This window comes from Methanothermococcus okinawensis IH1 (genome assembly GCF_000179575.2).
Lineage (GTDB): Archaea > AGJL01 > Methanococci > Methanococcales > Methanococcaceae > Methanofervidicoccus > Methanofervidicoccus okinawensis.
This window is the reverse complement of the sequence record NC_015636.1, coordinates 1,499,461-1,557,131: the sequence shown is the minus strand read 5'-3', so window position 1 is coordinate 1,557,131 and position 57,671 is coordinate 1,499,461. Positions and strand designations below refer to the sequence as shown.

The window sequence follows — 57,671 nt, the reverse complement described above, 5'->3', positions numbered from 1 at the left end:
TAATAATCTATTTAATTTTATTTATTATTTAATTATTAATCATTTATTACTTATTATTTAATTTTATTTTAATTCTATATCGTGATACTATGCTTATAATACTTGTAGGTCTTCCATCTGTGGGAAAAAGCACATTCTCAAAGAAATTATCAAAGAAACTTTATAAAAAAGGAATAGATAATGTAATTTTAGGAACAGATTTAATAAGAGAAAACTTTGCAACATGGAAAGAAGAATATGAGGATTTCATAAAAAATTCAACATACTACTTAATAGACAATGCATTAAAGAACTATGCCGTAATTGTAGATGATTGCAATTACTACAATTCAAAACGGCGTGATTTAATAAATATTGCAAAAAAGAATCGTAAAAATCATATTATTATTTATTTGAAAGCTCCACTTGATGTTCTATTAAAAAGAAATATAGAAAGAGGTGCAAAAATACCAAATGAAGTAATAATAAACATGTTTAATAAATTCGATGAACCTGGAATAAAATATACCTGGGATAAACCGGATATTATAATCGACACTACAAAGGATATTGATTACGATAAAATAATAACCAAAATAATAACCAAAAGAAAAAAACCATTTAAAGAAAAGGTAGAAGTAAAAAAGGCAATATCTAAAAAAGAAAATATATTAAACGAAATTGATAAAATTACTCGTGATATTGTGGGAGAATATATAAAAAATAATAAGTTTGATAAGAACAAAATTAGGGTAATATCGGAGCTCCGAAAAAATTATTTAAAGAAAATCAAAAATAAAGACATGAATAATTATAATTATAAATATAATGCTGATGATATTAAAAAAGAATTTAAGGAATTATTGGATAAAAATATTTAAATTTTAAAATATCTTATGAAACTTTGTAGTATCCAAATTTTGGAGAATATATTTCAGCACTCTTTTTTAATTTTTCCAATAAGTCCTCGGCTTCCTTATCAGATATATTATACTCTGATGCTTTTTCGATAATATCCTCCTCAGAAGCTAATCCATTATCTGATAATGCCGATAATTCTCGTATAATATCTATCATTTTATCCATCTTATCAACTTTTGATTTAGGGAGCTGTCCCATGGCTTTTCCTATATCGTATTTTCCAGTTTCAGGGTCATAAGCCACCTGATTTAAGCACTCCTCAATAATATCTACGGCAACTTTTGCATCCTTTTCTTCAACTTTTTTTGATAATCTCGCCTTAGCATGCATCTCTGAAATCCTTATTGCAGCTTCAAGCTGTCTTGCAGTTACAGGTATTGGGTTATCCCCTTCTCCCAATTTCCTCATATTTACATAATAATTTTTTATCAATTTTTTTGCGGATTTTGTTAAATATGGATTTTTCAATTTAGTTTCATCAACCTCGCCCATAAATAAAGAATGATTATTTTCAAGATATGCACAGGTTCGGGAATATATTATATAATTTTTTATTAGATTCTCATCTACATTTATACCATCTATTTCAACAGAACCTAATATATTATAATCCTTTGTAGCTGTTTCTATGTGGGTGTTTAATATATGTTCGGCTATTTCCTCATCCCTCTTTCTATCTGGGAGGTCTTTTAATGGAAATATTAAATCAAATCTACTTAAAAGAGGTGTTGGAACATTTATCTGTTCTATAACGCCCAAATTAGGGTCAAACCTTCCACGCTTTGGGTTGCATGCTGCAAGAACTGCACATTTTGCAGGTAATTTTACATTAATACCTCCTTTATTTACATGGATGGTTTGAGACTCCATAGCTTCAAGTATGAATTTCATCACATTTCTATCCACGGTGAGCTCATCTATACACGCCGTTCCTTCATTTGCCCTAACAAAAACACCTGGCTTTACAACCCATCCATCCCCTATTTCTGTGCTTTCTCTCACAACATTTGCCGTAAGACCTCCACCTGTTGCAGTGGTAACAGATGCATAGGCATTTTGAGGATATAGCCTTGCTATTCTTCTTAACATTGTTGATTTACCAATACCTGGGTCAGTTATTAGAAGTATATGGCTATCCTTTCTTAATTGGCTACCATCGGGAAGAAACTTTGTGCATCCCTTTATCTGCTGTAAAAATATTGCTTTTTTTACGAGCTCATATCCTTTTATTTGAGGTATAAGATACTGAGATAGAATATCTACTATATTTTTTTTCTTTCCTAACTCATTCAATGTTTCCATTAAATCGTAATTATTTATAATATCTCTTACTTCTATCTTTTGGAAACTCTCATTCAATTTTATTCTGTTGCTTTTAACATATATCTCAAAAACAGGCATATTTGGTTTTGTAAATTTTTTCATGACTGTTCCAACAACATCCACCCTTCCCGAGTATATTCCCTCAGAATTTTCAAGAAATACTCTAATACTCCTTGGTGGGTCATCGGGGTTTTTCATGAGGTCTATTGGCTGTTGAATCTCCAACTCCTGTATATTTATATATGTGGAACTATCCAAATCAAGGGACATTTCAGCTCCACAGTTTTTATTATTACAGAGCATCTTTGGAAATGTGAAATAATTATGTATGGTTTTATACTGTATATTTCCACAATTTCTGCATACAAAACATGCCTTTTTTAATAATGCACAAACTTTTGCTGCTTTTATTATATTTCCTTCAAATTTTACAAGTTTATTAATATCTGAGGAGCTTATTTCATCTATCTTTTTTTCGCATCCAAGGGGTCTTTTAAATGCTATTTGGATTTTTTCCAATTCTTTTTTTATCTTATTATCTTCCCCAAATAGTTCCATATACGCTTCTTTGAATATGTAAAAAATAGCCCCTTCAACCTTTGTTGGATTCTCTATAATTATATCATTTATCTCGCAAATTTCAGGATAATTACTTAAAAAATCCTCTATATCAAACTCAAAAATATTATTTTTAATAAAATTTGATGAAAGATTTGTTTTTATATACTGTTTTATCTTATCGCCGTATGTATTTAAAAAATCCTCTTCATCAAATTCTAAATAATCGTTTTCTTTATTCATAATATCCCTTATAAAATTATTAAATTATAATTATTAAATTATGATATTTTTAACTTTTAAATTTTTAAATTTTTTCCAAAATTTTTGAGTTTAAAAACGAGCTCTTTTAAATCTTCAATATTTTTAACCTTTATGTCTTTTTTCTGAGGAAATTTTAATATAATCTCATCGAATAAATTAGTATTCATAGGTTTTTTAATGAGGTAATAATATCTCGATATGCAGTTTATTCTCGCAGTTATGAGCTCACTTAAATAATTTAAACAGGTATTTATGTTATTCATATCATCGGTAATTAAATAGCCTGATTTTTTTGATTTTAAGAATGCAATTCCAATAATTACCTCTTCAAGTGGATACTTTATAAGCTCCTTTGATTTTTGCTGTTCCTTTTTTAATTCATAAAGAGATATTGCTAAATCTTGAAGACTATCCCATTGTAAATCAAAATCAACATTTCCATTAGCAATATCTTCCTTTTTAAGTTTCCACAATGGAACTTCCTTACCATCAACTATTACTTCGTATTCCAAACATTTTTGGAATAATACTTCATAAACATCCATGTTTTCACTATTTTAAGTTATTGTTAATAAATGAACTAGGTAATATCAAGTATTGCATATTACATTTTGACAATACTTATTATCACATAATTACATAACCTATAATTTATAAATCATGTAGATTTTTATTATCTTTATGTTTATTTTTTCATACCTTGTATTTTTATATCCTATTCCACATATTGGATTATTAATCTCTTATTATTTTAACCCCGTTTTTTTTAGCTAATTCCTGTGCAGGTTTTGTAAATTTAACTCTTTTACTAACATAAAATACAGCCTTAGCTCTAATTTTATTTGATTTTTTAATATGTTTTTCTACCGCCGTACTTGTCAGGATTTGCTTTCCACTTTTAACTTCGATGGAATATTTTTTATTCCCCCTTTTTGTTATTATGTCATATTCTGCTTTTTTATGCTGGTTTAATCTTTTAACTGAATTTCGTTCTAATATTTTATGTCCTGATTTTTTTAATTTCTTGGCTACAATAGTTTCCTTTTTACTTCCTTTTCTTTTTGCCATAATATCACTTAAATAATTAATAAAAATAATAAGCGGGCAATACTAAAATATTTTCCTTTTAGTTAAAATATATATAAAAAGTAATAAAAACTAAAATATATTTTATATAATATATTATATATTGTATTTATTGTCCAAAAAACAGATTTATTTCTCTTTCTGCACTCTCTTTTGAATCTGATGCATGTATTACATTGTCTGGTGTAGAATATGCAAAATCCCCTCTTATAGTTCCAACATCTGCTTCCAAAGGATTTGTTTTTCCAATCATTTTTCTAACAACAGAAATAGCATTTTCTCCCTCAATTACCATTGCTACAACTCTACCTGAACTCATAAAATTTACAAGTTTTTCATAGTAGTCTTTACCTTTATGTTCCTCATAGTGCTTCTCTGCGAGCTCCCGCGAAATTTTCATCATCTTCATGTTCAATATGTCAAACCCTTTATCTTCAAACCTCTGAATAATCCTTCCTATGAGTTTTCTCTGGACTGCATCAGGTTTTAACATAACAAAAGTCTTTTCTTTCATAATGCCCCTCCATAAATTTAGTTATAACAGGTAAAAGTGAATTATCCCTCCTTATGGAATGGGACTTCTTGCGGAATAAGTTAAAAATATACCATAAGATATAATATGAAGTATGCATGATATAAAAATATTGTCGAACATAATATACAATAACATAAATATGTTATAGTAATATATATACACATATATGTGTGCATATATTTTATTTTATGTAAATATATGAATATTTAATTATGCAAATAATTCTCTTTTTATAAATTAACCTATAGAGTGTGGTGCATAATTAAAAAACTTAAATATAAGAAAGTGAGTATAGTCCAAATAAAAATCAAAAAAGTGACAAAAATGAATCCTGTTGAAATAGTTATTACTTCAATAGATAAATACCTTACTGATAAAATCAAGCAACCAAATCGTAGAGGACCTAATGGTTATGAGTTAGTACTTAAGTTGAGATTGTTAGTTTATGGAGTTTTAAAAGGATTACATTACACTAGGGAGTTATGGAGACATTTAAAGAAGAATCCTGACATTTCAAAGGAGTTGGGCTTTGATGCAGTTCCACATAGAACAACCATATATAGGTGGAAAAAAATCGTTAGACAAAGAATTAAAGGAACTAACTTCCTTATTGGGTGATACTTACTTATGTTTGAATGATTCTAAATGGCTTGTAATGGATTCTACGCCTATAATCGATGAGGAAGATGAGGATAGTGAGGTAGGATATAATAGCAAGGGAAGGTTTGTAGGATTTAAATTACACTTATCCTGTGATGAACACTTAGTGCCATTAAGGGCAGAATTTACTAAAGCCAATATTCATGATGTAACTGTTTCTGAAAGTTTATTATCTCCTGTAAAATATGGTAGTGCAGATTCTGCCTATGATTGTAAGAATTTAAAACTAACAGCATGGCAAGTTCATGGTGTTATGTTAGGAACTGGACAATCCAAGAAGATTAGGTAAAGATAAGAAAAGGAAAATGAATAAAAAATTTGCAAACATGAGAAAACGAATAGAACAACTGAATTCAATAGTAAAAAACCAGATTATGAACAGATTCTGGACGAACATTAAAGGTTTTAAGAAGAAATACATTTTCTGCATGTTATCAGTTGCAGTGGCACAAGTATTAGCTATTTATACATTAAAAACTTATGTTAATCCATTCATAAGGATTAAAGAAGTTAGGGTGTAAATTCAAATGTATGAATTATGCACCATGCTCAATAGTAACTAAATATAAATAATAAAATATTTTATAATTTTTTATGTAATTATTTATGATATATTATATTTTGTTTTTTATTATTACTGACAGTGTGATTACGGTATTCCTCTCTTTATTAGTTCTTTACTACACGATTTAACCACTTCATAAAATGATAAACCATATTTATGGCTTAAATATTCTATGCAATTTGAAACTATTGCTAAAAATCTAATAAACCCTATATTACTATTTTTAGATGTTAAATAGTTCCCTTCAATTTTTAAAACTGATTTATCCCTTCGATGCTTTTCTTCTATCATAGGTCTCTTGATATATTCCCCTATTATATTTTCTGCCTTCTTTTTATGGTCTATACATACCAAATACTTGGGTTCTTTCTGGTTTCGAAGCGAATCTGAAAGATTCGCTGACTTACAAAAACCCCTTGGGTTTTTGTTAAGTTTCATTAGCACTGCAACGATTTTAACCCTACCTACATTAGGGATATTAACCACTTTATGATATAGTTTAACTTCTGTTTCGTTAATTGTCCTTAATTTAAACTTATTTTCTTCCAAATCCTTCTTAAATAGTTTTTCTATTTGGACTTTCTTACCAAAATACTCAACTATGATGTTTTTCTTAATTTTCCCAATGTAACATAGACCCAATTTCTTAGACTCCTTCATAACATCCTTTGTAGTTATAAAAGCGTCTCCTATTACCGTCCTGATATCGGTGTTGGATAAGAACCCAAGAATATCTATAAATATATTTGTAGATTTTTTGTTTAAAGGTTTTGTTGTAGTATAAATTGAGTATATCCCTTTTTATTATGATAAATACAGCAATTTATTTGTTCTTGATATAATTTTCTATGTTCTTCGATGTAATTATATCTAATAATACATCCATAAACCTTTTCACTCCATCTCCTTATGAATGTTGAATCAATTATTGCAGTGAATCTAAACCTTTTATCATTCAAGATATCGGGAAGGCTTGCTAATTGGTTATATACGCAAATCTCATTTTTTGATAGTTTTTGAATGTTTTTGATGATGGTAGTTCTGTGGATTTTTGAAATACTCTCTGAAAATGCTTTAATGGTCTTTATTGGGGTTAGCACTCTAACCTGTGCAAACCTGGATAACTCATCTGAACAGTTAAATCCTAAACTATTTATAGAATTAGTGAGTACATTATTAAGTGTTTCTAACCTGTTATCACTAAACTTTTTTATTTGAGTATGTTCCTTTTAACTATTTTTATTTTTCGATGTTAAGGTTGATATCGTTAAATCAAACTACAGTTATTATTAATTTTATTAATTTAGTCTTTTTTATTTTAAAAAATTATAAATATTCTTTCCCTTATATGTTTAGCAGTCCTTAATTTATAGCATGTATATGTATGTATTTATATGTATTATTTATACTACCTAATTATTGTATTGATATATAATTTTATCTAAATTATTAATTTATGTTATTTTAAATTTAATTAAAATTTAAATAACCCATAATTATTAAACGAAAGGTGAATTTATGTTTGAGATAAAACACAGAGATGGCATGGGAAGGATAGGAAAATTAAAAATAAATGGAAAAATAGTAGAAACACCAACAATAATGCCTGTTGTTCATCCAAACCCTAAAAAACAAACCGTCTCAATAGACAAAATTAGAGAGCTCGCAGATGTAATTATTACAAATTCTTATATCACATATTCAAATCCCGAGTTAAGAACAATTGCCGAAGAAAGGGGCATCCACAATTTAATAGGATTTGATAAAGTCATAGTAACGGATAGTGGTTCTTTTCAACTCAGCGTTTATGGTGATGTGGCAGTAAAACCATTGGAAATAGTAGAATTCCAAGAAAAAATAGGCGTGGATGTTGGAACAATATTGGATATTCCAACAGCACCCTATGTAAATAGAGAGCAGGCAGAAAAAGAATTGGGAGAAACTATAAAAAGAGCAAAGGAATCAATAGAATTAAAAGAAAAAAACAACTATAAATTACTTTTAAACGGCACAATTCAAGGCTCTACATATATGGATTTAAGGAGGAAAAGTGCAGAAATTATGGGAAAATTAAACTTCGACATATATCCAATTGGTGCTGTTGTGCCTCTTATGGAAAATTACGATTATAAAACTGTTGTAGATATAATAATAAATTCAAAAATGTTCCTTCCAACAAATAAACCAGTTCATCTCTTTGGATGTGGTCATCCTATGATGTTTGCCCTTTCTGTTGCGTTGGGATGTGATTTGTTCGATAGTGCGGCTTATGCACTGTATGCAAAGGACGGCAGGTATTTAACAGAGGATGGCACTATTCATTTGGAAGATTTAAAAGATTTAGATAATTTTCCATGCTCATGTCCTGTTTGTAGTAAATACTCTCCAAAGGAACTTTATAATATGAATAAAAAAGATAGAACAAGATTATTGGCTGAACACAATCTATATATTACTTTTGAAGAGATTAACAGAATTAAAAATGCCATTAAAGAAGGCAATTTATGGGAGCTCGTAGAGGAGAGATGTAGATGTCATCCAAAATTATTGGAGGCATACAGAAGGGCATTAACATATAACGATTTTATTGAAAGATTTGACCCAATCACAAAGAAATCTGCATTTTTCTACAACGGATATGAGAGTATGTTTAGACCCGAGGTATTGAGGCATAAAAAGAGGCTTAATAGAATAAAATTTGATAAAATATTTATTACTACTGTATCAAAGGATATTAAAAGACCTTACAGTGAGCATATAAACAATATGCACAGCGATGTAGATATTCTTATAAAGGATGATGTATTTGGATTGGTGCCTTTAAATATAGATACAGTATATCCCTTATCCCAAAATGAAATCCCCGAGCTCTATGATTATGAAAAATTGCATAATAAAAAATTTGTAGAAGAGTTTTTAGAGCAATTCCGCAACAATGAGAATAACAATGATAAAATAATGGATATACATACTTATAATTATTATACAAGCTATTATAACTCCAACCATAATAAAAATAAGATAGATAGAGATGCTTTAAGAATAGATAGAATGCTTCAATATCAATATGGTTTTAAAATACTCGATGATGAGCTCCTACAAAATATTATTATAAAGCGAAGTAAAAAAACTGGAAGAATAAGAAATGTGTTAATCGATGTAAATGGTAAAAAAGAGGTTCTATTTACATTAAGGGCAAATGATAATCTTCTCATACCTGCAAAAGAGGGGGCAAAACTTCTCCATAAAAAAATACCGTTCCCAAATTACAGGGTAGTTGTAGATAAATCTGTTCAAGAGTTTGCAAGGGATGGAAAATCCGTATATGCAAAGTTTGTAATTGACTGCGATAGGGAGCTCCGACCTTATGAAGAGGTGCTTGTTGTGAATGAAGATGACGAGCTCCTTGCGTATGGCACTACCATATTGAATGGACAGGAGCTCATGGAGTTTGACTATGGTGTTGCAGTCAATGTAAGGGGAGGTTTGCAATAATTAAATAAATATATTAAGAGCATGGTGCATAATTCATACATTTGAATTTACACCCTAACTTCTTTAATCCTTATGAATGGATTAACATAAGTTTTTAATGTATAAATAGCTAATACTTGTGCCACTGCAACTGATAACATGCAGAAAATGTATTTCTTCTTAAAACCTTTAATGTTCGTCCAGAATCTGTTCATAATCTGGTTTTTTACTATTGAATTCAGTTGTTCTATTCGTTTTCTCATGTTTGCAAATTTTTTATTCATTTTCCTTTTCTTATCTTTACCTAATCTTCTTGGATTGTCCAGTTCCTAACATAACACCATGAACTTGCCATGCTGTTAGTTTTAAATTCTTACAATCATAGGCAGAATCTGCACTACCATATTTTACAGGAGATAATAAACTTTCAGAAACAGTTACATCATGAATATTGGCTTTAGTAAATTCTGCCCTTAATGGCACTAAGTGTTCATCACAGGATAAGTGTAATTTAAATCCTACAAACCTTCCCTTGCTATTATATCCTACCTCACTATCCTCATCTTCCTCATCGATTATAGGCGTAGAATCCATTACAAGCCATTTAGAATCATTCAAACATAAGTAAGTATCACCCAATAAGGAAGTTAGTTCCTTTAATTCTTTGTCTAACGATTTTTTTCCACCTATATATGGTTGTTCTATGTGGAACTGCATCAAAGCCCAACTCCTTTGAAATGTCAGGATTCTTCTTTAAATGTCTCCATAACTCCCTAGTGTAATGTAATCCTTTTAAAACTCCATAAACTAACAATCTCAACTTAAGTACTAACTCATAACCATTAGGTCCTCTACGATTTGGTTGCTTGATTTTATCAGTAAGGTATTTATCTATTGAAGTAATAACTATTTCAACAGGATTCATTTTTGTCACTTTTTTGATTTTTATTTGGACTATACTCACTTTCTTATATTTAAGTTTTTTAATTATGCACCACACTCTTATAATAGTATATATTTTTAGATTATAATTAAATTGATAACGTATAATAATAATAACATGACGGATTAAATACCATTAAACAAAAAATCATTTAAATTAAAATTAATAATATAGCAATATGTAAGTTTGTTAAGTTGATACCATGGTTATGATTTCGGCAATTATACTCTCAGGCGGAAATGCGAGAAGAATGGGTGGAGAAAAACCTTTTAGAAAACTAAACAATAATTATTTAATAGAAAATGTTGCAAATGTGCTTATTGAAATGAATATCCCCTTTACAATTGTATTTAAACATTTAAATAATCTCTATTATGAAGATATAAAAAAACAACATTATATGTTTAAAAAATATCATCAAACGATTACATGGGATATTATAAATGATAAAGGACCGATTGTGGGTATATTATCAGGTATGAGGATATTAGATACAGAATGGATAATAACTTTACCGTGTGATATGCCACTTATAAATAAAAGTTCAATAAACAACTTATTAAATTATATTCCTATTGCAGATTCTGAAAAATATGACTGTATCATACCAAAACACAAAAATGGATACATAGAGCCCTTATTTTCAATATATAAAAAATCGTCAATAAAGATATTAACGGAGCTCGTAAAAAAAATAATCATTGAAGAAAATAAATCTTTACCAATAAGAAGATTTATTGATGAATTAAACCCCTTATATATCCCAGTGGATGAAATAGACCCTACAAAAAAGACTTTTGTAAATGTAAATACTCAGGACGATTTAAAGACTATAAAATATAAGAATAAAGAAAAAAATTACTTAAATAAAAAATGATACCAATAAAATAATATAAAAATAATATAAAATAAAAATAAGAATAAATAATTAATATTACTTAAACACGCTATAAACAATCATTGGAAATACTATTGTAGCATCTGCCCAGACTTCGACATAATCTGCTTTTGTCTGAATTTTACCCCATGATACCCCTTCTTCTGGCGGAGCTCCGCTAAGGGAACCATCCCATGGAACAGCCGTGGTTATATATATAGCATAATCAGTCCCTTCTCTGAATAAATTTGCATTTATTATACTATGCTTTGGTAGGGAACCTCCTAATACAATACATGCCGTTTTTTTAGCATATACTGCCATGTTGTTAAGTTTAACAATATCTTCTGCAATATCTATTTTTAGATTAGATTTATTTTCAAGTTTATAAAAGTAAATCATATCTCCAATCGAGCCATCGGTTATAGCAGGACAAAAGATAGGTATTTCGTTTTTATAAGCCCAATATAATATGGATTTCTCTTTTACATCATCTTCAAGCTTTTCGTCCATAAATTTACCCATTTCATAACAAAATTCACTCGCAGATATGATTTTATGTTCTTCTTTCTGTTTTTTATCCAACCTCTCAAAAAATTCCATCATGTATTTTTCAAACTCCACATACCTATCATTTGGAACAAGAATATTTCCAATCCTATTAATCCCTCTTTCTCTTAAATAAGCCCCCTTTAAATCCCAATCACCAATTATAAATGGTTTTAAGCATTTTATAAAATCCTCCTCTATACCTCCAGCCGTTGTTACTATCACATCCATTTTTTTATGCTTTGCAAGATAGGCTACAATCTCTCTTAACCCAGAAGATACTATATTGGAGGTATATCCCATGAATACAGTCATTTCGTCTTTTCCCTTATTTCTTATCTGTTCTATTTTCTTCCATATCTTAACAGCTTTTCCAAGATGCGTAGCTTGGAATCCTATTTTTTCATAATAATCGGTTATAATATTGGTTAAAGATATATCATCTTCCAGCCATGGACCTTCAACATTTAAGCCCTTAATATCTTCGCTCTCTTTTAAAATAATATCTTTTGGTTCTGTCATTCTTTCACCAATAAATATAATAATTAATAAATGTTATAATAAATGTCATAAAACAGAGAAAAATATTATTTTTTATTTAATATATTACTTTCGATTTAAGTAACCTATATTTAATTTATTTAAATAGTTATTTAAAGTTTAAAAAAGTTTATATTTATAATTTTTTACCTCTTATACTAGATTTACAACTTAAACCTGAATTCCTAACTTTTAAATAGCTACTGCAATGGTTTTTGCATGGACAGGTAGAACATGCTATTTTAGTGGCAGTAGCTAATATAGCATCCATTATATTTCCTTTCGTATTTTTATTTCCCATATTTCTATCCTTTTTATCATCTTTATTATTACTCACATAATCACCCTTATTTTTTATTATTTTTATTTTAATTAAATTATTTAACCTTACTTAAATATATTTTAAAAAAATAAATGGTATTAGGAATAAATTAAACAGATAATTCAACCCAGATTTTTTCTGCTTTGCCTTTTCCAATAGATACTTCTTTATCATCTATTTTTAAAACCATAAACTCGCCTTCACCAGTAGATTCATACGTGCAAGGTTTTTCAGAAACCAATACTATTTTTTTGCCTATAATGTCCTCATCTCCAATTTTTTCTTTTAATTTATTCAAAAAGCTGGTTCCTCCCATATATCCGCATATAACTCCTTCTTCTTTACATGATATAGCTTGATAAGCTTTTCCATTTTTATCCACCATAATCTTTGCAGCTTGTCCTGTTCCTAATTCAACATCTTTGTTGTCGATTTTAAATAAATAGGATTTATCATCTCCATGACCCTTTAACTTAATATTTACATCCTTACTTACTCCTATCATTTTAAGAGCTCCTATTGAATTTTTGTTTAATTCGCTTAAATCTGTAACAACCCCTTCATCTCCAACTTTTAAATCTGATAAAGATTTATCACCAACCTTTATTTTTTTAGCTATACCCCTTGGAAGCACCATTTCTCTACCATCTACTTCAACCATTAAAGGTTCTCCCTCTTTATCTTCTAAACCTTTTGATACAACCTCAACAATACTGTTTTCTACTATGCCTTTGTCTTTTAACTCACTTTTAACGGATTCTCCACCGTCTATTCTTACGATTTTTAAAACATCTCCTTTCTTAGCATCTATTAATTGAAATTCAGACATTTATACCACCTCATTATTATTTAAGTTTGGTTAATTTATTTACATATAATTAATTTATTTAATCATATTTAAATCTTTCTATTTTATTCCAATATTACTTTATTGTCATATATTTATTAATTTTATTTTAGATAATTATTAGTTAATAATATGTAGTATCAAATATTTAGTATTTCGCATTTTTTAATGATGATTTTTGAATATTTTTTGCCATATAAAATGGTATAACTGTAATTATTCCTAATATTAAATATATTGATATTTCACACCAATCTGCGTAATCGTCCATTCCAACATAATAACCTAAGGCATTCGATACAATCGTAAGTATATAGATAATGGCAATGCCAACCCCCATTAAACTTGCCGTATAGCCATAGGATACCCCCCTAATACTATCATGAATCGATTTTTTAAATCCTACTAAATATACACTGCCTATTGTTAATAAGGCTATACTACCAAATAAATCTCCTGTAAATACATCACTTAAATTTATACCTGCAAATGATAGGAGCTCCATTATTCCGCATATAATATAACCACATCCAAAGATTAAATCAAGGGATTTTATACAAGAACCACCTTCCATTAAATATCACCTTTTTATTAGTTATTTAAGTTATTAAGTTATAATTTATTTAATTTATTTAAAAAATTTAAGGTATATTAAATATTCATTTAAAATAAAATATTAAATGTCCAATCACTGTAATACCAAGAGCTACAATATAAGCCAATATTAACCCATAACCAACAGTGAATAATGCCCATTTCCATCCGATTTCCTGTTTTATAACACCAATTGTAGCCACACATGGTATATATATTAAAACAAATGCCATAAATGCATATGCTGTTACTGGGTCAAAAGCTCCTGAATGAGCAATTGCACTCTGTAATGCCACATCATCTTCACCTACACCATACAACATACCAAATGTTCCAACTACAACTTCTTTTGCTATAAATCCAAAGAACAAAGCCACAACAGCTTTCCAATCCCATCCCATTGGGCTAAATATTGGTGCCAATGAATGACCCAATAATGCCACCCAAGATTTTGCCAATAAAGCCTCATTATCTAAAGCTCCTGCACCCAAATATCCTGCTGGTCCAAATACTGACAATAGCCATACTAAAACAACCCCTCCAAATATGATGGTTCCTGCCTTTGTTAAGAATTTACTTGACCGTTCCCATGTATTTCCAAGTATATTTTTCCAGTTAGGTTTGTTGTATGGTGGGAGCTCCATAATAAAATGAGACGGCTTTCCTTTGAATATAAGCTTTCTAAATAGATATGCCATAATCAATGCTAAAACCACCCCTAACACATACATGCTTGTAACCACAGAACCAGCATTAGCTGCAAAAAAGGCCCCTGCAATAATAACATACACGGGCAACCTTGCACTACAAGACATTAAAGGATTTACAAGTATAGTTAATATTCTATCTTTTTCATCTTCAAGGGTTCGAGTTGCCATTATTGCTGGAACATTACATCCAAAGCCCATAACAAGAGGAATTACAGATTTACCATGTAATCCAAATTTATTCATTACCTTATCCATAACAAATGCAGCTCTTGCCATATATCCGCTGTCTTCGAGAAATGAGAATGCCAAGAACATACATATTATTGGTGGTAAAAATACAAGAACACTACCAAGACCTGCTATAATTCCATCTCCAAGTAACGATGCTACCCATCCCGTGAAATAACTACTAACAAAATCACCAAGCCATCCAAAGAATGTATCAATCATATCCGAATATGGTGCAGAAACATTGAATGTAAATTGGAATGCCATCCACAGAAAAGTTATCAATATGGGTATTCCAAGGTATTTATGGGTGAATACTTCGTCGAGCATCTTGGTTGTAGTTAATGCTCCGGCTTTTTTTGTTGTAGCGTCATTTACGATATTTGATATAATTCTATATCTTTCATCGGCTATTGCACTATTCACATCTTCATACTTTTTATTTAGTTCATTCAATATATCGCTTAATTCCTCTTTAAACTCACTATATACACTACTGTTTTTGATTATTTCAATAACATAATCGTCATTTTCTAATGACTTTATTGCAAGATATTTTAGATTATATTTATCCTTTAATCCGTTATCCTTACTTAAAATATTTATTAATCGCAGTATATAGGGCTCAAAATTTGAATAAATTACTTCTGATGGTTTTTTTCCAATTGATTTATCAATGGTCTTTTTTAATTCTTCAATACCTTGCTCCTTTGAGGCTATCATAGGAACTACTGGAACTCCAAGCAATTCTTCAAGCCTTTTAACATCAATGTTATATCCCATTTCTTTTGCAAGGTCCATTTTATTTAGTGCAATAACAACATTTGCACCAATTTCAAGCAATTGGAAGGTTAGATATAGGTTTCTCTCAATATTGGAGGCATCTACTATATCGACTACAACATTTGGTTTTTCATTTATTATGTAATCTCGTGCAACCTGTTCATCCACAGACCTTGCAGTTAAACCATAAACTCCAGGTAAATCTACAACTTTATATTTAAATCCACCATATTTAAACTCCCCTTCCTTTTTTTCAACTGTAACACCTGGCCAATTTCCAATGTGCTGTTTTAATCCAGTTAGGGCATTAAAAACTGTGGATTTTCCAGTATTTGGATTTCCAATCAGTGCTATTTCATATTGCATATATTATTCACCTCTAAATCCATATTTTACCTCTTACTATGATTTTTATTAGTTTATTCGCCATTCACCAAGATTTTCATTGCAAGACCTCTTCCAAGGGCAATATTAGAACCTTTAATAGAAACTACCAATGGACCAGTATTTTGATTTCTGACAACAATAGCCTCACTTCCAATATTCAACCCCATATCTGTTAATTTTCCAACAACCCCATGTCCTCCGTCTATTTCTCTTACTATTACTTTCTCTCCTTCTCTTGCAAATGCAATAGGATACATATATTCACCTTTTATTTTTTTATTATTTTTATTTTAATTAAATTATTTAATTTAGCTTAAAATTTTGTGAATAATTTTAATTTAAGCTATAATTTCTACCTCAATATTTTCAGCTTCTTTTAACCTAAGGGATATATTATAACCTCTAACTTCCACTTCAACAGGGTCTTTTAATGGGGCTTTTTTGATAACATGTATGTTCGTTCCAATAGTAAAACCCATTTCTAAAAGTCTCTTTTTTAAATCTATATCTCCATCAATTTTTTTAATTTTTACAGTAGTTCCGGGATTTACTTCACTCAATTTCAATTTTTTCACCGCTTTTTGTTTTTTATTTATTTCTTTATCTTATTTGTTTTATTTATTTTATTTTTGTTTTTTAGTTTATTTTTTTATTTCTTTATTTAATAGTATTTAAGTAAGCTGATTTATTTTCAGTTAAATTAAATAATTTTATTATATATAAATTTTTCGGTTTTTGCACAATAGTGGCATTAACATATAAATAAAATAAATATATTATATTAAATTAAAAAAATTATTTCTGGTGAAATTATGGTTTCCTCAAACATTGAAGATTATTTAGAACAAATTTATTTATTTATCCAAAAAAATAAAAGACCTATAAAAACCACCGAGCTCGCAAAGATATTAAATGTCAATCCATCTGCAATAACCAGTATGGCTAAAAAATTACATTCAGAAGGTTATGTAATTTATGAACCTTATGTTGGTATTTTATTGACTAAAAAAGGAGAAGATGTCGCTAAAAAAACTATAAGAAAACATAGGATTATTGAAACATTTCTAAAAGATTATCTTGGCGTGGATAAAAACATAGCATCAGAGGAAGCTTGTAAAATGGAACACACAGTTTCAGAAGACACCATAGACAAACTATATAATTTCATGAATAAATTAAGAAAAGAAAAGGAAGAGCAAAACTAAAAAATAAAATATAACGAATAAATATAAAATAAAACTAAAAAATAAAAATACTCTATTAAACTAATAAAAAATAAAAATAAAAATAACAGAATAGAAAAAGAAGAGAAACTAAGAAGAAAATAAAAAAGATAAGAAAAAGATAAGAAAAAGCATGCCTATGCAATATCGTGAAAATATGAATATAAAAAAGAGACATCTGGAAATAATATTAGATAATTTAAAACCTCATCCAAACCCAAAATCCCATTTAGAACAATATACAATAGGAGGTAATCTTGCCAGTGAAATACTGTTCTTTGCAAAAGAGGATATTTTAAACAATTTTGTGATAGATTTAGGATGTGGAACTGGAAAATTGGCTGTTGGGGCAAAAATACTTGGGGCTAAAAAGGTTTTAGGGGTTGATATTGACAGAGAAACGGTGAAATTTGCAGAAAAAAATGTAAAGGAAATTACTTATAGTGATATATTTAATAAACTCAATTTAAATATAGATTTGGATGATTTTATCGATAATACCATATTTTTACAGGAAGATGTTAAAAATATTGATAAAAGCCTTATAAATAAATATAAACCAGACGAAAGATCGAAAAACATAATTATTCAAAACCCTCCATTTGGTTCCCAAAAAAAATATGCCGATAGGATATTTCTAAATAAGGCTTTGGAAATAGGAGATATAGTATATACAATACATAATACATCAACAAGGGAATTTATAATAAATTATATAAAAGAAAAAGAAAGAATAATCACAAATATATTTCAGGCAAAATTTAGAATACCTCAAATATATAGCTTCCATAAAAAGAAGTATATGATGATTCCCGTCGATATATACAGAATTGAATAAAAATTAATAAATTAATAAAATGTTATAAATATTTATATATCATAAAATTAACCATATTATAAAAATAATGTTGAATAATATTAATATAAATAAATAAAAATATATAATATAACGGATATTAGTCTAAAAATAAAAATATAAAATGATATAATAAAAATAATAGGAATCTAATAAAAATGTAATAAGTATATAATGAATATATAAAGAATATTTAAGGTGAGCTCATGAAAGTATTTGAAAATATCAAAAATGTTGGTAAAGTTATCAGATTAGAGAGAGTATTCAATAAAAAATCTGAAAAAACCGTTATTATTCCTATGGACCATGGTGTATCATCAGGACCTTTGGAAGGTTTGAAGGATATGAAAAAAGCCATTAACTCAGTAGCAGATGGCGGAGCAAATGCCGTATTAGTCCATAAAGGAATTGTTAGGCATGGACATAGGGGATACGGAAAAGATATAGGTCTGATAATTCATCTTTCTGCTGGGACTTCATTATCTCCTGACCCAAATGAAAAGGTTATCGTTACATCAGTTGAGGAAGCTATGAGAATGGGGGCAGATGCTGTTTCAATCCATGTAAATGTTGGGGCAGATACGGATTGTGAAATGTATAAAGATTTGGGAAAAATAGCAGAAGTTTGTGAATACTGGGGAATGCCATTAATAGCTATGATGTACCCAAGAGGCAAAAAAATATCCAATGAAAGAGACCCAGAAGTTGTAGCACATGCTGCAAGACTTGGTGCTGAGCTCGGAGCAGATATTATAAAAACAAGTTATACAGGAGACATAGACTCATTTAGGGAGGTTGTGAGAGGTTGTCCAGCTCCAGTTGTAATAGCAGGAGGTCCTAAAACAAATACTGATAAGGAGTTCTTACAAATGGTTAAAGACGCCATAGAAGCAGGTGCAGCAGGAGTTGCAGCAGGAAGAAATGTATTCCAACATAGAGATGTTTCAGGCATGACAAAGGCTATATCTATGGTTGTTCATGAAAATGTTGATGTTGATGAAGCTTTAAAAGTAATTAAAAAGTAAAAAAAGATATAAAATATAATAAATAAATCAATAAATTAAAGGAATATATAAATAAAAATATAAAAATAATAAAAATAAAATATAAAAGAAATAAAATGGTGGTATTATTAAACCTATCATTATAATAAACTACAAGACTTATGCAGAGAGTGTAGGAGAAAAAGGGTTAAAAATAGCAAAAGCTGCTGAAAAGGTTTCAGAAGAAAGCGGAATATCAATAGGAGTATGTCCGCAGTTCTTAGATTTAAGAATGATATCTGAAAATGTAAATATTCCTGTTTATGCTCAGCACTTTGATGCAGTTTCTCCTGGAAGTCATACTGGTCATGTTCTTGCAGAAACATTAAAAGATTGTGGATTAAATGGTAGTTTATTAAATCATTCTGAAAAAAGAATGATTTTGGCAGATTTGGAAAAATCCATAGAAATAGCAAAAAACTACAATCTTGAAACAATCGTATGCACAAATAATATAGGTGTTTCCAAGGCTGTGGCAGCATTAAATCCAAATATGATAGCAATAGAGCCACCAGAATTAATAGGAACAGGTATTCCTGTGTCAAAGGCAAATCCAGAAGTTGTAGAAGGGACAGTTAAAGAAGTTAGGGGCATTAACAAGGATGTAAAAATATTATGTGGTGCTGGAATCTCAAAAGGAGAAGATGTATCATCGGCACTTGAATTAGGAGCATGTGGTGTTTTATTAGCCTCTGGTGTTGTAAAATCCAAGGATGTTGAAGGTTCCATACAGGAGCTCATAAAACATATCTAAATGATTAATCTATTTTTAAATTATTTTAAATTATATATTTTTATATTTCATTAAATTTTTTATAAAAACCTATAAATATTAAAGAGCATATATATTATTCTTTGGTGATATTATGATGAAAGAAAATGATATTAAACAACTAATCGATGCATTAAGTAATAAGGAATTGATAATAAGGATTGATTTGGATAAAAATATCAAAATATCAAAGTTTAAAATAGGCTCTCTTGAACTAAATGGGGAATTGGGGATAAGTTTTAGAGATATTAACGAAGAATCAAAAGAAGAAGAAATTAAAGAAATTGGAAAGAACGAATTGGAAGAGGGGGTAAAAATAGATAATGAAAATAAAAAAGAAGAATCTGAGGAAGAAAAAAGTAGTATTAAAGTAGAATAATTAATTATTTATTAAAATATTATTTATTTTTATAAAATTATTATTATATTCATAAAAGACATTACTATCCAAAACCTACACGATGTAATAAATGTTAATGGTTTATTTTATTTCCTTCTACTTTTAATATGGTTATAATAATTTTCATAATACTTACAGGATTATTGCTATTTTTAAATAATTTAGATAATTTTACTAATTTTAAGGTGATATTATGATAAAAATACTTGATGCATCTTCATTTATACATGGATATAATCCCACAGTTGAAGAAGGGGAACATTACACCACTTATGGTATCATTGAAGAAGTTAAAACAAAAAAAGATGTTGTCGAGCTCGCCATTGAGTATGGAAAGTTAAAGGTCAGGGAACCTCAAACTAAAACTGTTGAAAAGGTTAAAAAGATGTCCATAGTAACGGGGGATACATTATCTAAAAATGACATTGATATTCTTGCCCTTGCGGTGGATTTAAATGGTATATTATATACAGATGACTACGGACTCCAAAATGTAGCAGAGCGATTAAATGTAAATGTAAAATGTATAGTGTCCGAAGGAATAAAAGAAAGATTTGTATGGAAACTTGTATGCAAAGGATGCAAAAAGATGTATAATATAGATTACTTTGATGATGTGTGTGAAATATGTGGAAGTCCCTTAGAAAGAAAAATGATTAAATATAAAAAAGGAAGTAAAAATGTAAAAATAAATAAATCTAAAAAACATAAAAATAAATAAAAAAATAAAAAATAAAATCTATCCTAATTTTTTAACATAATTAAACCTATTTATATATAACATTGGTGTATGTATGAACCTTAACGGCGTAAATAATTTTATAACTATAAATTTTAACAAATTTAAAATGATTACAGATGTGGAATTAACTAAAAATGGAAGAAATAAAAATCAGTTAATTATTGAAATAAATAAAAATTACGAAACATCCATTATTTTGGATTATGATGCCAGATTGGAAGATGGTATTCTTTTTTTAGTAGATAACAATCTTAAAAAAATAAATAAAAATAGACTTAACTCTATTGAATCAGGTATCTTAAATCTAATATCGATAAATATATCTCAAAATTTGATAAATAAAATAACCAAAAGAAAAACATATTATATAAGTCCTCCAATTCCTTTGATAGGTCATACAGCATTTGGACTTATTGATAGGGGAACAAATATAATACAGGTAAGAGGGTTAAGTGGATGCAATATAAACTGTCCATTCTGTTCTGTTGATGAGGGACAATATTCAAAAACAAGAAAAAATGATTATTATGTTGATTTGGATTATTTAGTGGATGAATATAAAAAAATAGTTGAATTTAAAGGCAATAAACATTTAGAAGCTCATTTGGATGGTCAAGGAGAACCATCTTTATATTATCCACTGCCTGATTTAGTTCAGAAATTGAACGAAATTAATAGCAAAGGAAATGGTATTGTAACTATGCAATCAAATGGGACTAAACTATCTTATAAATTAATAGATGAATTAGAGGAAGCAGGACTACATAGAATAAACCTCTCTATAAACGCCTTAAATGAGAAAATGAGCAGAATTTTATCTGGCAGTAGGGATTATAATATCAATCACATATTGGATATTGCCGAGTATATAAAAAATTCAAAAATCCATCTCTTAATAGCACCTCTTCTTTTGCCCAATATCAACGATGAGGAATTTAAAAAGGTAATAGATTACGCCGTTCAATTGGAGAGAAAAAATCCACAGAATATAATAAATCCTATCACCAATAAAAAAAATCCAATTATCGGAGCTCAGCTATGTCTCACATATCAGTTTGGTAGAAGAATTAAAAAGATGAAGGTATGGAACTTTAAAAAATTCTATGAGTTATTGAAGCATTATGAAAATGAGTATAAAAAGAACGGCATTGATGTTCAATTGGATACACCATTATCTAAGGCTTTTGGAAATCATCGAAGAAAAAAACTTTTTAGTCCCTTTAAATTAAATGAAATTGTTAAGGCAGAGGTTGTTTTAGATGGAAGAGTAAATAATGAAGTAATTGGAGTTGCAAAAGATAGGGTTATCCAGATAATAAATGTTAATAAAAATTATGAAAAAATTGTTGGAAAAATCGTTAAAGTTAGAATATTAAGAACAAAAGACAATATATTTGTAGGAGCTCTGGTGTAAAAGTTTATATCTTTAACCGATATAATAACATGAGCGGAAGAAAATAATATATAATAATAATTTAAAAAAGGAAACAGTATAAATTAACTTTTGGAGGTTATAAAATGGCAGTGCATCCAATTGATTTTAGATATGGTTCAAAAGAAATGAAGGAAGTTTGGGAAGAAGAAACAAAACTTCAAAAAATGCTCGAAGTTGAGGCAGCTATTGCAAGAGCTCAGGGTGAGCTCGGTATAATTCCAATGGAAGCAGCGGAAGAAATAAACAGAAAGGCATCAACAAAATATGTGAAACTTGAAAGAGCAAAGGAAATTGAAAGAGAAACAAGACACGACATTGTGGCAATGGTAAAGGCTTTTGCAGAGGTATGCGAAGGAAATGCAGGTGAGTATATACATTTTGGTGCAACATCCAACGATATTGTTGATACATCCCAATCACTACAATTTAAAGATGCTATATTCATACTATTGGACAAATTAAAAACATTGAGAGATGAATTAACTAAAAAGGCTGAGGAACACAAATACACAGTATGTATTGGAAGAACCCATGGACAGCATGCTATTCCAACAACATACGGCATGAAGTTTGCACTTTGGGCTTCTGAAATTCAAAGACATATAGATAGATTAAAAACATGCAAAGAAAGGTTATGCGTTTCAATGATTACAGGAGCAGTAGGAACAATGGCAGCTCTTGGAAAGGACGGTATGAAAATCCACAAAAGAGTTGGGGAGATACTTGGATTAAACCCAGTTTTAATATCAAATCAAGTTATCCAAAGGGATAGACATGCTGAATTTATGGCTACCCTTGCTTTAATTGCCCAAACGCTTAACAAAATAGGTATTACAGTAAGAAGTATGCAAAGAACAGAAATAAAAGAACTTGAAGAAGAATTCGATGCATCAAAACAAACTGGTTCATCCACAATGCCACATAAAAGAAACCCCATCACATTTGAGCAGATTTGCGGGCTTTCCAGAGTAATCAAAACAAATGCTCTTGCTGAATTTGACAATATTCCATTATGGGAAGAGAGGGATTTAACAAACTCATCACCAGAAAGATGTTTATTCCCCGAGTCATGCGTTTTATTAGACCATATATTAAACCTTGCAATCAAAGGTATGAGAAAATTGACTGTAAATATTGAAAATGTAAATAGAAATCTTGAACTAACAAAAGGTCTTATAATGGCGGAAAGAGTAATGATTACCCTTGCTAAAAAAGGCATGGGAAGACAGACTGCTCATGAAGTTGTAAGAAAATGTGCAATGAAGGCTCATGACGAAAATAGACATTTAAAAGAAGTTTTAAGTAAAGATGAAAATGTGATGAAATATTTAACTGAGGAGGAGCTCGACGAATTATTTGACTATAAAACATATATTGGTCTTGCTCCTGAGATTGTTGATGAGGTAATTAACACATTAAAAAATAAATAATTATATATAAATAATTATATATAAATAATTAGATATACAGGAGTATAATACATAGAATGATATAAAATTATTAAAATTATAATTAAAATGATACTATGGGCTGGATAAAAAGATACTTACATATCCTCCAATGCCCTTTTTGCAGGGGGGATTTAGAATTGATAGAAGAGAATGGAAATAAAAAATTAATTTGTAGAAGATGTAAAAAAACCTTTAAAATAGTGGATAACATACCAATATTATTAAAAGATGAAAATGAGTGAAATAAGTAATAATAAAAAGTAATAAAGTAAAAAATAATAAAATAATAAGTGAAATTATGAGATGCTTTTTAGCAATTGAATTAAATGAAGATATTAAAGAAAAACTTAAAGAACTATCATCTCATTTTAAAATTAACGGCATTAAATTGGTTAAAATGGATAATCTTCACATAACTGTTAAATTTTTGGGAGATATTGACGAAGAAATGATTGAGAAAATAAAAAATTTAGATTTATCCATTAAACCTGTTAAAAGTGATATAAAACATATTGGCGTTTTTCCAAATGAAAATTACATAAGGGTAATATGGGTAGGAGTTACTAATTTAATACCTATATTCAAAAAAATTGATGAAAAACTTTCAGAATTGGGATTTAAAAAAGAAAAGGACTATATCCCACATATAACTATTGGAAGGGTCAAATTTATCAAGGATAAAAAATTACTAAAAAATAAAATTGATAAGTATAAACATACGGAGCTCGGCACTATTGAGGTTAAAAATATCGTTTTGATGAAAAGTGAATTAACAAGAGAAGGTCCAATTTATGAAGTAATTAAAAAATGGTAAAAAGCATAAATTTATAAAACTTTACTAATAATATATTTTTATGAAAGAATTTATCGTATCCTTATTTTATCTCACCTATATGTTTTTAAAGTATTCCATACCTGGATTACTTATAGGTATGTTTATAGCAGAAACATTGGTAGCATTGAATGTAATTACTAAACTGTCTTTTATCGGCACTATATTTACTAAAATTGCAAATCTTCCAGAAGAATGTGGATTAGCCTTAACCTTGGCATTTATTGACCCAAGAGCTGCGAATGTAATGCTTATAGATTTTTATAAAAATAATCAAATATCTAAGAAGGAGCTCTATATATCATCTTTAATGGATTCTTTTCCTGCAATATTGAAACATTGGGATTCTCTTGTTCCAACATTATTTGCCACTATGGGTATGTTGGGGATTGTTTATTTTTTTATATTGGTGTTAATAGGGTTAATTACAACAGTTATATTTGCCATAATTGGAAAATTAACAATAAAAAAGGATATAAATGATGATAAAAATAAAAATAAAGATGATAATAATATTAATGACATTAAAAATAATAATGTTGAAAAAAACATATCTATAAAAGAGATAAATAATTATAAAAACCTATTTAAAACAGTTATCTACAAAACCATAAAAATATCCCTCCCTATAATAAAAACTATATTCATAGCATCGTTTATAACATCTTTTTTGATTAAAATAGGAATTTTTGATTATATTACAGAATATATAAAAACTCATATATCGTTTTTACCATTCTCCACTGAGGAATTAACCATATCTATAACAGCCATGATAAACAGTATAGCGGCATATACTATGGCAGGTTCATTGGTGGATAGTCATGCCATAAATAATATACAAGCTATAAGAGCTCTGCTATTTGGCTCTGTTCTATCGAGTATAACCATAATTAGATATTTTATACCTTATTATGTTGGATTATATGGGGTTAAGGATGGTATAAGTCTCATGACGATATCTACATTAACAAGGGTAGTAATATCCATATTCTTTATAGCAATTATAAGTGTTCTTTAAATATTTAATTATAAATTAAAAAGTTTCCATCCATCAATGGTCTGATTTTAACCTATAATTTGCTTTTCTTTTTTCTTTTTCATATATCTATTTCCATCCATCAATGGTCTGATTTTAACTATTTCAGACATTGAATATTATTACATAATAGATTTAATTTCCATCCATCAATGGTCTGATTTTAACTCTTTTAAATATCCTTTATAAAATGCATTTGTAAGAACATCCTCATTTCCATCCATCAATGGTCTGATTTTAACTATTAATTGGAATTTAGATAATGAAGGTGAAATTATATTTCCATCCATCAATGGTCTGATTTTAACGGAAACGCCAGAACCTATTGACGAAGACATTAAAGATTTCCATCCATCAATGGTCTGATTTTAACTTCAACCACAACCTAAAAGACCCGAAAAGATAGAATCTATTTCCATCCATCAATGGTCTGATTTTAACATAAAATTACATGTAGGTGCGGTATGCACTGTTTAGATTTCCATCCATCAATGGTCTGATTTTAACGATGAAGTGGCACAATATATTATTAATAAAATAGAAGATTTCCATCCATCAATGGTCTGATTTTAACGCAGCTTTGAGGAATGATATGATAAAAGATTTATGCGTATTTCCATCCATCAATGGTCTGATTTTAACTATCTAACACCTTTCATTCCTGCCTTTCCAATCTATTTCCATCCATCAATGGTCTGATTTTAACGATTACTATTATGATGCATCACAAAAAGAGGCTTAATTTCCATCCATCAATGGTCTGATTTTAACACAATGTCATTTATAAGTTCCAAGTCACTTAATATTTCAATTTCCATCCATCAATGGTCTGATTTTAACATGAAGCTCTATTTACAGACTGTTTATTTTTCATCTATTGAAATTTCCATCCATCAATGGTCTGATTTTAACTAAATTTGCCTTTGAATGATGTATATAGTCATTCAAATTTCCATCCATCAATGGTCTGATTTTAACACGCAGGAAGAATTAATTAATTTAGATGATGAATATAATAAATTTCCATCCATCAATGGTCTGATTTTAACATGATAATATATATTATGAAATCTCAACACTATCGGAGCTCCATTTCCATCCATCAATGGTCTGATTTTAACGGAACACTTTAATTCTTGGAACATCACTATTTAATGATTTCCATCCATCAATGGTCTGATTTTAACATTATGAATAGTATGCGAAATATGAGAAATTGTATTAATTTCCATCCATCAATGGTCTGATTTTAACGTTAAAATTATTTCGATGACACCAGAACGAGCTTTATTTCCATCCATCAATGGTCTGATTTTAACATTATGAATAGTATGCGAAATATGAGAAATTGTATTAATTTCCATCCATCAATGGTCTGATTTTAACGTTAAAATTATTTCGATGACACCAGAACGAGCTTTATTTCCATCCATCAATGGTCTGATTTTAACATTATGAATAGTATGCGAAATATGAGAAATTGTATTAATTTCCATCCATCAATGGTCTGATTTTAACGTTAAAATTATTTCGATGACACCAGAACGAGCTTTATTTCCATCCATCAATGGTCTGATTTTAACCAATATATAAGTGCAGATATTTTTTCAATGATTGCAATTTCCATCCATCAATGGTCTGATTTTAACTGATACTACACTTAATACTATAACTCAAAAATCACTATATAAATAATTTCCATCCATCAATGGTCTGATTTTAACTTTTACAATTATTCTTACAAAAATGTTGCAATATTTGATTTCCATCCATCAATGGTCTGATTTTAACCAGGGGCAATCCCTAATTACTTATAAAGGTGAAAAAAATTTCCATCCATCAATGGTCTGATTTTAACTCAAATTGAGGTTTTTTATTATACCAAAATTAAATTTCCATCCATCAATGGTCTGATTTTAACAGTTCAAAAATTTTCTTATTTTATGTAAAATACCTTTGCATTACCCCTATATAAACCTTGCATCTCGAATCACATTGATTTTTGTTATTTATATAGTTTTAAGGGTGATTTACGACGGATAATTTAAAGGTATTTAGGAATATAAAAGATATTAAATTGATATTTTTTTAAAATCTAAAAAATTTACAAGGAAGGATTAAAAATAACACAATATATAAAAAATCTCTTAAAAATCTCTATAATTCTATTTATTTAAATATATTAATTATACTAAAAAATCCATCGATTTACGACGGATAGATTAAAGATATTTTAAAAAATAAAAATTAAATAATCAATATAATAAAAAAATAAGTAAAATTAGCAAGGATTTAAATTTAAATGTTATTATATAAATTATGCCCTTTTATTTTTACTTAATGCTATGATGCCATTAGCAATAGATACTGCAACGGGAGTCCCACCTTTTGGTCCTACTGTGGTTATGGATGGAACATCCGTATTTCTTAAAGCTTCTTTTGACTCACTAGCCTTTACAAAACCAACCGGAGCTCCGATAACAAGTTTTGGTTTTATGCCCTCTTCATTTATCAACCTAATTACTTCGAATAATGCAGTAGGTGCATTGCCTATTACTACAACCCCACCATCAATAAGCTTTTTTGCAATTCTCATGGATGCTATTGCCCTTGTAATCTGCTCTTCCTCAGCCATTTTGTAAGTCTCTTTATCATTAATAAAATTATATAAATTGTTATATCTAATACCTGCCTTAACCATGCCCACATCCACAACTACTGGTTTTTTGTTTTTAATAGCCTCTATTCCATTCTCTATCGGGTTATTTTTAAAAATTAATAGTTTTGCATATTCTTCATCAGCAGTAGCATGTACAACTCTTTCCATTATCGTTAATTCTTCACTGGAATAACTTTTTAACTTATCTTCCCCCAATACTTGTCTTATCTTATTTTTTACTATTGTTCTGGATTTTTCAGCAATATTAAGCCCTTCTTTTGTTGTAGCTCCCATAAACATAATATCATCTTTTATTATTGCAGTATTTTTAATTTTATTATTCAGTTATAAATCATCATTTTTCTTATAACACATTAATTTTTATCAATTTTATTTTATATTTTATTTTTATAACTTTAAATTATTTTTTATAATTATTACTAACATATATTTTTTACATTATTTTTAAGATTACTTTTTTATCTGGCGTAGTATGGACGAGCTCTATTAAATCATTAACAACACTTGATAGGTCAAATTCTACCATTCCCATTAATTCGTTATCGGAATCCAATCTAAAAAATGTATCCTCTTTACTAATAACTGTGCCTTCCATATGGCATCTTCCAAAATAAGCCTCCATATAATCCCCTTCATCAATATTATCTATATAATTATATAATTCATCCTCTTTATTAATAACCATTTCAACAACTTTCATAATATCCCTTTTCATTATTTATTATGTCTTATATCTTATAAATTTAAAATATTAAAATTATAACATTAAACTATTAATCAACTAAAATTAAATAACTAAATTAACTAACTAAATTAATAAATTAAACTCCCATAATAGTTCTAAACAAATCTCTAAGCCCCGGGGCAAGTCCCAAAGCCATTATGGTTATTTTTAATATATTTCTTAAATCCCTATTATTTATTTCTTTGTTTATGATATATAATACTGCTATAACAACAATTAATTTTAAAGGTATCATTATATATGGACCAAAAATACCCATAAAAAGTCTTGGGATAGGGTGCTGTTCCCAATACCCATACATGCCGATACCAACGGCTGTTGCTGAGGCATCTGTTAATTGCGATATTATTGCATATTTATCTACGGTGTCAAAATTCAATTTATTTTTCAAGATTTTTATTTTTTCAATAGGATATATTACAATGCCATATACAATAGCTACAATACCAAGCACATAAAATAATGCATTCATATGCACCATATTGTTTATAAATATACTTAATAAATAAACTGTTGGTATTAATGCCATTATTATTGCGGAAATATGATATTTATCTTTTTTGAATAGTATGCCTGAAATAATTATAGAGCTCATATAATACAGACCTACCAAAATCACAATGCCGGGAGTTACTGTATAATATGAATGAGGGATATATCCTGCATCAACCAGAGCTCTCATTAATGCTATTAATATAATATAAAAAATTGTAGTTAATGCAAACTTTTTATTTATTTTTATATTAAGCAATTTACAAACCTTGTAAAACAAATAAACCATTACAAACAATAATATTCCATAGGTAATTTCTTGAATGATATTGTATCCTGATTTCAGTTTGATTGGCTCGATATAATATTTATAAACAAACTCTGAAAATGTTTCTTTTATATCCATTAAACCACCAAAGTGTTATTAAGTATACATCATCCCAAAATATAACCGCTCATATAATTAGCATATAATAACATATAAATTATATAAAAATATGATTAAGAAAATAACATATAAAAAAGTAAAATATACTCAAAATAAATTAAAATAAATAATACTAAATAATAAAAAAATAACATAAATTATAGCAGAAATAAAATAAAATAATTAACATAATAGGTGGCACTATGAAAATACTAAATGCTAAAATGCTAAGGATATATTTAAAAGAGACTGATAAGTATAAAGGAATGCCATTATATCGGTATATATTAAAAATACTTAAAGAAAATGGTATTGCAGGAGCTACGATTTTGAGAGGTTTTTGTGGTTATGGTATAAGGGGCATATCTGAAATTGAAGTTTTAAGACTTTCCATGGATTTACCTGTAATAGTCGAATGTATAGAATATGAGGAAAAATTATTAAAAATATTGCCTATGTTGGTAGAAATAATAGGGGAAAACGGGTTAATAAGTATTATGGATACAAATATAGTAAAGAAAAAGGAAGAAGATGAAGATAACGATATAATGGATAAGGAATAAAAATAATAAGAGAAAAAATAAATAGGATATGATATATAAAAATAATAATAAAAATAAAATATTATTATCAAAAAGGAAATAAATTAGGTGTTTGATTTGGATTTTTCATATTTACTTAGCAAAAAAAATAAAATTCGTAAAAAAATAGAATCTATTGACAGAAAATTTGATAGTGGCAAATATTGGATACCACAAAACTTTGAAAATCCATCGGACTGTGTATTTGCTGGTGGAGATGGTAGTTTTAATAAATTAAATTATATCGATTATTGCCTGTATTCAATAGGCGCTGTTTCATATATAAATAAAGTCGGAGAAAAAATAGAAAAATCCATTTCATATTGGGACACGGATATAATCCTTCCATATAAGTATGTGCCAGATAGGCTTAGGCTTTATATGATGAATATGGAATTAAAAACTGCACTGTGGAATTTTATGAACAAGGATATTGACTATTATTTATTTGATGGCTCGATATACTCTCTTTTAATCCAAACTCACACCTACGGAACAGTGATTGAAAATAACAAAAATTCATCAGAATCATCTATTGTAGATTATTATAATGAATATTGTAATGAAATTAAAGATAGGATTTTTGAAAATATAGGGGAAAATAGGCTTATTCCAACAAATGATTTAAACTATAAAAGTAATGAAGAGAGAATACTATTTGAACAGCTTGAATACATAGTTCTTTTAACGGAGCTCCTACAAAATTATGATAAAAAAATAATAGGGGTATCAAAAACTTCAAAAATGAATTTATATTTTAAAGAGGCTAATATTCCAGACATAGCAATATTTTCAAAAATAAAAGGAACAGGTTATTCAAAACCATTAGATTTGTCTGATAAGAAAATAAAAGATATAAATAAGAATATTTACTATACTATAAATCATATAAAACATTTTGGATACGATATTGGTAAATTATACTATCAATTTGTAAGATTGGATGGGAGCTCAGGTATGTTGAATATTACTTCATTTTCAAAATTAAATAATGACTTCTTTTCAAATTTAAATGAAATATCTGTTGGCGGGTATCCATATATATTAAAAAAATCTCATGAAACTGTAAAGATAGGGGATAAAGATATGGAGCTCTGTGCTAAGTTGTTGGGAATATATTGTAAAACTGATAGAGATATAATACTTTAATAATATTTTATTTTTATTATTCTTTTTATTATTTTAGCTTTTATTATTTTATTTTTATTATTTTTTTATTTTTTATATCGACATATAACGAATAAAAGTTTGTTTTAAATCGAAACTTTTATATAATATATATTATAATTGGATTTTATGGAAAAGATAAAAGTGCATATTATTGGAGATATTGTATTATCCGATGACATCGGAAAGAGCATGAAAAAATGGAGAGAAATGTTCAATATTCCACAGATAGATGTTTCAAGATATTTAGGTTTGTCTCCATCAGTTGTAAGCGATTATGAAACTGGTAGAAGAAAAAATCCCGGCGTGAATATAGTAAAAAGATATGTTGATGCATTGGTTGAACTTGATAAAGAAAACGGAGGCCACACAATAAGGGCTCTTCAAAAGGTTTTAAATCCGCCGTCAATGAAAGCTATCCTTCAAATAAGGGAGTATACATCACCAATATCAATAAAAGAATTCTTGAATGTTATCGAAGGGGAGCTCGTATGTTGTGGAAATCGAAAATCAAATGATAAAGAGTTGGAAGGTATATTGAATAACCAAATATTCGGTCATACTGTTGTAGATAGCATAAAGGCAATATTGGAGATGGATGGGCAGGATTTTCTAAATCTATATGGATGGACTACGGAAAGGGCATTAATATTCACCAATGTTTCATCTGGAAGAAGTCCAATGGTTGCCATAAGGGTGAGCTCTATAAAACCGAGATTGGTTGTTCTTCAAGGTGTATCCAAGTTGGATAAATTGGCACTAAAAATAGCAGAAATTGAAGGAATACCACTTATTATAACAAAACTTGATATTAATGAATTGTTAAAGAGATTAAAAGGAATCCTGAATTAATATATATTCTTAAATTAATATAATATATATTTATTGTTTAATGTTGTTATTTTTGTTTTTCTATTTATGAAATTTTTAATTGTATATAACTAACAATAAATAATAAATTCATAAAAAAGGTGATTAAATGAAAGTTGGTATTGTGGGCTACGGTAGTTATATTCCTAAATACAGAATAAAAGTAGAGGAAATAGCAAGAGTTTGGGGAAAAAATCCCGAATCTATAAAGAATGGATTGGTAGTTAATGAAAAAAGCGTGCCATCACCAGATGAGGATACTGCAACAATATCTGTTGAAGCAGCCAGAAATGCCTTAAAAAGAGCAGATATTAATCCACAAGATATTGGGGCAGTTTATGTGGGTAGTGAAAGTCATCCGTATGCCGTAAATCCTACCGCTTCAACCGTAGCAGAGGCTATTGGTGCTACACCAGATTTAACAGCAGCAGATTTGGAATTTGCATGTAAGGCAGGAACTGCTGGAATCCAAATGTGCATGGGTCTTGTTGGTAGTAGTATTATAAAATACGGCATGGCAATTGGTGCAGATACTGCTCAGGGAGCTCCGGGTGATGCACTTGAATACACCGCAGCAGCAGGTGGGGCAGCATACATAATTGGAAACAATAAGGATGAATTAGTTGCAGAAATAAACAGCACATATTCCTTTACAACGGATACCCCAGACTTTTGGAGAAGAGAAGGGGAATCCTATCCAAGACACGGCGGAAGATTTACAGGAGAACCTGCATATTTCAAACATGTGTTAAGTGCTGCCAAAGGAATGATGGAAAGAATGGAAACCACTCCAAAAGACTATGATTACTGTGTGTTCCACCAACCAAATGGAAAATTTTACTTAAAAGCAGCAAAAGCATTAGGATTCACAAATGAACAATATAAATACGGACTTTTAACACCTTATTTGGGAAATACTTATTCAGGTGCTGTTCCACTTGGGCTTTCAAATGTTTTGGACCATGCAAAAGAAGGGGATAGGATTTTGGCGGTATCCTATGGAAGTGGTGCAGGTAGTGATGCCTTTGATATAACTGTAATGGATAGAATTGAGGAAGTTAAAGATAGAGCTCCAAAAACTATGAATTTATTAAATAGAAAAAAATATGTGGATTATGCAGTTTATCTAAAATATAGGGGCGGAATTAAGATATAAATGCAATAGAAATGATGGATAAAAACATTTGAAAAATTTTCCAAAATATGTTAAATTAAGTTAATACATTAAAGAAAGACCAACATATTGATGAACTTCATGAAATAATAATTAAACTTATAGAATTTTACGAAGAGGTGGAATAATGAGAGATGTTGCAATAATTGGATATGGACAGACTAAATTTGGTGAGCTCTGGGAATCATCATTTAGGGAAATAATTGTTGAAGCAGGAGTTAAAGCCATAAATGATGCAAATATTGACGGTGATGACATAGACGCCATGTATGTTGGAAACATGAGCGGAGGTATTTTTGTAGGTCAAGAACATATTGCATCACTTATAGCGGATTATGCAGGATTAAATCCAATTCCATGCACAAGGGTAGAAGCGGCGTGTGCCTCTGGAAGCTTGGCTCTTAGAAGTGCCTATTTATCTGTTGCAAGTGGATGTCACGATGTTGTTTTAGCAGGTGGTGTAGAAAAAATGACCGATGTAGCAGATGCCACAGCAGCAATAGCCACAGCAGCAGACCAGGAGTGGGAATCATTCTTCGGAGCAACATTTCCATCACTCTATGCCATGATGGCAAAAAGATACATGTATGAATATGGACTTACACTTGAACAGCTATCAAAATGGAGTGTAATAGCCCATGACAATGGTTCAAAAAACCCCTATGCTCAGTTTAGATTTAAAACTACCCTTGAACAGGTTATGAATGCTTCACCAGTTGCAGAACCATTAACACTTATGCACTGCTCCCCTGTTTCTGACGGAGCTGCGGCACTTATTATATGCGATGCCGATAAGGCAGAAGAATTTGCACCAAAAGACGAGATAATATATATACGAGCATCTACTCAGGCATCTGACACAATAGCCCTTCATGGAAGAAAAGATATGACTTCACTCAATGCTGCAAGAGTTGCATCTGAAAAAGCATATAAATTGGCAGGAGCTCATGCCGATAAAATGGATGTTGCAGAAGTTCATGACTGCTTCGCAATTAATGGTTTAATACTATTGGAGGATTTGGGATTCTGCAAAAAAGGAGAAGCTGGAAAAATCGTTGGAGACGAAGAAAAGACAAGAATAGACTATGATGATTTTGTTAGTGTTAATCCGAGTGGTGGATTAAAAGCAGCAGGGCATGCTCTCGGTGCCACAGGTATAAGACAGGCTGGGGAAATATATTGGCAATTAAAACAGGACAAAAACTGTAAAGGTAGGCAGGCTCCAATTAAAAATGGATATGGTATAACGGCAAATGTCGGGGGAAGCGGTGGAACTGTATGCGTTCATATTCTCTCAGATAAAAGGAAATAAAAATTATAAAAAAATAAATTATAGTTAAAAATAAAATAAAAGAATATTATAAAAAACGAAATAGAATATAATAAACCTAACTAAGGTAATCATGATTAGGGGATGGGATTAAAATCCAATTTCTTCAATAATATAATGATAGAGCTCATAACATTCATGCTATTTAATAAATCAAAGAAATAATGATATACTCAAAATTTTTAATATAAGGTGAAATAATGTGTAATTTTAGCCTCTATGTAAATGATAAATTTATTATGGAGGATATTATGCTTGTTGAGAAAAAAGATAATAAGATAATAGCAGTTGATTTATTTGGGGAAGTAAAGGAGCTCAGTGGAGAAATAATAAAGATTGATTTAAATGAAAATAAAATAGTAATAAAAAATTAAATGGTGATATATATGGTGGTAAGAACATGGAGACATATCAATGAAAGATATAACCTTATTGGAACAAGATGCAAAACCTGTGGAACAGTTTATTTTCCTTCAAGAAATGTATGTCCAAAATGTAGGAGAAAGGGAGAGCTCGAACCATATGAGCTCAGTGGAAAAGGAAAAATATATACATATTCTATAATACACACACCACCAAAAGATTTTGAAAAAATGGCACCCTATGTAATAGCAGTAATTGAATTGGATGAAGGTCCAAAATTAACTGCACAGGTTGATTGTGATATCGACAAAGTCCATATTGGCATGCCTGTGAAAGTAGCTTTTAGAAGAATAAAAGAAGATGGTAAGGATGGAGTCATTAGCTATGGATATAAATTTATACCTGCTGATGAATTATAATTATAAATACATAAATCGATATACTATATCTTAATAAGTTTATGTTAAATTTTATCTTATTTTTATTTTTAATTTTTATTAATTGATGTTGATATTATATAATAAAGGTGTAATAATGCATGAATTATCCTATGCAACATCCATATTAAATACAATTTTATATTCAGTAGATAATCAAGAATTGAAAGATAAAAATATTAAAAAAGTTTCTAAAATAAACTTAGAAATTGGAGAATTAACCTTTATAAACTTTGAGCAGTTAAAATTTGCATTTGAGGTAATTTCAGAGGACACGATATGTAAAGGTGCAGAAATGGAAGTAGAATACATAAAACCACATATTGTATGTAAAAATTGCGGGTATGAAGGAGAGTTGGAAGCAAAAGATGAATTTGATGTTACATGTCCTAAATGTGGAAGTTATTCTTTAAAAATAAAAGGAGGAAAGGAATTTAATATAAAAAACATAGTTGTAGAATTTGATGATGACGAAAATAAAGATAAAAATGGATAATAAAAATAACAATGAGGACAATAGAAATGAATAATGAAATAAAATATAGATGAATATAATAAGATAATAAACAAGATAATAAGATAAAGTAATAAAGAATAAAATAATAAATAATAATTAAGAATATTATATATCTATTCTATCGCATAATTTAGGCGTATATGTTTTAAATCCTTCTTCAATAGCCCATTCTTTGAATACATTTATTGCCTCTTCTTCTCCATGTTGTATTATTAAAATCTCAGGATTTGCCTTTTTTACAACTGTTCTTAGTTCATCCATTCCAGCATGTGCTGAAAATTCATAAAATGATATTTCAAATTTTGGTTCTACCATCATCTCTCCAATTGGGAGTTTTCCAGTTTCAAGAAGTATTCTTCCAGCTGTGTTTTTTACCTGATAACCTGTGAATATAAGGGAGCTCTTAGGGTCATTCCAGAAATTGCTTATATATTTTATTACAGGTCCTCCATTGAGCATTCCAGCAGTGCTGACTATAATACCACCATTTTCTTTTAAATCCTTAATTACATAATGTCTTTCTTCATTCTCCACAGTATAGGTATTTGAAAATGCCCGTTTAAGTTTTTTATGATTTCTAAGGTATTTGGGGTGCTGTCCTAACATTATCTTTGTTATTTTTACACCTAATCCATCAAAATATATAGGAACATCTAAATCTAAATCATTTAACATTAAAATTACTTCCTGACTCCTATCAACTGCAAATACTGGAATTATAGCTGTTCCTCCTCTTTCCACAGTTTCTTTTACTTTATTTAGAAATTCTTTTTCAAGCTGTTTTCTATTTGGATGAAGCCTATTTCCATAGGTGGATTCAATAATCAGAATATCTATATCGTTATCACAATAGCTTAAATCCGCTCCTTTTGTGAGCCTTGTTTTTGAAAGTTTGATATCTCCTGTATATACTATTTTTTTGCCGTTATTATAATTTAAGTAAATTGAGGCACTTCCTGGAATATGTCCCGCATCATAATAGATATATTCAAAATCCCTAATATTATAAATTTCTCCATATTTTACATATTTATGATGATGTAATATATTGTTTATATCTCCCTTATTAAATGGTAGCTCTCTGTTTTCCTCTATGCCTATCTTTAATGAATCCCTTAGGAGCTCCTTTGTTATAGCCTTTGTCATTGAAGTTGTATATACGGGACAGTGCATATGTAAATGGGATAATATGGGTAAAGAACCTGTATGGTCGAGATGAGCATGGGATACAAAAACAGCATCAGGATGTATTTTATCAAATACAGGATATTCTGGATTATCCTCGGATAATTTTACACCACAATCGAGAAATATATTACTTTTATCACTTCTAACTTCTATGCAACTCCTTCCTACCTCCATAGCTCCCCCTCTAAATAGAATATCCATAAAACCACCTCTTATCTTTCATTATGTTAATTATCTACTTATAATTATTTATAATTATACCGCTCCTTTTTATATTTCTTTTGTTAATTTTTTTTACATTGATAAAAAAAGTCCAGTAATAAAAGATAATATAAAAAATAATAAAATAAAATAATAATATAATAAAATAAATTAATTATATAACTATTAAATATTATGCATGATGTTCATAAAAATTAAAAAAATTTTTAAATTTTAAAAAAGTGAAATTATGACTGATTTAATAATATGTGAGAAACCAAATGTAGCAAAAAAAATAGCAAGTGCTTTGGGCAATCCTAAAAAGAAATCAAATAACGGAATTCCATACTATGAATTGGAAAGAAATGGAAAAAAAATAATTGTAGCTTCTGCTGTTGGGCATTTATTTACATTAGAAGAAGAAAAAACAGGGGAAAAGAAAAAATTTGGGGAATATCCTGTTTTTAATATAAAATGGGTTCCTGCTTCAACCATTAAAGGAAAGGAGTATGTCCAAAAATATATAAATACACTTAAAAAACTTGCAAAAGAAGCTGATGAGTTTTATATAGCATCGGACTGGGATATTGAAGGAGAGTTAATTGGTTATCACGCATTGTACTACTGTTGTGGAAAAAATGATGCAAAAAGGATGAGATTTTCAAGTTTAACCAAAAATGAAATTATTAAGGCGTATGAGAATCCAGATAGAGTAGATTTCGGGCTTGTTGATGCAGGAGACAGTAGGCATAGGGTAGATTGGTATTATGGAATAAATGTTTCAAGAGCTCTGATGCAATCCATAAGGGCTGTTAATAGATGGCAGACGATGAGCACAGGTAGAGTTCAAGGACCTGCTTTATCGTTTTTAGTCGATAGAGAGCTGGAAATAAAAAAATTTGTTCCAAAACCATATTGGGTAATCGGAGCTCACCTAAAAAATGAGCTCTTAGCAATTCATGAAAAGGATAAATTTTGGGATGAAAAGGAAGCCAACGAAATTTACAACAGAATAAAGGATGAAAAAGAGGCAATAATTTCAAGTATCAAAAAAACTAAGAAAAAGATAAAACCAAATCCACCATTTGATTTAGGAACATTACAAAGAGAGGCTCACAGAATATTTAGATTTTCACCAAAAAAGACGCAAGAAATTGCACAGAAGCTTTATGAAATGGGAATTTGTTCTTATCCAAGGACGAGTTCTCAAAAACTTCCAAAGGATGATAATTACATAAAGGATATTCTAACAAAAGTTTCAAACCATGGCGATTATAAAAAATATGCCGAGCTCATATTGAGAGAGAACAGAAAGCCAATAGAAGGTAAAAAAAGCGACCCTGCACACCCTGCAATACATGTTGTAGATGTTCCAAAAGAACTATTAAATGATGATGAGAAAAAATTATACGATTTAATTGTAAGAAGAACACTTGCGGCCTTTTGGGATAATGCAGAAAGGGAGTATATTAATGTAGTGTTGAATATCGATGGAGAAAACTTCAAACTAAGTGGTTCAAGAACTATAAAAGAAGGATGGCATGAGATATATTACTTTACAAAGTTTGATGAAAAGGAGCTCCCAAGTTTAAGAAAAAATGATAAAATACCTGTTGAAAAAATAACCATTGAAAGAAAGGAAACAAAGCCTCCTAAAAGATATACAATGGCATCTATTATAAAGGAACTTGAATCAAGGGAATTAGGAACAAAAGCCACTAGAGCTGACATTGTGGAAAAACTCGTAAAAAGAGGATATTTAATTGATGATGGCTCTTTAAAAGTAACTGATTTGGGAATAGCAGTAATTGAAACCCTTAAAAAATACTGTCCCGAAATAATTGATGAAAAGATGACAAGAGAATTAGAAAAAAAACTGGATAGATTACAGAAAAGAACCATAAAAAAAGAAAATGTTTTAAAAGATGCTGAAAATAAATTAAGAGCCATATTAGAAGAGGTTAAAAAGAAAGAAAAAGAAATTGGTAAGGAATTGGTGGAAAAAATAGACACTACAAATAAATCTTTAAAAACTGTTGGTAAATGCGAGTGTGGGGGGGACTTAATAATAATTAAAACAAAAGGCAAGAAGAGATTCATAGGATGCACAAATTATCCAGAATGTAAAAAAACCTATCCATTGCCACAAAAGGGAAGGATAAAAATATTAAATGAAACTTGTGAAATATGCGGAGCTCCTATAATAAGCATAGATAATCAAAAAGTCTGTATAAATCCAGAATGTCCTTCAAAAATATCCAACGAAGATAAAAAAGAAATGGAAAAGGCTGAAAAATCTGAAAAAATCTGCCCAAAATGTGGTGGAAAATTGGTGGTAAAAAAAGGAATATATGGAGCATTTTTAGGCTGTGAAAATTATCCAAAATGTAGATATACCGAAAAACTAAATAATAAAACTAAAACTGAAAAAGCTGAAAAAGTAGTGGTAGGTAAATGTCCAGAGTGTGGAGGGGACTTAATAATGAGAAAGGGAAGATTTGGAGAGTTTATAGGATGTTCCAATTATCCAAAATGTAGATATACCGAAAAAATCAAAAATGAAAAAACAAAAACGAAAAAGGAGAAAAAATAAATAATATTAATAAATAAAATGAATAAATAATGATTTTAAACATATAAATACTTAAAATAAATATTAAAAATAAGTAAAAATATTAAAATAAAATTCTTATTTATCATTTTTATAATTATTTAAATACTGTGAGGCACTTGCAAGTGCAACTGCACCCTCACCAACAGATTTGGATACCTGCAAAACACCACCTGTAATATCACCACAGGCAAATATTCCATCTATGTTTGTTCTGCATGATTTATCCACTATTATAAATCCTTTTTTATTTAATGCTATGCCACTACTTTCTAAAAATTCAGAGTTTGGTATATGCCCCATACTTATAAAAATACCATCTGCTTTTATTTCCTTTTCTTCTCCATTTAGCGATACCAAAACACCCTCTGCTTTATCATCACCAAGTATCTTTAAAGGTTTTGCATTGGTGATTATCTTTACATTTTCGGCATCATTCAATCGTTCCAGCATGATATTTTCAGCAGCCCTGAGCTCAGGTTTATCGGTAATAATTGTTACTTTCTTTGCTATATCCTTTAAATTCAATGCGGACATAACCGCAGGAGTTCCCCTTCCAATAACTATTACCTCTTTATTTAAATAGAAAAAGGCATCACAGGTTGTGCAATAACTAACCCCTCGTCCAATAAATTTATCTTCATTTAACCCCAATTTTTTATCCTTTGTTCCTGTTGCTATTATTATGGATTTTGTAATATATGTGTTATTTTCACCAATTATTTTAAAAGGTTTGGATATATCGATTTTTTTAATGGTGTCATGAACTATGTTTAAATTGAATTTCTTTGCATGTTCTACAAACTTTTGAGATAATTCAAAACCGCTTATACTATCAAACCCCGGATAATTTTCTACAATACCAGCTTCTGCTATTTTTCCTCCTTCATTCTCTTTTTCAATACATATAGTATTTAATTTTGCCCTCATAGCATATATTCCAGCCGTTAATCCAGCAGGACCCCCACCAATTATTATTAAATCATAAACTTTACCATATGTATTATCCATATTATCACCCATTTATTTATTAAACTTATTTATTTTTTATTATTTTTTTATTTTTCCACTATAATATTTTTGAGCTTATCCTTTAAATATTCCATGCACTTTTTACAATTTTTATTATATTCTCTAAATTCATCGGTATTTTCATCATGGTTATTGCATAGGAATGCATATAAATTGTATGCTGGACACCCGTATGGTGTTTTTCCTTCATTTAATCTAAATTTTTTAAATTCTTCTTCAATAGAGCCGTTTAAATATAATATTTCATAATCATAACCTCCATTCATTACTGGTTTATTTGTAATGGTAGGTGGGCTTCTTGTAATTATTGAGGAGCTCCCCGAAATCATATTGGCATATTTCATTCCATCAATACTTGAAGCTGGTTCAATTATCGTTGTTTTATTTTTATTTATGGCTTCTGGAAGAAATGAGACTTTTATTCTTAACCATGTGCTTTCTTCGGGGTTGGATTCTATAATCGCCCTACCTTTTTTAGATATATTTGAATTGTTCAGGTAAAATATATAATATTCATTACAGAGCTCCCTTAACCTACTATCAAATGATGATTTATGCGTTGGGAAGTATTTTAATTTTCCAGATTTGTCATTATTGGGGTTATTTTTATTATTATTTTTTAATTTTTTATTGTAGTATTTTTTAAAATTTTCTCCTGCTTTTTTTGTTAGTTTAAGTGCCTCTTCAAATGAAATTTCTGTTTTATACTCTATAAGTTTAGCATATTCATATGTTTCTATAATTATATTTGTAGAATACTCTTCTTTTGTTTCCACAGCAATAGCAGTATAATCCTCAAATGTAGGATGCCTCATAAGCATTTCTTGGATATCGTCAATAGTGGTATTCTTATTTAAACTTCTTATTTCCTTTGGAGTTAATAGACAAGGTCCTGTTGTAATATCTTTGTATATTTTATCCCCAATCATCCCAATGAACCTATAACTTTGTAAATTTGTGAATTCGTGATTATTCACCGGTTTTAAATGATTTTTTTCTATAATTCTATTCCAATATTGTGGATAATTATGTCTCCAATACATATTTGTAAATTCTTTTTGACAAATTACCAAGATACATCACCTTATTAATTTTAAAATAATATTATATCGATTATATTTAGTGTTTATGATTATGGCATAATATTACACTATTAATATTTATATTTGCAAGTATGATATATATAGTTTTTCTAAAAAATAGATATTTAAATATAATAATATATAATATAAAATATAAAATATAAAAATACATACTATAAAAAATATACTATAAAAATATAATAAATAAGTGATAATAACAAATAGGATAATAAAAATAAATTAAAAATAAAATAGAAACTTAAAATCATTTTTTAACAAGTTTCTTTGCAACATCCATTATATTTTCAGAAATTATATATTTTGTATTTTCTTTCAATACTGTATTGGTTACATCAAGTGCCTTATAGAGCTGTGCTTCATCTTTGAAATATTGCTGTGCAGCTTCTGCAACAATTTTTATTGCTTTTGCCTGTCCCTCGGCTTCAATTCTTAAACTCTCAGCTATACCTTCTGCCTTTAATATCTTACTTTGTTTTTCTCCTTCTGCTTCTAATATGGCTGCTCTTTTTAATCTTTCTGCTTTCATCTGCTGAGTCATGGCATTTTTTATATCTTGTGGTGGTTCTATCTCCCTGAGCTCTACCTTTTCAACTCTTACTCCCCATGAATCGGTATCTTTATCAAGACTTTCTAAAAGTTTTGAATTTATATGTTCCCTTTTATTTAAAACCTCATCAAGTTCCATACTACCAATTATTGCTCTTAATGTTGTTTGAGCAAGATTTACTATGGCATACTCATAGTTTTGCACTTCCAATAGAGCTCTTTTTACATCTACAACCCTATAATATATAACAGCATCTATTGAAACAGCAGCATTATCTTTTGTAATCATCTCTTGGGATGGAACATCTATTACTTTTGTCCTTACATCCACTTTTACAGGCTCTTCTATAAGTGGTATCAATATATTTACTCCGGGTTTCAACACCCTGGATACCTTACCTAATCTAAATATTAATCCCAATTCGTACTGATTTACAATGACTACTGATTTTATTATAATATAAAGCACTATTAAACCTATTATTATCCAAAACCATTCCATTATATCCCTACTAAATTTTTTATTATTATTTTTAAGATTATTATTTATTAAATTACTATTATTCTATTTTTTTATTGTCAGTATTATTGTCTATCTTTAATTTTTCCTTCTTATCATCAACCTTTTTTACTATTAAACTTACCCCTTCTATACCCACTATTTTTATTTTATCTCCTTTTTTTAAAGGTTCTGTTGCCTTAATATGCCATTTTTCATTATCTAAGGTTATTAACCCATACCCCTGTTTATCCAAATCATTCTGCAAAATTAACTCCCTTCCTATAAATCGTTCTGCCCCTATTTTTATGTCAGTGCCCACATTATATACCAAACGATACATGATATATACAGTAATCAGCCCAGATAATATGGCAGCAGGTAATGCTAATGAAGGCATAAATAATAAAAATATACCGTATATTAGCACAGCTATACCTATGGCTGGAAAATATAACCCTGGTGTGATTACCTCAAAGAATATTAATATCAAACCCACCAATATTAGTGAATACCCCAAATTCATATCCATATAATCACATTTTATATTTTTACAGTTATTATATTATTTTTTATTATATTTTTATTTATTATATTATTTCATTGTAAATATTATGTTAATTATATTATAATATAGTTTATTTATTATATAAACTATTTAATGTTATCGTCATAATGCCGTGAGAGTATGAAAGATGAACCTATTAATTATAATATAAAAGCCATACCCATAAAAACTAGATATATCAGAAGAAACGAAGATTTTGTTCCCGTGGTTATAAATTCTCTAAAACGAGAAATGAAAAAAGGTCTAAATATTGAAAATGGTGATTTTATTGTATTGAGTGAAAAAGTTATATCCACAAGTGAAAATAACTTTGTAGATGAGAAACATGCTAAACCTAAATTTTGGGCATATTTTTGCTATTATTGGTCAAAATATGTATGGGGTTATGTGCTTGGACCACTATTAAAAACACGGAAAGATAGAATAAAAAATCTTAGAAAAATGCCGAAAAAAGAAACTTTAAGGCATAAACAGGTTGTAATAGATAATGTAGGTCTTATTTACGCCTTAAAACCTGCTTCGGAAGGTGGTGTTGATTTAACAAATGTCCCTGGGACTTATGCAGCACTTCTTCCAAAAAATCCAAAAAAATCAGCAGAGCGATTATATTGTGCCATTAAAGATGAATTAAATTTGGATGTTGCTATCATAATTATAGATACTGACGCCACATATAAATTTTTTAAATGGCATATAACGGCATTACCTTATGCAATAAACGGCATTATATCAAAAGTTGGAGTATTAGGATATATTATTGGTAAATTAGGAGGATTGTTAAATATGGGAGGATTATGTGGGGCTACGCCATTGAGCATTGTGGGTCATAAAATCTATGAAAAATATAGCATGGATGAGCTCCTATATATTGCAAATTTAGCGGATACCTCACAGGTGCCATTTACAAAATCAATTCATGATATTATGAAAAAATACAATACCTTTGAAATTACGGAGGATGTATTATCTGAGTTAGAACATACGCCAGTAGTATTGATTAAAGACCTTAAAAAAGAAAGAAAATTATAAAACTATAATAATCAAAATATATTAAATAAATAAAAATAAATAAAGTAATAATTAAAAAAAGAATTAAAAAATAAAAATTAAAAATGAAATGAAAATGAAATAATAGGCTGATAATAATACAAATAAAGATAAAATAAATATAAACAAAATAATCAAATAAGATATATAAGATTAAAATAAAAATAATTAATTATAAATAATTTAAATTTAAAAATATGTGATATAATGAATGCTGTTGAGTCTATGGAAGAGATTTTTAAAAGGATAATAGTTGCAAGGAATGGAAAATCCAATTTAAATTTTATCGGAGTTCATATAGAAAATATGGATGATGAAATTTATAATTATATATTATCCCGGCTTATAAGACAGATAGATATAGTAAAAAAATATAATCCAAAGGTTAGACCTGCAATAGACCCCATGGTTTCATCGGAGCTCGGAGTATATTCAGGTTTGGACTTTCCAGAAGAATATGGAGCATTAATGGGATATCCAAAATGCTGTATAGAGTCGTTTAAATCTGCGAGATTTGGAATAGACAATGAACACTTAAAGGAAGCTGAAGAAATAAAAAAAGAAATAAAAAATGATATATTAGAAAATAATAAAGATGTAAAGGAAAAAGTTGCTATAATAATGCCCTCAGGATTTATTCCATGCAGTTTAAAATGCAAAAAGGCATGGGAGAGAAATCTTATATCTATTGTATCTTATAAGGAATATTCACTTATTCAAGACCTTGAAGCAGAGTTATTTAAAGAACTCCCTCACTTTCACGGAGCATACAATGAATACTATGAAAAAATATTGCTATTGTAGGGGATAATATGTATATAATCATTGCTGGAATGGGGAGAGTAGGACATATATTGGCAAAATCACTCTCTGGAAAACATGATTTGGTGCTTATTGAAAAGGATAAAAAAGTTTGTGAAACTATTGCAAGCGAAGTTGATGCATTGGTAATAAACGGAGATTGCACGAGTATTAAAACCCTTGAAAATGCAGGTATTGATAATGCCGATATGTTCATAGCAGTTACCGGTCGTCAAGAAATAAATCTAATAAGTTCTTTGCTTGCCAAGAATTATCAAATACCAAAAACAATAGCAAGAGTCAGCGAACCAGAATATAAAGAGGTATTTGAAAAATTAAATGTGGATGTAGTTATTAGCCCTGAGCTCGTAGCTGCAAATTATATTGAAAAACTAATAAATAGACCGGGAATTGTAGATTTAGCAATAGTTGGAAGAGGAGATGCAGAAATTTTTGAATTAATCATAGACTCAAAATCAAAGGTAGCTAATAAATGTATAAAGGAGCTCGGCAAAAATAAAAATTATTTGATTATTGCAGTATATGAAGAAAATGAATTGAAAATACCTGATGGAGAAACAGAATTAAAGCCTAATGACAGGATAATTATTTTGGCAAAAAAGGATGCTGTGGATGAGGTTAGAAAACTATTTACTGAATCTTAATGCTAAACGAATGATAAAATAGAGAGATATGTGATTATATCTTTATATAAATTATAATGTAAAAATATAATATTGTTCTAAAAGAGGTGTAAAATATGAAAGGTATAATTTTAGCGGGAGGCTCTGGAACTAGACTATACCCTATAACTTATGCAGGAAATAAACATTTAATGCCCATATATAATAAACCTATGATATATTATTCACTATCTACTTTAATGTTATCTAAAATTAGGGATATATTAATAATAACAACACCCGAGGATTTGCCGAGATATAAAAAACTTTTGGGAAATGGTGAGCATTTAGGGATAAATATTCAATATAAAGAACAACCAAAACCAAAAGGCCTTGCAGAAGCGTTTATTATTGGAGAGGAGTTTATAGGAAACGATAGCGTATGCCTAATACTTGGAGATAACATTGTATATGGAAGTGGATTAACAGGATTTTTACTCGATGCAAAAGAGGAGCTCCTGAAAGATGGAGGGGGTGTGGTGTTTGGACAGTATGTAAAGGACCCTGAAAGATACGGTGTTGTTGAATTCGATGAAAACGAAAATGTAAAATCAATAGTTGAAAAACCTAAAAATCCGCCTTCAAATTATGCTGTAATTGGTCTTTACTTCTACGATAATGATGTAATAGATATTGCAAAAAATATAAAACCTTCATGGAGGGGCGAATTAGAAATAACCGATGTAAATAACGAATATTTAAAGAGAAATAAATTAAAGGTAAAGCTTTTACCAAGGGGGACGGCATGGTTTGATGCTGGAACCCATGAAAGTTTTTTGGAGGCTAGCAATTTCATATCTGCTGTTGAAAACAGGATGGGACTGATGGTTGGATGTTTGGAAGAGGTGGCATATCGTAACGGATGGATAACTAAGGATGAGCTCCTAAGACTTGCTAAACCATTGATGAAAACTGACTATGGAAAATATTTGGAAAAGCTCGTTAAATAAATTAAATAAATTTGCTTTTTTATAATTTGATATAACTATAACTATGTTTTTTAATAATAGAAAGGAAAAACATAAAATAAAATAAAAAATGTAAAAATATAATCATTTGGTGAAATAATGAAAATGTTGGTTACAGGTGGAGCAGGATTTATCGGTAGCAATTTTATACGATATATGTTGGATAAATACAAGGATTTAGAAATAATTAATCTCGATAAACTTGGATATGGTTCAAACTTGGAAAATTTAAAAGATATCACTAATAAATATAATTCAAGGTATTCTTTTGTTAAAGGGGATATAAACGATTTTGAATTGGTATCTAAGTTAATTAAAGAGGTAGATGCTGTTGTAAATATGGCGGCAGAAACTCATGTTGATAGAAGTATATCTAACCCTTATTCGTTTTTAGAAAGTAATATTATGGGCGTTTATACAATTTTAGAAGCTGTTAAAAAATACAATCCAGATGTCAATCTTGTTCATGTGAGCACGGATGAGGTATATGGCGATATTGAAGAGGGTTCATTTACAGAGAATGATAGGTTAATGCCTTCATCTCCATATTCAGCAGGTAAAGCTGGGGGAGATATGCTTGTTTTGGGTTATGCAAGAACCTATAACTTAAATGCAAAGATAACAAGATGTACAAATAACTACGGTCCATATCAGTTTCCAGAGAAATTAATTCCAAAAACTATAATTAGGGCAAGTAAAGATTTAAAAATCCCAATATATGGTAAAGGAGACAATATTAGAGATTGGCTTTATGTGTTAGACCATTGCAGCGGAATTGAAACAGTTTTGGAAAAGGGAGAAAAAAGAGAGGTTTACAATATCTCTTCAAATAATGAAAAAATGAATATCGATATTGCTAAAATGATATTGGAGCTCCTAAATAAACCATTAGATTTGATAGAATTTGTAGAAGATAGACCAGGACATGATGTTAGATACAGTTTAGATTCTTCAAAATTGAAGGAGCTTGGATGGAAACCAAAATATGATTTTAAAGAGGGGTTAAAAGAAACTGTCAATTGGTATATGGACAACGAATGGTGGTGGAAACCCTTAATTAATGAAAAGGTTCTTTCACCTACTCCTTGGAAATTGAAATGGTGATAATGTGGGAGAAAAAATAGCAATTATTGGCTTGGGCATGATAGGGTATGAGCTCGTAAAAAAATATAACGATTTGGGCTTCAAAGTTCATATAATTACACGAAGTGATAAAGGATTTTTTGACAAATACAATTATATAAATAATATAAATAAGCATTTTGTGGATATTACCAATGAAAATAAGATAAAAGAAACTATTATAACTATAAATCCTGATTTTGTTGTAAATACTGCGGCTATTACCAATGTGGATTTATGCGAAACTGAAAGAGAAGTTGCATATAAAACAAATGCCCTTGCCGTTAAATATGTTGGCGAAGCCTGTAAAAAGCTTAATATTCCATTATGCCACATATCCACAGACTATGTTTTTGATGGGGAAAAAGGTGATTATATTGAAAATGATAGAATAAATCCTATAAACTACTACGGATGGACAAAGGCAGAAGGAGAAAAGATTCTAAATGAATTAAATCACGATTTAACATCTATTGTAAGAATTTCTGTTCCTTACTGCATAAGTCCTATTAAAGTCAATTTCCTCATGTGGGTTTTAAATACCTTAAAAGAGGGAAATAAAGTAAATGCTGTAATTGACCAGTGGAATACACCAACTTATGTGCCTGAGCTCATGGAGGGAATTGTTAAAATTCATGAAAAAGAGGTTAATGGTCTATTGCACTTTGGAGGGGGCGAAAAGGTGAGCAGATATGAATTTGCCTTAAAGGTTGCTGAAATATTTGATTTAAATAAGGATTTGATAAAACCTATACCGAGCTCAGAATTAGGATGGAAAGCAAATCGACCAGCTGACACTTCATTAATCAGTAAAAAATCTGAAAAATTATTAAATATTAAATTAAAGAAAGTTGATGAATGTTTAAAGGAAATTAAAAGGGAGTATTATAATTTTCCATAATAAATTTTTATAGTATTATGGGACCTCTAACTTAATAATCAATAGAGATATACATATTTTTGACTTTGCCATTATTATTATTTTATTTTTAATATTATTCTTTATTATTATTTTATTTTTCTTAATCTCTTATTTTTCTTATTTTTCATAATTCTTTATAAATTTTAAAAAATATGCATAAACTTTAAATAAATTTAAACATAATATTTATTTAATATTTAAAACAGGAGGTTTTATTATGATACCAAAAGGTACAGTTAAGAGACTGATGAAGGAAAACACCGATATGAATATATCCGCTGAATCAGTTGAGAAACTTGTGGAAATATTGCAGGAATATATCGTAACCACAACAAAAATGGCAGAGGATAACGCAAGAAAAGATAAAAGAAAAACTATTAAAGCAAGAGACATTGAAAACTGTGATGAAGAGAGGTTGAGAGTAAAAATTATGGAAATTGCAGATAGGACTGAAAAAGTAAATATATTGACAAAAGAATTTTTAAAGGTTTTAGCCTCTGAATTATTGAGGGAATAAATTTTATATGCAATGAAAATTAAAATTTTTGTAGCATTCCTAAAATTTATAAAAATTTATATTTTATGTTTAAATTAATTTAATAAATAGATATTTTAATATTAGGACGATAATATATAACATATAATTATAGTGATAGTATGGACATTGCAGTTATAAAATTTTTAGGCACGAATTGTGATAAAGATGTATGTCATACCGTTAAATTGGCAGGTGGAAAACCAGAATTGGTATGGTTTTCTGAGACTGATTTGAGTAGATTTAACGGTGCAGTAATACCAGGTGGGTTTTCCTATGGGGACTATTTAAGAGCAGGTGCTATAAGCTCAAAAACACCTGTAATAAATGGATTAAAGAAGATGATTGATGATGGAAAACCTGTATTGGGTATATGTAACGGAGCTCAGATAGGATTGGAAGCAGGTTTTTCATACGGAACATTGACAAATAATATAAATGCAAGATTTATATGTAAATGGGTTTATATAAGGGTTGAAAACAATAACACACCATTCACAAAATACTATAAAAAAGGAGAAGTCCTAAAAATACCGATAGCTCATGCAGAAGGTAGGTTTTATACCGATGAGGATACACTCCAAGAGATGTATAAAAAGAATATGGTAGTATTTAAATACTGCGATGAAAATGGAGAAGTTACCGATGAGGTTAATCCAAATGGTTCAATTGATAATATCGCAGGCGTATGCAATGAAAATAAGAACTGTGTTTTATTAATGCCACATCCAGAAAGAGCAAGTGAAAAAATACTGGGTTCTGATGATGGATTAAACATGTTTAAAGCTATGATATCTAAGTAAAAAAGTATATATAGCATTAGTATTTTTTATTTAATAGCATTATTTTTATTATGGTATTTATTTTATGCATTTAATAAAATATGTGAATAGGTAAGAGGTGAAAACATGTTAAATGAACCTGTAATAGAAATAGCAACAAAAGATGTAATTACAGTTACGCCAGATACTCCAATATCAAAGGCAATAGGAATAATGGATAATAATCACTTCCATAATTTAGTAGTTATGGATAACGATGAAAATATATACATGGTAACGATACATGACTTACTTTTAGCATCGTCATTAAATGAAACTGTTGAATCTTTAATGTTTAAACCACACTGTATTGACCAAAACACACCAGTAATGGATGCAGTATGTGAAATACTAGATTGTGGTCAAAGGGCTGCACCTATTGTAGATGAAAAAGGAAAATTGGTAGGAATTATAACGGATTATGACATAATGAAAAGAGCTGGAGAATCGGAGCTCCTAAAAGATGTAAAAGTAACTAAAATTATGTCAAGAAGTCCAATTACCATTGATAAAGATGAGAGTATAGGTAAAGCTAGAAGTTTAATGAGAAAATATAACATAGGAAGATTGATTGTTCTCGATAAAGAGGGAAATCCAACAGGTATAGTTACAGAAGATGACATTATAAGAAAGGTATTTAAACCTAAGAAAAAAATGACTGTTGGAGAACTTGCAGGAGAAAAAGTTCCAAGAATGGCTCAACCTGTACATATAATAATGAACTCTCCAATAATAACTGCGGACATAGACTCATCAGTTGCTAATGTGGCAAAGTTGATGGAAAAACACGACATTAGGGGTGTTCCAATTACTAAAAAAGGAACATTAAGAGGAATTGTTACAAGAATCGACATAATGAAATATATAAAGAATTTAAGGGAAGAATCTGTAATTGAAGTAATGCTTCAAGGCGAATTTGACGAAGATATGAAGGAGCTCGCAGAAAGAATATTAATGACGGAAGTTAAAAAGATAGCAAAACAGTCTAAAAGGCTTCATTGGATTAAAATCGCTGTAAAGAAAGAACACGATAAAGGAGGAGCTCCGTATTATACAGTTAATGTATATGTAAAAACTCCAAGAAAACTTTATGTTGCAGAAGGAAAACCTAAATTATCCACCACAAAAAGAATGGAAATGGATGGGGAAGATATCCAGCTTGTAGTTGAAAAACAAAGATGGGATTTCATAGAAGTATTAAAAGATGCCTTAGATTCAGTTATAAAACAGATGGAAATAGATAAAGAAAAAAGCCATCCAAAAAACAATAAAAGGATATTAGAATAAATAAATTTATTATTTTTTTTAATTTTTTATTTTTATTTTTTTAATTTTTATTAATTTTTTTATTTTTAGTTTCCTTTTTTTCGTTAAATACCAATTAAAATAATAAAAATAATATAAAATAAATATTAGAATTATTTTTCAATGAATGTTTTATGGAGTGTTTGCAAACATTTTTCGAGCTCATCCTCACCAATTACAAATGATATATTTACCTCAGATGAACCTTGGGCTATCATCTTTATATTTGCTCCACTTTCAGCAACTGCTGTAAATAGTTTTCCAGCTATGCCTTTGGAACCTTTCATGCCTGCACCAACCGCTGAAACTACGCAGACATTATTATCAATAGATATGTCTTTTATTAATGGACTGTCTTTAAACTCTTTTTTAAGTTCTTTTATAGAATTTTCAGCTTCAATTCCATCCCCATAAATTACAATGGAGATATTTGTTTCTGATGAACCTTGGGTAATTAATATTACATTTGCGTTGGCTCTTCCAAGGGCTGAGAATATCCTTGCGGCTGTGCCACTTACTCCAACCATGCCTGCACCAAATATATTTATTAAAAATACATCTTTAATGGCAGATATGGCTTTTATAACATTATTACTTAATTCTTGGTCATTTGTAATTAATGTCCCTTCGTTTTCAGGTTCAAATGTATTCTTAATCCTTAATGGAATATTTTTCTCCATTAAAGGTTCGACTGTTCTTGGATGAAGAACCTTCGCACCGAAGTATGCGAGCTCCATAGCTTCAATATATGACATTTTTGGAATTCTCCTAACATTCTTTACTATTCTTGGGTCTGAGGTGAGTATTCCACTAACATCAGTCCATATCTCAACCATATCTGCTTCAAGTCCTGCACCTACCAATGCAGCGGAGTAATCACTTCCTCCTCTTCCAAATGTTGTTATTTCTCCATTTTCTGTTCCACCTATAAAACCCGTGATTACTGGTATTATTCCTTCATTTAATAGAGGAATAATTCTCTCTTTAACTTCTAATTTTAGGGGTCTTGCACAGCCGTAATTATTATTGGTTATGATGCCTGCTTCACCACCTGTAAGAAATAATGAGTTATTTCCCAAATCTCTAATAGCACCGCTTAAAATTGGAGCTGATAATCTTTCACCAAATGAAAGTATGTAATCCTTAGATTTTGGAGTTAATTCTCCAAGATATGCCACGCCTATTAATACCTTTTCAAGTTCATCTATTGAACTGTAAATTACTTTTCTCACCTCGTCCTTTATCTTATCATCATTAATTGCATTGTCTATGGCATTTTCATGTTTTTCTTTTATCTCTTCTATAAAATTATTGATTTTAACGATGTCCCTTACATCCAGTGCTTGTTTAGATATTTCTACAAGGGAGTTTGTTATTTGAGTCATTGCAGAGGTTACAACCACAACATCTTTATCTTCCTTTTTTTTGTTTAACACTATTTTTGCTACATTTCTTATTCTTTTTCCGTTACCTACGGAAGTTCCGCCAAATTTCATTACTGTAACCACAACATCACCTAAAATTAAATTAAGATTGAATGAAGATTATAAATTAAGATTATTATATATAATAATGTATTTAAATTCATTTAACGATTATTAAATTAATATGGTATTTTAATTAGATTGCAATGATAAATTTGTAATAATATAGGACATTATGGGATAATAAACAATGAAAGTATTTTATGTTATATGATGTAAGGTAATATTAAATACATACTAAATATACACTAAATATATAGTAATCACCATATAATCCAATGAAATATAAAAAAGTTTTTATAAATTTATATCGATTATTATAATACTAAAAATGTATAATTATAAAGCTATACATAATAAAATAACAACATATGATAATATAATAATATGGTAATATATTGATGTAATAATATAATAATATTAATGAGTGATTTTTATGGTAAGGATATTTGACACCACATTAAGAGATGGAGAACAAACTCCGGGGGTTTCTTTAACTCCAAATGAAAAACTTGAAATAGCTTTAAAATTGGATGAATTAGGGGTAGATATAATAGAGGCAGGAAGTGCTATAACCTCTAAGGGAGAGCGAGAAGCTATAAAACTTATAACCTCTCAAAATTTGAATGCTGAAATATGCTCATTTGTTAGAGCTCTGCCTGTTGATATAGATTATGCCCTTGAATGTAATGTAGACAGCGTTCATCTTGTGGTTCCAACATCGGAAATACACATGAAATATAAACTCAGAAAAACAAAAGAGGAAACACTTGAATCAGCATTAAAGGCTACTGAATATGCAAAAGAACATGGTTTAATTGTGGAGCTCTCAGCAGAAGATGCCACAAGAAGCGATGTATCATTTTTAATAGAGTTATTTAATAAAGGTGCAGAGTTGGGTGCAGATAGGGCATGCGTTTGTGATACCGTTGGGGTTTTAACGCCAGAAAGGTCTTTTGAATTATTTAAAACTCTAAGCGAAAATGTATCTATCCCCATATCTGCTCACTGTCATAATGATTTTGGAATGGCTACTGCCAATACAATTTCAGCCATAAGAGGGGGAGCTCAGGAGTGTCATCTTACAGTAAATGGAATAGGTGAAAGGGCAGGTAATTCCTCGTTGGAAGAGGTTGTAATGGCACTTCATACATTATACAATATTAAAACAAATATAAAAACTGAAAAGCTCTACGAAACATCCAGAGTTGTATCTAGGTTGATGAAACTTCCAGTTCCACCAAATAAGGCAATTGTGGGAGATAATGCTTTTGCCCATGAGGCAGGAATACATGTTGATGGACTTGTTAAAAACACTCAAACCTATGAACCTATATCTCCCGAAGCTGTTGGAAACAGAAGAAGAATAATACTTGGAAAACATAGTGGAAAGGCTGCCTTAAAATACAAACTTAAACTTATGGGCATATCACTAACAAATGAGGAATTTGAAAAGGTGTATGATAAAATAAAAAATCTTGGAGATTTAGGAAAATACATTTCAGATATTGATTTAAAAACCATAATAAACGAAGTTAAAGGAGAAATCATTAAGAAGAAAATATTGTTGGATGAGCTCACTGTGGTGTCAGGAAATAAAATTACACCAGTGGCTTCAATACGATTGGACTTTGCAGATGAATGCAGAAAAGAGCAACTTATAGAAACTGCATTTGGTGTTGGTCCAGTGGATGCTGCAATAAATGCCATAAGAAAGGCTTTGAGTGGTGTTGCAGATATTACATTGGAGGATTATCGTGTAAAATCCATCGGCGGTGGAACAGATGCCCTTGTTGAAGTGGTTGTTAAGTTGAGAAGAGGTCATGAAGTGGTTGAGGTTAAAAATTCTCAGGGAGATATTATAAGAGCATCGGTAGAAGCTGTAATGGAAGGTATAAATTTGCTGATTTAATATAATATAAATAATATTATAAATAATAATTAGATTTCCTTTTATTTTTATTTTTTAAATTATATTATTATTTATATATTATAATACTTTGATAATGGATAATTTATAAGTAATTTAATATACTACTACGATTTAATATCATTAAATTTATACGGCATATTCTAAAAACTTTAAATATAGGATATATATTATTTTAAAATAAAACTAAATAAGAATTAAAAAATTTAAATAAAAACTTTAAATAAAAATTTAAAAATTTTAAAGTATTATACTTATGGTGATTAAATGGATGAAAATGTATCTATGAAATGCGGATTAGAAATACATGTTCAGGTCGATACAAAATCTAAATTATTTTGCAGATGCCCTACAAATTATAAAGATGTTCCACCAAACACAAATATTTGTCCAGTATGTATTGCACATCCCGGAGCTCGCCCAATGCCACCAAATAAAAAGGCAGTAGATGTGGCTATTATGGTGGCTAAAATGCTTGGATGTGAAATAGTTTTAGATAAAGATATTTATTTCCAGAGGAAACATTACAGTTATCCTGATTTACCAAGTGGATATCAAAGAACATCCGTTCCAATAGGTGTAAATGGGAATTTTTTAGGCGTAGGTATTACTGAGGTGCATCTTGAAGAAGACCCAGGACAGTACAAACCTGATTTAGGATTGGTAGATTACAACAGAAGCGGAACTCCACTTATTGAGGTGGTATCTGAACCAGACATAAAAAGTCCTGAGGAAGCGAGAGAATTTTTAAAACAGCTCCTTAGATTATTTAGATATATCGGTCATTTGAGAGGAGAAGGAACAATGAGGGCAGATGTAAATATATCTGTCAATTACAACGGCATCCAAGGAAACAGGGTTGAGGTAAAAAATGTTAATTCCATAAGGGGAGTATATAAGGTTTTGAAGTATGAGTTTATCAGACAGAAAAATATACTCAGAAGAGGGGGAGAAATTAAGCGAGAAACTAGGGCTTATATGGAATCCCAAATGATTACAAAAGGAATGAGAAGCAAAGAAACCGCAGATGATTACAGATATATTCCAGACCCCGATATCCAACCTATTGTAATAGATGAAAAATGGTTAAAAGAAGTAGAATCCCAAATGCCAGAAACACCAATGGAGAAGGAAAAAAGATTTGTAGAGCAATACCATGTAAAAATGGAAGATGCTAAGGTGCTTGTTTCTGATTTGGCTCTTGCAGATGTATTTGAAAAAGTTGTAAATGAACTCGGAGTAAATGAGGAAAATGTAAATCTTGCAGTAATTTGGATAAGAAATGAATTGAGAAGGGTATTGTCATATAATAAAATAGATTTCTTTGAAAGTAATTTAAAACCTGAACATCTAACCGAATTGATAAAATTGATAACAGATAAAACCATAAGTCAAAAAATCGGTAAAAAGGTAATTGAAATAATGGTTGAAAACAGGGGTGAAAAATCACCAAAAGATATTATATCGGAGCTCGGATTAACAGTAATTACCTCAGATGATGTGCTTGAAAATGCCTGTGATGAAGCCATAAAAAACAATCCTCAGGCAGTGCAGGATTATTTAAATGGAAATAAGGTTGCACTT

General features: G+C 29.4%; 62 protein-coding genes and 1 CRISPR repeat array (1 of these 63 running past the window's edge). Of the genes, 37 read left to right on the top strand and 25 right to left on the bottom strand.

Going from position 1 to position 57,671, the window contains the following annotated elements:
• Window positions 1–89: 89 nt before the first annotated feature.
• Window positions 90–860 (top strand): L-seryl-tRNA(Sec) kinase, encoded by a 771-nt coding sequence (gene pstK, locus METOK_RS07700; protein ID WP_013867656.1) that lies wholly within the window; start codon window positions 90–92, stop codon window positions 858–860.
• Window positions 861–873: 13 nt separating this feature from the next.
• Here the strand turns inward: pstK and METOK_RS07695 are convergent, their stop codons facing one another.
• The 4 genes from METOK_RS07695 to METOK_RS07680 form a co-directional block, all read right to left on the bottom strand.
• Entirely contained in the window at window positions 874–3,024 is a 2,151-nt protein-coding gene (locus METOK_RS07695; RefSeq protein ID WP_013867655.1) for an ATP-binding protein, read from the bottom strand.
• Window positions 3,025–3,080: 56 nt separating this feature from the next.
• Window positions 3,081–3,590, bottom strand: a complete 510-nt coding sequence (locus tag METOK_RS07690; protein WP_013867654.1) for a hypothetical protein — start codon at window positions 3,588–3,590, stop codon at window positions 3,081–3,083.
• 190 nt (window positions 3,591–3,780) lie between these two features.
• Window positions 3,781–4,113, bottom strand: a complete 333-nt coding sequence (locus tag METOK_RS07685) for a YraN family protein (protein WP_013867653.1) — start codon at window positions 4,111–4,113, stop codon at window positions 3,781–3,783.
• A gap of 127 nt (window positions 4,114–4,240) precedes the next feature.
• On the bottom strand, window positions 4,241–4,645 hold the full coding sequence (locus METOK_RS07680) for a nucleoside-diphosphate kinase (protein ID WP_013867652.1): 405 nt from the start codon (window positions 4,643–4,645) through the stop codon (window positions 4,241–4,243).
• A gap of 345 nt (window positions 4,646–4,990) precedes the next feature.
• Here METOK_RS07680 and METOK_RS07675 point away from each other — a divergent pair, with 345 nt between their 5' ends.
• The 3 genes from METOK_RS07675 to METOK_RS08555 are packed head-to-tail and all read left to right on the top strand — an operon-like array spanning window position 4,991 to window position 5,847.
• Window positions 4,991–5,284, top strand: a complete 294-nt coding sequence (locus METOK_RS07675; protein WP_048057813.1) for a transposase — start codon at window positions 4,991–4,993, stop codon at window positions 5,282–5,284.
• On the top strand, window positions 5,199–5,615 hold the full coding sequence (locus METOK_RS07670; RefSeq protein ID WP_013866276.1) for a transposase: 417 nt from the start codon (window positions 5,199–5,201) through the stop codon (window positions 5,613–5,615). Before METOK_RS07675 ends, METOK_RS07670 begins: the two co-directional genes overlap by 86 nt.
• Before the next feature lie 37 nt (window positions 5,616–5,652).
• Window positions 5,653–5,847: a hypothetical protein gene (locus tag METOK_RS08555; protein ID WP_157198853.1), complete on the top strand. Its 195-nt coding sequence runs from the start codon at window positions 5,653–5,655 to the stop codon at window positions 5,845–5,847.
• Window positions 5,848–5,975: 128 nt separating this feature from the next.
• On the opposite strand, the gene METOK_RS08670 is transcribed toward METOK_RS08555, so the two are convergent.
• Complete coding sequence (locus tag METOK_RS08670; RefSeq protein ID WP_013867651.1) at window positions 5,976–6,551, bottom strand: hypothetical protein; 576 nt, start codon at window positions 6,549–6,551, stop codon at window positions 5,976–5,978.
• 101 nt (window positions 6,552–6,652) lie between these two features.
• Window positions 6,653–6,991, bottom strand: a complete 339-nt coding sequence (locus METOK_RS08540) for a hypothetical protein (RefSeq protein WP_232210803.1) — start codon at window positions 6,989–6,991, stop codon at window positions 6,653–6,655.
• Window positions 6,992–7,409: 418 nt separating this feature from the next.
• On the opposite strand from METOK_RS08540, the gene tgtA reads away from it, so the two are divergent.
• Window positions 7,410–9,386 carry a tRNA guanosine(15) transglycosylase TgtA gene (gene tgtA, locus METOK_RS07660; RefSeq protein WP_013867650.1) on the top strand — a complete coding sequence of 659 codons (1,977 nt, stop codon included), beginning with the start codon at window positions 7,410–7,412 and terminating at the stop codon, window positions 9,384–9,386.
• Window positions 9,387–9,433: 47 nt separating this feature from the next.
• On the opposite strand, the gene METOK_RS08535 is transcribed toward tgtA, so the two are convergent.
• Genes METOK_RS08535 through METOK_RS07650 form a run of 3 tightly spaced genes read right to left on the bottom strand, consistent with a single transcriptional unit; the run spans window position 9,434 to window position 10,290 of the window.
• The gene (locus METOK_RS08535) at window positions 9,434–9,628 is read right to left on the bottom strand and encodes a hypothetical protein (RefSeq protein ID WP_157198853.1); all 195 of its coding nucleotides are present in this window, start codon (window positions 9,626–9,628) and stop codon (window positions 9,434–9,436) included.
• 37 nt (window positions 9,629–9,665) lie between these two features.
• Window positions 9,666–10,082: a transposase gene (locus tag METOK_RS07655; RefSeq protein WP_013866276.1), complete on the bottom strand. Its 417-nt coding sequence runs from the start codon at window positions 10,080–10,082 to the stop codon at window positions 9,666–9,668.
• Window positions 9,997–10,290 (bottom strand): transposase, encoded by a 294-nt coding sequence (locus tag METOK_RS07650; RefSeq protein ID WP_048057813.1) that lies wholly within the window; start codon window positions 10,288–10,290, stop codon window positions 9,997–9,999. The genes METOK_RS07655 and METOK_RS07650 overlap by 86 nt, the downstream gene beginning before the upstream one ends.
• Window positions 10,291–10,516: 226 nt before the next feature.
• Here METOK_RS07650 and mobA point away from each other — a divergent pair, with 226 nt between their 5' ends.
• Window positions 10,517–11,185 (top strand): molybdenum cofactor guanylyltransferase, encoded by a 669-nt coding sequence (gene mobA, locus METOK_RS07645; protein WP_048058107.1) that lies wholly within the window; start codon window positions 10,517–10,519, stop codon window positions 11,183–11,185.
• A gap of 57 nt (window positions 11,186–11,242) precedes the next feature.
• On the opposite strand, the gene METOK_RS07640 is transcribed toward mobA, so the two are convergent.
• The 7 genes from METOK_RS07640 to METOK_RS07610 all read right to left on the bottom strand — a co-directional run bounded on the left by METOK_RS07640 (window position 11,243) and on the right by METOK_RS07610 (window position 16,720).
• Window positions 11,243–12,256, bottom strand: coding sequence for a deoxyhypusine synthase (locus tag METOK_RS07640; protein WP_013867648.1), 1,014 nt, complete (start codon window positions 12,254–12,256; stop codon window positions 11,243–11,245).
• Between the two features lie 154 nt (window positions 12,257–12,410).
• On the bottom strand, window positions 12,411–12,611 hold the full coding sequence (locus tag METOK_RS07635) for a hypothetical protein (RefSeq protein WP_013867647.1): 201 nt from the start codon (window positions 12,609–12,611) through the stop codon (window positions 12,411–12,413).
• 94 nt (window positions 12,612–12,705) lie between these two features.
• Window positions 12,706–13,425 (bottom strand): FeoA domain-containing protein, encoded by a 720-nt coding sequence (locus METOK_RS07630; RefSeq protein WP_013867646.1) that lies wholly within the window; start codon window positions 13,423–13,425, stop codon window positions 12,706–12,708.
• A gap of 166 nt (window positions 13,426–13,591) precedes the next feature.
• Window positions 13,592–14,017 (bottom strand): hypothetical protein, encoded by a 426-nt coding sequence (locus METOK_RS07625; protein ID WP_013867645.1) that lies wholly within the window; start codon window positions 14,015–14,017, stop codon window positions 13,592–13,594.
• An 85-nt stretch (window positions 14,018–14,102) separates the two neighbouring features.
• Entirely contained in the window at window positions 14,103–16,124 is a 2,022-nt protein-coding gene (feoB, locus tag METOK_RS07620) for a ferrous iron transport protein B (protein WP_013867644.1), read from the bottom strand.
• A 53-nt stretch (window positions 16,125–16,177) separates the two neighbouring features.
• Window positions 16,178–16,402, bottom strand: a complete 225-nt coding sequence (locus METOK_RS07615; protein WP_013867643.1) for a FeoA family protein — start codon at window positions 16,400–16,402, stop codon at window positions 16,178–16,180.
• Window positions 16,403–16,483: 81 nt separating this feature from the next.
• Window positions 16,484–16,720, bottom strand: a complete 237-nt coding sequence (locus tag METOK_RS07610; RefSeq protein ID WP_013867642.1) for a FeoA family protein — start codon at window positions 16,718–16,720, stop codon at window positions 16,484–16,486.
• A 237-nt stretch (window positions 16,721–16,957) separates the two neighbouring features.
• On the opposite strand from METOK_RS07610, the gene METOK_RS07605 reads away from it, so the two are divergent.
• From METOK_RS07605 to METOK_RS07560, 11 genes are all read left to right on the top strand, one after another.
• On the top strand, window positions 16,958–17,350 hold the full coding sequence (locus METOK_RS07605; protein WP_013867641.1) for a metal-dependent transcriptional regulator: 393 nt from the start codon (window positions 16,958–16,960) through the stop codon (window positions 17,348–17,350).
• A gap of 181 nt (window positions 17,351–17,531) precedes the next feature.
• A complete protein-coding gene (locus METOK_RS07600) occupies window positions 17,532–18,206 on the top strand; it encodes an METTL5 family protein (RefSeq protein WP_048058106.1) in 675 nt (224 codons plus the stop codon).
• A gap of 224 nt (window positions 18,207–18,430) precedes the next feature.
• Window positions 18,431–19,249 carry a 2-amino-3,7-dideoxy-D-threo-hept-6-ulosonate synthase gene (locus METOK_RS07595; RefSeq protein WP_013867639.1) on the top strand — a complete coding sequence of 273 codons (819 nt, stop codon included), beginning with the start codon at window positions 18,431–18,433 and terminating at the stop codon, window positions 19,247–19,249.
• 106 nt (window positions 19,250–19,355) lie between these two features.
• Window positions 19,356–20,021, top strand: a complete 666-nt coding sequence (gene tpiA / locus METOK_RS07590) for a triose-phosphate isomerase (RefSeq protein ID WP_048057956.1) — start codon at window positions 19,356–19,358, stop codon at window positions 20,019–20,021.
• Window positions 20,022–20,133: 112 nt separating this feature from the next.
• Window positions 20,134–20,418, top strand: a complete 285-nt coding sequence (locus tag METOK_RS07585) for a hypothetical protein (RefSeq protein WP_013867637.1) — start codon at window positions 20,134–20,136, stop codon at window positions 20,416–20,418.
• A 214-nt stretch (window positions 20,419–20,632) separates the two neighbouring features.
• On the top strand, window positions 20,633–21,160 hold the full coding sequence (locus METOK_RS07580) for a type II toxin-antitoxin system VapC family toxin (RefSeq protein WP_013867636.1): 528 nt from the start codon (window positions 20,633–20,635) through the stop codon (window positions 21,158–21,160).
• 73 nt (window positions 21,161–21,233) lie between these two features.
• Entirely contained in the window at window positions 21,234–22,595 is a 1,362-nt protein-coding gene (locus METOK_RS07575) for a radical SAM protein (protein ID WP_013867635.1), read from the top strand.
• 104 nt (window positions 22,596–22,699) lie between these two features.
• Window positions 22,700–24,046, top strand: coding sequence for an adenylosuccinate lyase (purB, locus tag METOK_RS07570; protein WP_013867634.1), 1,347 nt, complete (start codon window positions 22,700–22,702; stop codon window positions 24,044–24,046).
• Window positions 24,047–24,141: 95 nt separating this feature from the next.
• Window positions 24,142–24,309: a Trm112 family protein gene (locus METOK_RS08530; protein WP_013867633.1), complete on the top strand. Its 168-nt coding sequence runs from the start codon at window positions 24,142–24,144 to the stop codon at window positions 24,307–24,309.
• A 56-nt stretch (window positions 24,310–24,365) separates the two neighbouring features.
• Complete coding sequence (gene thpR, locus METOK_RS07565; RefSeq protein WP_013867632.1) at window positions 24,366–24,881, top strand: RNA 2',3'-cyclic phosphodiesterase; 516 nt, start codon at window positions 24,366–24,368, stop codon at window positions 24,879–24,881.
• Between the two features lie 40 nt (window positions 24,882–24,921).
• Window positions 24,922–25,920: a hypothetical protein gene (locus tag METOK_RS07560; RefSeq protein ID WP_013867631.1), complete on the top strand. Its 999-nt coding sequence runs from the start codon at window positions 24,922–24,924 to the stop codon at window positions 25,918–25,920.
• A gap of 22 nt (window positions 25,921–25,942) precedes the next feature.
• A CRISPR array of direct repeats spans window positions 25,943–27,859; the repeat unit is 30 nt; unit sequence ATTTCCATCCATCAATGGTCTGATTTTAAC.
• A 396-nt stretch (window positions 27,860–28,255) separates the two neighbouring features.
• Here METOK_RS07560 and METOK_RS07555 read toward each other — a convergent pair.
• The 3 genes from METOK_RS07555 to METOK_RS07545 all read right to left on the bottom strand — a co-directional run bounded on the left by METOK_RS07555 (window position 28,256) and on the right by METOK_RS07545 (window position 30,261).
• Window positions 28,256–28,897, bottom strand: a complete 642-nt coding sequence (locus tag METOK_RS07555; protein ID WP_048057955.1) for a cobalt-precorrin-8 methylmutase — start codon at window positions 28,895–28,897, stop codon at window positions 28,256–28,258.
• A 154-nt stretch (window positions 28,898–29,051) separates the two neighbouring features.
• On the bottom strand, window positions 29,052–29,318 hold the full coding sequence (locus METOK_RS07550) for a DUF2097 domain-containing protein (RefSeq protein ID WP_013867629.1): 267 nt from the start codon (window positions 29,316–29,318) through the stop codon (window positions 29,052–29,054).
• A 121-nt stretch (window positions 29,319–29,439) separates the two neighbouring features.
• The gene (locus METOK_RS07545) at window positions 29,440–30,261 is read right to left on the bottom strand and encodes a DUF63 family protein (RefSeq protein ID WP_013867628.1); all 822 of its coding nucleotides are present in this window, start codon (window positions 30,259–30,261) and stop codon (window positions 29,440–29,442) included.
• 224 nt (window positions 30,262–30,485) lie between these two features.
• Here METOK_RS07545 and METOK_RS07540 point away from each other — a divergent pair, with 224 nt between their 5' ends.
• The 8 genes from METOK_RS07540 (at window position 30,486) to hypA (ending at window position 36,700) form a co-directional block, all read left to right on the top strand.
• Window positions 30,486–30,845 (top strand): DUF190 domain-containing protein, encoded by a 360-nt coding sequence (locus METOK_RS07540; RefSeq protein WP_013867627.1) that lies wholly within the window; start codon window positions 30,486–30,488, stop codon window positions 30,843–30,845.
• Between the two features lie 96 nt (window positions 30,846–30,941).
• Entirely contained in the window at window positions 30,942–32,012 is a 1,071-nt protein-coding gene (locus METOK_RS07535) for a DNA double-strand break repair nuclease NurA (protein ID WP_048057953.1), read from the top strand.
• Window positions 32,013–32,159: 147 nt separating this feature from the next.
• On the top strand, window positions 32,160–32,882 hold the full coding sequence (locus METOK_RS07530) for a helix-turn-helix domain-containing protein (RefSeq protein ID WP_013867625.1): 723 nt from the start codon (window positions 32,160–32,162) through the stop codon (window positions 32,880–32,882).
• Between the two features lie 127 nt (window positions 32,883–33,009).
• Window positions 33,010–34,056, top strand: a complete 1,047-nt coding sequence (locus METOK_RS07525; protein ID WP_013867624.1) for a hydroxymethylglutaryl-CoA synthase — start codon at window positions 33,010–33,012, stop codon at window positions 34,054–34,056.
• A gap of 145 nt (window positions 34,057–34,201) precedes the next feature.
• The gene (locus tag METOK_RS07520; protein ID WP_013867623.1) at window positions 34,202–35,386 is read left to right on the top strand and encodes a thiolase domain-containing protein; all 1,185 of its coding nucleotides are present in this window, start codon (window positions 34,202–34,204) and stop codon (window positions 35,384–35,386) included.
• 218 nt (window positions 35,387–35,604) lie between these two features.
• Window positions 35,605–35,778 (top strand): CooT family nickel-binding protein, encoded by a 174-nt coding sequence (locus METOK_RS08525; RefSeq protein WP_013867622.1) that lies wholly within the window; start codon window positions 35,605–35,607, stop codon window positions 35,776–35,778.
• 12 nt (window positions 35,779–35,790) lie between these two features.
• Window positions 35,791–36,186, top strand: a complete 396-nt coding sequence (locus tag METOK_RS07515; protein ID WP_013867621.1) for a Zn-ribbon domain-containing OB-fold protein — start codon at window positions 35,791–35,793, stop codon at window positions 36,184–36,186.
• A gap of 115 nt (window positions 36,187–36,301) precedes the next feature.
• Entirely contained in the window at window positions 36,302–36,700 is a 399-nt protein-coding gene (hypA, locus tag METOK_RS07510) for a hydrogenase maturation nickel metallochaperone HypA (RefSeq protein ID WP_048057952.1), read from the top strand.
• 126 nt (window positions 36,701–36,826) lie between these two features.
• Here hypA and METOK_RS07505 read toward each other — a convergent pair whose 3' ends face one another.
• Complete coding sequence (locus METOK_RS07505) at window positions 36,827–38,110, bottom strand: MBL fold metallo-hydrolase (protein WP_013867619.1); 1,284 nt, start codon at window positions 38,108–38,110, stop codon at window positions 36,827–36,829.
• Between the two features lie 250 nt (window positions 38,111–38,360).
• On the opposite strand from METOK_RS07505, the gene topA reads away from it, so the two are divergent.
• Complete coding sequence (topA, locus tag METOK_RS07500) at window positions 38,361–40,703, top strand: DNA topoisomerase I (RefSeq protein WP_013867618.1); 2,343 nt, start codon at window positions 38,361–38,363, stop codon at window positions 40,701–40,703.
• Window positions 40,704–40,799: 96 nt separating this feature from the next.
• Here topA and trxR read toward each other — a convergent pair whose 3' ends face one another.
• The 4 genes from trxR to METOK_RS07480 form a co-directional block, all read right to left on the bottom strand.
• Window positions 40,800–41,732: a F420-dependent thioredoxin reductase gene (gene trxR, locus METOK_RS07495; RefSeq protein WP_048057951.1), complete on the bottom strand. Its 933-nt coding sequence runs from the start codon at window positions 41,730–41,732 to the stop codon at window positions 40,800–40,802.
• A gap of 47 nt (window positions 41,733–41,779) precedes the next feature.
• Entirely contained in the window at window positions 41,780–42,826 is a 1,047-nt protein-coding gene (locus METOK_RS07490; RefSeq protein ID WP_013867616.1) for a hypothetical protein, read from the bottom strand.
• Window positions 42,827–43,100: 274 nt separating this feature from the next.
• Window positions 43,101–43,904 (bottom strand): SPFH domain-containing protein, encoded by an 804-nt coding sequence (locus METOK_RS07485; protein WP_013867615.1) that lies wholly within the window; start codon window positions 43,902–43,904, stop codon window positions 43,101–43,103.
• Between the two features lie 58 nt (window positions 43,905–43,962).
• On the bottom strand, window positions 43,963–44,433 hold the full coding sequence (locus METOK_RS07480) for an NfeD family protein (RefSeq protein WP_013867614.1): 471 nt from the start codon (window positions 44,431–44,433) through the stop codon (window positions 43,963–43,965).
• A 156-nt stretch (window positions 44,434–44,589) separates the two neighbouring features.
• On the opposite strand from METOK_RS07480, the gene METOK_RS07475 reads away from it, so the two are divergent.
• From METOK_RS07475 to METOK_RS07435, 9 genes are all read left to right on the top strand, one after another.
• Complete coding sequence (locus tag METOK_RS07475; RefSeq protein WP_013867613.1) at window positions 44,590–45,498, top strand: coenzyme F420-0:L-glutamate ligase; 909 nt, start codon at window positions 44,590–44,592, stop codon at window positions 45,496–45,498.
• A gap of 225 nt (window positions 45,499–45,723) precedes the next feature.
• A complete protein-coding gene (locus tag METOK_RS07470; RefSeq protein ID WP_013867612.1) occupies window positions 45,724–46,320 on the top strand; it encodes a DUF483 domain-containing protein in 597 nt (198 codons plus the stop codon).
• Between the two features lie 8 nt (window positions 46,321–46,328).
• Window positions 46,329–46,982 carry a potassium channel family protein gene (locus METOK_RS07465; RefSeq protein WP_013867611.1) on the top strand — a complete coding sequence of 218 codons (654 nt, stop codon included), beginning with the start codon at window positions 46,329–46,331 and terminating at the stop codon, window positions 46,980–46,982.
• Window positions 46,983–47,077: 95 nt separating this feature from the next.
• Window positions 47,078–47,950 carry a glucose-1-phosphate thymidylyltransferase RfbA gene (gene rfbA, locus METOK_RS07460; protein ID WP_013867610.1) on the top strand — a complete coding sequence of 291 codons (873 nt, stop codon included), beginning with the start codon at window positions 47,078–47,080 and terminating at the stop codon, window positions 47,948–47,950.
• Between the two features lie 117 nt (window positions 47,951–48,067).
• Window positions 48,068–49,072: a dTDP-glucose 4,6-dehydratase gene (rfbB, locus tag METOK_RS07455; protein WP_013867609.1), complete on the top strand. Its 1,005-nt coding sequence runs from the start codon at window positions 48,068–48,070 to the stop codon at window positions 49,070–49,072.
• A gap of 4 nt (window positions 49,073–49,076) precedes the next feature.
• On the top strand, window positions 49,077–49,991 hold the full coding sequence (locus tag METOK_RS07450; RefSeq protein WP_013867608.1) for an SDR family oxidoreductase: 915 nt from the start codon (window positions 49,077–49,079) through the stop codon (window positions 49,989–49,991).
• Window positions 49,992–50,229: 238 nt separating this feature from the next.
• On the top strand, window positions 50,230–50,529 hold the full coding sequence (locus METOK_RS07445) for a histone family protein (protein WP_013867607.1): 300 nt from the start codon (window positions 50,230–50,232) through the stop codon (window positions 50,527–50,529).
• A 140-nt stretch (window positions 50,530–50,669) separates the two neighbouring features.
• Complete coding sequence (gene purQ / locus METOK_RS07440) at window positions 50,670–51,350, top strand: phosphoribosylformylglycinamidine synthase I (protein WP_013867606.1); 681 nt, start codon at window positions 50,670–50,672, stop codon at window positions 51,348–51,350.
• Window positions 51,351–51,455: 105 nt separating this feature from the next.
• Window positions 51,456–52,655 carry a CBS domain-containing protein gene (locus METOK_RS07435; protein ID WP_013867605.1) on the top strand — a complete coding sequence of 400 codons (1,200 nt, stop codon included), beginning with the start codon at window positions 51,456–51,458 and terminating at the stop codon, window positions 52,653–52,655.
• 131 nt (window positions 52,656–52,786) lie between these two features.
• Here METOK_RS07435 and METOK_RS07430 read toward each other — a convergent pair whose 3' ends face one another.
• Window positions 52,787–54,181 (bottom strand): aspartate kinase, encoded by a 1,395-nt coding sequence (locus tag METOK_RS07430; RefSeq protein WP_048057950.1) that lies wholly within the window; start codon window positions 54,179–54,181, stop codon window positions 52,787–52,789.
• A 412-nt stretch (window positions 54,182–54,593) separates the two neighbouring features.
• On the opposite strand from METOK_RS07430, the gene METOK_RS07425 reads away from it, so the two are divergent.
• Together METOK_RS07425 and gatB are read left to right on the top strand one after the other, a co-directional pair.
• Window positions 54,594–56,069 carry a (R)-citramalate synthase gene (locus METOK_RS07425; RefSeq protein WP_013867603.1) on the top strand — a complete coding sequence of 492 codons (1,476 nt, stop codon included), beginning with the start codon at window positions 54,594–54,596 and terminating at the stop codon, window positions 56,067–56,069.
• A gap of 285 nt (window positions 56,070–56,354) precedes the next feature.
• Window positions 56,355–57,671, top strand: the 5' portion of a protein-coding gene (gatB, locus tag METOK_RS07420; protein WP_013867602.1) for an Asp-tRNA(Asn)/Glu-tRNA(Gln) amidotransferase subunit GatB. The gene runs 87 nt beyond the window's last position; only the first 1,317 of its 1,404 coding nucleotides appear in the window; its start codon is at window positions 56,355–56,357; the stop codon falls past the right edge of the window.

Bases quoted from the DNA above. Each gene is read 5' to 3' on its own strand.
- METOK_RS07555 (WP_048057955.1), bottom strand. From the start codon at position 28,897: ATGTTTATGGGAGCTACAACAAAAGAAGGGCTTAATATTGCTGAAAAA.
- METOK_RS07690 (WP_013867654.1), bottom strand. From the start codon at position 3,590: ATGGATGTTTATGAAGTATTATTCCAAAAATGTTTGGAATACGAAGTA.
- METOK_RS08555 (WP_157198853.1), top strand. From the start codon at position 5,653: ATGAGAAAACGAATAGAACAACTGAATTCAATAGTAAAAAACCAGATT.
- METOK_RS07630 (WP_013867646.1), bottom strand. From the start codon at position 13,425: ATGTCTGAATTTCAATTAATAGATGCTAAGAAAGGAGATGTTTTAAAA.
- METOK_RS08670 (WP_013867651.1), bottom strand. From the start codon at position 6,551: ATGAAGGAGTCTAAGAAATTGGGTCTATGTTACATTGGGAAAATTAAG.
- purQ (WP_013867606.1), top strand. From the start codon at position 50,670: ATGGACATTGCAGTTATAAAATTTTTAGGCACGAATTGTGATAAAGAT.
- topA (WP_013867618.1), top strand. From the start codon at position 38,361: ATGACTGATTTAATAATATGTGAGAAACCAAATGTAGCAAAAAAAATA.
- trxR (WP_048057951.1), bottom strand. From the start codon at position 41,732: ATGGATAATACATATGGTAAAGTTTATGATTTAATAATAATTGGTGGG.
- METOK_RS07670 (WP_013866276.1), top strand. From the start codon at position 5,199: ATGCAGTTCCACATAGAACAACCATATATAGGTGGAAAAAAATCGTTA.
- METOK_RS07585 (WP_013867637.1), top strand. From the start codon at position 20,134: ATGATGAAAGAAAATGATATTAAACAACTAATCGATGCATTAAGTAAT.
- METOK_RS07475 (WP_013867613.1), top strand. From the start codon at position 44,590: ATGAAAGATGAACCTATTAATTATAATATAAAAGCCATACCCATAAAA.
- METOK_RS07465 (WP_013867611.1), top strand. From the start codon at position 46,329: ATGTATATAATCATTGCTGGAATGGGGAGAGTAGGACATATATTGGCA.
- METOK_RS07575 (WP_013867635.1), top strand. From the start codon at position 21,234: ATGAACCTTAACGGCGTAAATAATTTTATAACTATAAATTTTAACAAA.
- METOK_RS07485 (WP_013867615.1), bottom strand. From the start codon at position 43,904: ATGGAATGGTTTTGGATAATAATAGGTTTAATAGTGCTTTATATTATA.
- METOK_RS07680 (WP_013867652.1), bottom strand. From the start codon at position 4,645: ATGAAAGAAAAGACTTTTGTTATGTTAAAACCTGATGCAGTCCAGAGA.
- tgtA (WP_013867650.1), top strand. From the start codon at position 7,410: ATGTTTGAGATAAAACACAGAGATGGCATGGGAAGGATAGGAAAATTA.
- METOK_RS07625 (WP_013867645.1), bottom strand. From the start codon at position 14,017: ATGGAAGGTGGTTCTTGTATAAAATCCCTTGATTTAATCTTTGGATGT.
- METOK_RS07675 (WP_048057813.1), top strand. From the start codon at position 4,991: ATGAATCCTGTTGAAATAGTTATTACTTCAATAGATAAATACCTTACT.
- METOK_RS07435 (WP_013867605.1), top strand. From the start codon at position 51,456: ATGTTAAATGAACCTGTAATAGAAATAGCAACAAAAGATGTAATTACA.
- METOK_RS07520 (WP_013867623.1), top strand. From the start codon at position 34,202: ATGAGAGATGTTGCAATAATTGGATATGGACAGACTAAATTTGGTGAG.
- feoB (WP_013867644.1), bottom strand. From the start codon at position 16,124: ATGCAATATGAAATAGCACTGATTGGAAATCCAAATACTGGAAAATCC.
- METOK_RS07695 (WP_013867655.1), bottom strand. From the start codon at position 3,024: ATGAATAAAGAAAACGATTATTTAGAATTTGATGAAGAGGATTTTTTA.
- METOK_RS07605 (WP_013867641.1), top strand. From the start codon at position 16,958: ATGGTTTCCTCAAACATTGAAGATTATTTAGAACAAATTTATTTATTT.
- METOK_RS07595 (WP_013867639.1), top strand. From the start codon at position 18,431: ATGAAAGTATTTGAAAATATCAAAAATGTTGGTAAAGTTATCAGATTA.
- METOK_RS07425 (WP_013867603.1), top strand. From the start codon at position 54,594: ATGGTAAGGATATTTGACACCACATTAAGAGATGGAGAACAAACTCCG.
- rfbA (WP_013867610.1), top strand. From the start codon at position 47,078: ATGAAAGGTATAATTTTAGCGGGAGGCTCTGGAACTAGACTATACCCT.
- METOK_RS07480 (WP_013867614.1), bottom strand. From the start codon at position 44,433: ATGGATATGAATTTGGGGTATTCACTAATATTGGTGGGTTTGATATTA.
- METOK_RS07580 (WP_013867636.1), top strand. From the start codon at position 20,633: ATGATAAAAATACTTGATGCATCTTCATTTATACATGGATATAATCCC.
- pstK (WP_013867656.1), top strand. From the start codon at position 90: ATGCTTATAATACTTGTAGGTCTTCCATCTGTGGGAAAAAGCACATTC.
- METOK_RS07640 (WP_013867648.1), bottom strand. From the start codon at position 12,256: ATGACAGAACCAAAAGATATTATTTTAAAAGAGAGCGAAGATATTAAG.
- METOK_RS08535 (WP_157198853.1), bottom strand. From the start codon at position 9,628: ATGAGAAAACGAATAGAACAACTGAATTCAATAGTAAAAAACCAGATT.
- rfbB (WP_013867609.1), top strand. From the start codon at position 48,068: ATGAAAATGTTGGTTACAGGTGGAGCAGGATTTATCGGTAGCAATTTT.
- hypA (WP_048057952.1), top strand. From the start codon at position 36,302: ATGCATGAATTATCCTATGCAACATCCATATTAAATACAATTTTATAT.
- METOK_RS07685 (WP_013867653.1), bottom strand. From the start codon at position 4,113: ATGGCAAAAAGAAAAGGAAGTAAAAAGGAAACTATTGTAGCCAAGAAA.
- METOK_RS07615 (WP_013867643.1), bottom strand. From the start codon at position 16,402: ATGTATCCTATTGCATTTGCAAGAGAAGGAGAGAAAGTAATAGTAAGA.
- METOK_RS07470 (WP_013867612.1), top strand. From the start codon at position 45,724: ATGAATGCTGTTGAGTCTATGGAAGAGATTTTTAAAAGGATAATAGTT.
- METOK_RS07515 (WP_013867621.1), top strand. From the start codon at position 35,791: ATGGTGGTAAGAACATGGAGACATATCAATGAAAGATATAACCTTATT.
- mobA (WP_048058107.1), top strand. From the start codon at position 10,517: ATGATTTCGGCAATTATACTCTCAGGCGGAAATGCGAGAAGAATGGGT.
- METOK_RS07445 (WP_013867607.1), top strand. From the start codon at position 50,230: ATGATACCAAAAGGTACAGTTAAGAGACTGATGAAGGAAAACACCGAT.
- METOK_RS07505 (WP_013867619.1), bottom strand. From the start codon at position 38,110: ATGGATATTCTATTTAGAGGGGGAGCTATGGAGGTAGGAAGGAGTTGC.
- thpR (WP_013867632.1), top strand. From the start codon at position 24,366: ATGAGATGCTTTTTAGCAATTGAATTAAATGAAGATATTAAAGAAAAA.
- purB (WP_013867634.1), top strand. From the start codon at position 22,700: ATGGCAGTGCATCCAATTGATTTTAGATATGGTTCAAAAGAAATGAAG.
- METOK_RS07560 (WP_013867631.1), top strand. From the start codon at position 24,922: ATGAAAGAATTTATCGTATCCTTATTTTATCTCACCTATATGTTTTTA.
- METOK_RS07545 (WP_013867628.1), bottom strand. From the start codon at position 30,261: ATGGATATAAAAGAAACATTTTCAGAGTTTGTTTATAAATATTATATC.
- METOK_RS07550 (WP_013867629.1), bottom strand. From the start codon at position 29,318: ATGAAAGTTGTTGAAATGGTTATTAATAAAGAGGATGAATTATATAAT.
- METOK_RS07525 (WP_013867624.1), top strand. From the start codon at position 33,010: ATGAAAGTTGGTATTGTGGGCTACGGTAGTTATATTCCTAAATACAGA.
- METOK_RS08525 (WP_013867622.1), top strand. From the start codon at position 35,605: ATGTGTAATTTTAGCCTCTATGTAAATGATAAATTTATTATGGAGGAT.
- METOK_RS07655 (WP_013866276.1), bottom strand. From the start codon at position 10,082: ATGCAGTTCCACATAGAACAACCATATATAGGTGGAAAAAAATCGTTA.
- METOK_RS07650 (WP_048057813.1), bottom strand. From the start codon at position 10,290: ATGAATCCTGTTGAAATAGTTATTACTTCAATAGATAAATACCTTACT.
- METOK_RS08530 (WP_013867633.1), top strand. From the start codon at position 24,142: ATGGGCTGGATAAAAAGATACTTACATATCCTCCAATGCCCTTTTTGC.
- METOK_RS07530 (WP_013867625.1), top strand. From the start codon at position 32,160: ATGGAAAAGATAAAAGTGCATATTATTGGAGATATTGTATTATCCGAT.
- METOK_RS07540 (WP_013867627.1), top strand. From the start codon at position 30,486: ATGAAAATACTAAATGCTAAAATGCTAAGGATATATTTAAAAGAGACT.